This window comes from Gordonia sp. ALPHA1B1, assembly GCF_005502615.1.
Lineage (GTDB): Bacteria > Actinomycetota > Actinomycetes > Mycobacteriales > Mycobacteriaceae > Gordonia > Gordonia hongkongensis.
Genome location: NZ_SCOC01000016.1, coordinates 1 through 57,671 on the forward strand (window position 1 = coordinate 1; position 57,671 = coordinate 57,671).

Annotated in this window: 48 protein-coding genes and 1 riboswitch (1 of these 49 running past the window's edge); of the genes, 25 read left to right on the forward strand and 23 right to left on the reverse strand. The window is 69.1% G+C overall.

Features of this window, described 5'->3' with window-relative positions; translation table 11 throughout:
- Positions 1-422: 422 nt before the first annotated feature.
- On the reverse strand, positions 423-1,091 hold the full coding sequence (locus FFS52_RS12580) for a hypothetical protein (RefSeq protein ID WP_065630722.1): 669 nt from the start codon (positions 1,089-1,091) through the stop codon (positions 423-425).
- Positions 1,092-1,132: 41 nt separating this feature from the next.
- The gene (locus FFS52_RS12585; protein WP_058250650.1) at positions 1,133-1,936 is read right to left on the reverse strand and encodes a purine-nucleoside phosphorylase; all 804 of its coding nucleotides are present in this window, start codon (positions 1,934-1,936) and stop codon (positions 1,133-1,135) included.
- A gap of 101 nt (positions 1,937-2,037) precedes the next feature.
- Between FFS52_RS12585 and FFS52_RS12590 the strand changes: the two genes are divergently transcribed.
- Together FFS52_RS12590 and FFS52_RS12595 are read left to right on the forward strand one after the other, a co-directional pair.
- Positions 2,038-2,736, forward strand: coding sequence for an enoyl-CoA hydratase/isomerase family protein (locus tag FFS52_RS12590; RefSeq protein ID WP_065630724.1), 699 nt, complete (start codon positions 2,038-2,040; stop codon positions 2,734-2,736).
- Entirely contained in the window at positions 2,736-3,935 is a 1,200-nt protein-coding gene (locus FFS52_RS12595; protein WP_137809899.1) for an amidohydrolase, read from the forward strand. The genes FFS52_RS12590 and FFS52_RS12595 overlap by 1 nt, the downstream gene beginning before the upstream one ends.
- A gap of 10 nt (positions 3,936-3,945) precedes the next feature.
- Here the strand turns inward: FFS52_RS12595 and FFS52_RS12600 are convergent, their stop codons facing one another.
- Entirely contained in the window at positions 3,946-4,425 is a 480-nt protein-coding gene (locus FFS52_RS12600; protein ID WP_004021668.1) for a gamma-glutamylcyclotransferase, read from the reverse strand.
- 243 nt (positions 4,426-4,668) lie between these two features.
- Between FFS52_RS12600 and FFS52_RS12605 the strand changes: the two genes are divergently transcribed.
- From FFS52_RS12605 to FFS52_RS12615, 3 genes are all read left to right on the forward strand, one after another.
- The gene (locus tag FFS52_RS12605) at positions 4,669-6,072 is read left to right on the forward strand and encodes an NAD(P)H-quinone dehydrogenase (RefSeq protein ID WP_065630726.1); all 1,404 of its coding nucleotides are present in this window, start codon (positions 4,669-4,671) and stop codon (positions 6,070-6,072) included.
- Between the two features lie 109 nt (positions 6,073-6,181).
- Positions 6,182-7,585, forward strand: a complete 1,404-nt coding sequence (locus FFS52_RS12610; RefSeq protein WP_137809900.1) for a hypothetical protein — start codon at positions 6,182-6,184, stop codon at positions 7,583-7,585.
- Positions 7,582-8,031 (forward strand): hypothetical protein, encoded by a 450-nt coding sequence (locus tag FFS52_RS12615; RefSeq protein WP_223258846.1) that lies wholly within the window; start codon positions 7,582-7,584, stop codon positions 8,029-8,031. Before FFS52_RS12610 ends, FFS52_RS12615 begins: the two co-directional genes overlap by 4 nt.
- A 22-nt stretch (positions 8,032-8,053) precedes the next feature.
- Here the strand turns inward: FFS52_RS12615 and glpK are convergent, their stop codons facing one another.
- Positions 8,054-9,541, reverse strand: coding sequence for a glycerol kinase GlpK (gene glpK, locus FFS52_RS12620; protein ID WP_137809925.1), 1,488 nt, complete (start codon positions 9,539-9,541; stop codon positions 8,054-8,056).
- A 76-nt stretch (positions 9,542-9,617) separates the two neighbouring features.
- On the opposite strand from glpK, the gene glpD reads away from it, so the two are divergent.
- Both glpD and FFS52_RS12630 read left to right on the forward strand, forming a co-directional pair.
- Positions 9,618-11,360 carry a glycerol-3-phosphate dehydrogenase gene (gene glpD, locus FFS52_RS12625; RefSeq protein WP_137809901.1) on the forward strand — a complete coding sequence of 581 codons (1,743 nt, stop codon included), beginning with the start codon at positions 9,618-9,620 and terminating at the stop codon, positions 11,358-11,360.
- A 91-nt stretch (positions 11,361-11,451) separates the two neighbouring features.
- Positions 11,452-11,874, forward strand: coding sequence for a pyridoxamine 5'-phosphate oxidase family protein (locus tag FFS52_RS12630; RefSeq protein WP_065630753.1), 423 nt, complete (start codon positions 11,452-11,454; stop codon positions 11,872-11,874).
- A gap of 15 nt (positions 11,875-11,889) precedes the next feature.
- Here FFS52_RS12630 and FFS52_RS12635 read toward each other — a convergent pair whose 3' ends face one another.
- Positions 11,890-12,681, reverse strand: coding sequence for a DNA-formamidopyrimidine glycosylase family protein (locus FFS52_RS12635; protein WP_137809902.1), 792 nt, complete (start codon positions 12,679-12,681; stop codon positions 11,890-11,892).
- A gap of 8 nt (positions 12,682-12,689) precedes the next feature.
- Positions 12,690-17,300: an ATP-dependent helicase gene (locus FFS52_RS12640; RefSeq protein WP_137809903.1), complete on the reverse strand. Its 4,611-nt coding sequence runs from the start codon at positions 17,298-17,300 to the stop codon at positions 12,690-12,692.
- Positions 17,301-17,317: 17 nt separating this feature from the next.
- Positions 17,318-17,478: riboswitch (cobalamin riboswitch) on the forward strand.
- A 35-nt stretch (positions 17,479-17,513) separates the two neighbouring features.
- Here FFS52_RS12640 and FFS52_RS12645 point away from each other — a divergent pair.
- From FFS52_RS12645 to FFS52_RS12660, 4 genes are all read left to right on the forward strand, one after another.
- Complete coding sequence (locus tag FFS52_RS12645; protein ID WP_137809904.1) at positions 17,514-17,750, forward strand: CbtB-domain containing protein; 237 nt, start codon at positions 17,514-17,516, stop codon at positions 17,748-17,750.
- A gap of 6 nt (positions 17,751-17,756) precedes the next feature.
- The gene (locus FFS52_RS12650; RefSeq protein ID WP_137809905.1) at positions 17,757-18,587 is read left to right on the forward strand and encodes a CbtA family protein; all 831 of its coding nucleotides are present in this window, start codon (positions 17,757-17,759) and stop codon (positions 18,585-18,587) included.
- A 17-nt stretch (positions 18,588-18,604) separates the two neighbouring features.
- Complete coding sequence (locus FFS52_RS12655) at positions 18,605-19,102, forward strand: histidine phosphatase family protein (protein WP_068970322.1); 498 nt, start codon at positions 18,605-18,607, stop codon at positions 19,100-19,102.
- A gap of 113 nt (positions 19,103-19,215) precedes the next feature.
- Positions 19,216-20,442: an acyl-CoA dehydrogenase family protein gene (locus tag FFS52_RS12660; RefSeq protein ID WP_058250638.1), complete on the forward strand. Its 1,227-nt coding sequence runs from the start codon at positions 19,216-19,218 to the stop codon at positions 20,440-20,442.
- A 48-nt stretch (positions 20,443-20,490) separates the two neighbouring features.
- Here the strand turns inward: FFS52_RS12660 and FFS52_RS23760 are convergent, their stop codons facing one another.
- The gene (locus tag FFS52_RS23760; RefSeq protein ID WP_189340040.1) at positions 20,491-20,868 is read right to left on the reverse strand and encodes a hypothetical protein; all 378 of its coding nucleotides are present in this window, start codon (positions 20,866-20,868) and stop codon (positions 20,491-20,493) included.
- 100 nt (positions 20,869-20,968) lie between these two features.
- Here FFS52_RS23760 and ppk2 point away from each other — a divergent pair, with 100 nt between their 5' ends.
- Together ppk2 and FFS52_RS12675 are read left to right on the forward strand one after the other, a co-directional pair.
- Complete coding sequence (gene ppk2 / locus FFS52_RS12670) at positions 20,969-21,802, forward strand: polyphosphate kinase 2 (protein WP_058250637.1); 834 nt, start codon at positions 20,969-20,971, stop codon at positions 21,800-21,802.
- Positions 21,803-21,867: 65 nt separating this feature from the next.
- Complete coding sequence (locus FFS52_RS12675) at positions 21,868-24,648, forward strand: cation-transporting P-type ATPase (RefSeq protein WP_137809906.1); 2,781 nt, start codon at positions 21,868-21,870, stop codon at positions 24,646-24,648.
- Positions 24,649-24,660: 12 nt separating this feature from the next.
- Here the strand turns inward: FFS52_RS12675 and FFS52_RS12680 are convergent, their stop codons facing one another.
- From FFS52_RS12680 to FFS52_RS12710, 7 genes are all read right to left on the reverse strand, one after another.
- Positions 24,661-25,998, reverse strand: a complete 1,338-nt coding sequence (locus FFS52_RS12680) for a diacylglycerol kinase family protein (protein WP_137809907.1) — start codon at positions 25,996-25,998, stop codon at positions 24,661-24,663.
- Positions 25,995-27,446 carry a hypothetical protein gene (locus FFS52_RS12685; protein WP_068970326.1) on the reverse strand — a complete coding sequence of 484 codons (1,452 nt, stop codon included), beginning with the start codon at positions 27,444-27,446 and terminating at the stop codon, positions 25,995-25,997. Before FFS52_RS12685 ends, FFS52_RS12680 begins: the two co-directional genes overlap by 4 nt.
- Positions 27,447-27,548: 102 nt before the next feature.
- Positions 27,549-27,977, reverse strand: coding sequence for a hypothetical protein (locus tag FFS52_RS12690; protein ID WP_055475098.1), 429 nt, complete (start codon positions 27,975-27,977; stop codon positions 27,549-27,551).
- A 173-nt stretch (positions 27,978-28,150) separates the two neighbouring features.
- Positions 28,151-30,916 (reverse strand): molybdopterin cofactor-binding domain-containing protein, encoded by a 2,766-nt coding sequence (locus tag FFS52_RS12695; protein WP_137809908.1) that lies wholly within the window; start codon positions 30,914-30,916, stop codon positions 28,151-28,153.
- On the reverse strand, positions 30,913-31,761 hold the full coding sequence (locus FFS52_RS12700) for an FAD binding domain-containing protein (RefSeq protein WP_137809926.1): 849 nt from the start codon (positions 31,759-31,761) through the stop codon (positions 30,913-30,915). The genes FFS52_RS12695 and FFS52_RS12700 overlap by 4 nt, the downstream gene beginning before the upstream one ends.
- Positions 31,762-31,942: 181 nt before the next feature.
- A complete protein-coding gene (locus tag FFS52_RS12705; RefSeq protein ID WP_137809909.1) occupies positions 31,943-33,439 on the reverse strand; it encodes an MFS transporter in 1,497 nt (498 codons plus the stop codon).
- 113 nt (positions 33,440-33,552) lie between these two features.
- Positions 33,553-34,338, reverse strand: a complete 786-nt coding sequence (locus FFS52_RS12710; RefSeq protein WP_137809910.1) for an SGNH/GDSL hydrolase family protein — start codon at positions 34,336-34,338, stop codon at positions 33,553-33,555.
- Between the two features lie 524 nt (positions 34,339-34,862).
- Between FFS52_RS12710 and FFS52_RS12715 the strand changes: the two genes are divergently transcribed.
- Positions 34,863-38,252: a pyruvate carboxylase gene (locus tag FFS52_RS12715; RefSeq protein WP_137809911.1), complete on the forward strand. Its 3,390-nt coding sequence runs from the start codon at positions 34,863-34,865 to the stop codon at positions 38,250-38,252.
- 37 nt (positions 38,253-38,289) lie between these two features.
- Here the strand turns inward: FFS52_RS12715 and uraH are convergent, their stop codons facing one another.
- On the reverse strand, positions 38,290-38,616 hold the full coding sequence (uraH, locus tag FFS52_RS12720; RefSeq protein ID WP_068970315.1) for a hydroxyisourate hydrolase: 327 nt from the start codon (positions 38,614-38,616) through the stop codon (positions 38,290-38,292).
- Positions 38,613-39,116: a 2-oxo-4-hydroxy-4-carboxy-5-ureidoimidazoline decarboxylase gene (gene uraD / locus FFS52_RS12725; protein WP_137809912.1), complete on the reverse strand. Its 504-nt coding sequence runs from the start codon at positions 39,114-39,116 to the stop codon at positions 38,613-38,615. The genes uraH and uraD overlap by 4 nt, the downstream gene beginning before the upstream one ends.
- Positions 39,117-39,167: 51 nt before the next feature.
- Between uraD and FFS52_RS12730 the strand changes: the two genes are divergently transcribed.
- Positions 39,168-39,752, forward strand: a complete 585-nt coding sequence (locus FFS52_RS12730; protein WP_137809913.1) for an NTP transferase domain-containing protein — start codon at positions 39,168-39,170, stop codon at positions 39,750-39,752.
- A 173-nt stretch (positions 39,753-39,925) separates the two neighbouring features.
- Positions 39,926-40,654 (forward strand): hypothetical protein, encoded by a 729-nt coding sequence (locus FFS52_RS12735; RefSeq protein WP_058250868.1) that lies wholly within the window; start codon positions 39,926-39,928, stop codon positions 40,652-40,654.
- A 21-nt stretch (positions 40,655-40,675) separates the two neighbouring features.
- On the opposite strand, the gene FFS52_RS12740 is transcribed toward FFS52_RS12735, so the two are convergent.
- Genes FFS52_RS12740 through FFS52_RS12750 form a run of 3 tightly spaced genes read right to left on the reverse strand, consistent with a single transcriptional unit; the run spans position 40,676 to position 44,276 of the window.
- Positions 40,676-42,778: a xanthine dehydrogenase family protein molybdopterin-binding subunit gene (locus FFS52_RS12740; protein WP_068970312.1), complete on the reverse strand. Its 2,103-nt coding sequence runs from the start codon at positions 42,776-42,778 to the stop codon at positions 40,676-40,678.
- The gene (locus tag FFS52_RS12745) at positions 42,775-43,758 is read right to left on the reverse strand and encodes a xanthine dehydrogenase family protein subunit M (RefSeq protein WP_068970311.1); all 984 of its coding nucleotides are present in this window, start codon (positions 43,756-43,758) and stop codon (positions 42,775-42,777) included. The genes FFS52_RS12740 and FFS52_RS12745 overlap by 4 nt, the downstream gene beginning before the upstream one ends.
- Positions 43,755-44,276: a 2Fe-2S iron-sulfur cluster-binding protein gene (locus FFS52_RS12750; RefSeq protein WP_171011624.1), complete on the reverse strand. Its 522-nt coding sequence runs from the start codon at positions 44,274-44,276 to the stop codon at positions 43,755-43,757. The genes FFS52_RS12745 and FFS52_RS12750 overlap by 4 nt, the downstream gene beginning before the upstream one ends.
- A 75-nt stretch (positions 44,277-44,351) precedes the next feature.
- Here FFS52_RS12750 and FFS52_RS12755 point away from each other — a divergent pair, with 75 nt between their 5' ends.
- Positions 44,352-45,662, forward strand: a complete 1,311-nt coding sequence (locus FFS52_RS12755; protein ID WP_068970310.1) for an NAD(P)/FAD-dependent oxidoreductase — start codon at positions 44,352-44,354, stop codon at positions 45,660-45,662.
- 180 nt (positions 45,663-45,842) lie between these two features.
- Entirely contained in the window at positions 45,843-46,970 is a 1,128-nt protein-coding gene (locus tag FFS52_RS12765) for a nitronate monooxygenase family protein (RefSeq protein WP_055475085.1), read from the forward strand.
- Between the two features lie 49 nt (positions 46,971-47,019).
- Here FFS52_RS12765 and FFS52_RS12770 read toward each other — a convergent pair whose 3' ends face one another.
- Positions 47,020-48,546 (reverse strand): PAS domain S-box protein, encoded by a 1,527-nt coding sequence (locus tag FFS52_RS12770; RefSeq protein WP_137809927.1) that lies wholly within the window; start codon positions 48,544-48,546, stop codon positions 47,020-47,022.
- Between the two features lie 175 nt (positions 48,547-48,721).
- Between FFS52_RS12770 and FFS52_RS12775 the strand changes: the two genes are divergently transcribed.
- The 6 genes from FFS52_RS12775 to FFS52_RS12800 all read left to right on the forward strand — a co-directional run bounded on the left by FFS52_RS12775 (position 48,722) and on the right by FFS52_RS12800 (position 53,913).
- Positions 48,722-49,897, forward strand: coding sequence for an acyl-CoA dehydrogenase family protein (locus FFS52_RS12775; protein ID WP_055475084.1), 1,176 nt, complete (start codon positions 48,722-48,724; stop codon positions 49,895-49,897).
- A 50-nt stretch (positions 49,898-49,947) separates the two neighbouring features.
- A complete protein-coding gene (locus FFS52_RS12780) occupies positions 49,948-50,310 on the forward strand; it encodes a hypothetical protein (protein ID WP_055475083.1) in 363 nt (120 codons plus the stop codon).
- 76 nt (positions 50,311-50,386) lie between these two features.
- Positions 50,387-51,664, forward strand: a complete 1,278-nt coding sequence (locus tag FFS52_RS12785; protein ID WP_055475082.1) for an aromatic ring-hydroxylating dioxygenase subunit alpha — start codon at positions 50,387-50,389, stop codon at positions 51,662-51,664.
- Entirely contained in the window at positions 51,657-52,154 is a 498-nt protein-coding gene (locus FFS52_RS12790) for an aromatic-ring-hydroxylating dioxygenase subunit beta (RefSeq protein ID WP_055475081.1), read from the forward strand. Before FFS52_RS12785 ends, FFS52_RS12790 begins: the two co-directional genes overlap by 8 nt.
- A 14-nt stretch (positions 52,155-52,168) precedes the next feature.
- Entirely contained in the window at positions 52,169-52,921 is a 753-nt protein-coding gene (locus FFS52_RS12795; RefSeq protein WP_137809915.1) for an SDR family oxidoreductase, read from the forward strand.
- A 41-nt stretch (positions 52,922-52,962) separates the two neighbouring features.
- On the forward strand, positions 52,963-53,913 hold the full coding sequence (locus tag FFS52_RS12800; protein WP_137809916.1) for a PDR/VanB family oxidoreductase: 951 nt from the start codon (positions 52,963-52,965) through the stop codon (positions 53,911-53,913).
- A gap of 33 nt (positions 53,914-53,946) precedes the next feature.
- On the opposite strand, the gene FFS52_RS12805 is transcribed toward FFS52_RS12800, so the two are convergent.
- From FFS52_RS12805 to FFS52_RS12815, 3 genes are read right to left on the reverse strand one after another with little or no spacing between them, the layout of a single operon-like run.
- Positions 53,947-54,588, reverse strand: a complete 642-nt coding sequence (locus FFS52_RS12805) for a response regulator (protein WP_137809917.1) — start codon at positions 54,586-54,588, stop codon at positions 53,947-53,949.
- Positions 54,579-54,857 (reverse strand): hypothetical protein, encoded by a 279-nt coding sequence (locus FFS52_RS12810; protein ID WP_058250617.1) that lies wholly within the window; start codon positions 54,855-54,857, stop codon positions 54,579-54,581. Before FFS52_RS12810 ends, FFS52_RS12805 begins: the two co-directional genes overlap by 10 nt.
- A gap of 25 nt (positions 54,858-54,882) precedes the next feature.
- Positions 54,883-56,178: an amidase gene (locus FFS52_RS12815; RefSeq protein ID WP_055475077.1), complete on the reverse strand. Its 1,296-nt coding sequence runs from the start codon at positions 56,176-56,178 to the stop codon at positions 54,883-54,885.
- Between the two features lie 157 nt (positions 56,179-56,335).
- Here FFS52_RS12815 and FFS52_RS12820 point away from each other — a divergent pair, with 157 nt between their 5' ends.
- Positions 56,336-57,671, forward strand: partial view of an MFS transporter gene (locus tag FFS52_RS12820; protein WP_055475076.1) — the 5' portion only. The gene runs 119 nt beyond the window's last position; only the first 1,336 of its 1,455 coding nucleotides appear in the window; the start codon lies at positions 56,336-56,338; its stop codon lies off the right edge, out of view.

A 57,671-nucleotide genomic window follows, 5' to 3' on the forward strand; every position in this document is an offset into this window, starting at 1 on the left:
ACTCGAGTATCGGCCAGATTCCCCCGACCGAGTTCGAAACGCTCCACTACGCTGGCCTCGGACCCGAGGACCAGCCCACATTGGAGGCGGCACAAAACCTAGGGTGATTCACCCGGGACCGACCCTGTCCCTTGACAACTCAACAGTGTCACCCCAGCGGCAACCGCCCGTACGAGACCGGAACGTCTCGTCGTCGTGGGTGGAAGGCGACTGCCGAGCGCCGAATGAGGGCCCGGACCTGGGCCAGTGCTGCCGGGTGTTCCAAACTGCCGGGGACGGTGGTCGTCTGTGCCTCAGGCGAACTGGCGGCACGTCCAAGCGGGGGCGGCAACGTCGGCGTGGCAACGGTCATCCCGTCACGCACGCTTCGCATTACTGTGACCGGGCTACGCCGAACCGCGGTCAGCGAGGTTCGGCGGGTCTCAGCCGGGCAGCGACCAGTACGCGAGCATCGGCTCCTCGGTGAGCACGGCGCCGCCGTCGACGATGGTGAGACTTGTCGGCGAGACGAGGTAACGCACCGAGCCGTTGCGCGCCTCGAATGTGTTACCGGTGCGGGTCGGGAACTGGAGTTCGATCCCGCCCTCGGGTGCGGCGCCCTTGTAGTACAAGCGGCCCGTCTGGGTGCCCACCTGGCAGATCACCACGCGCGACCGGGCGGTCTGTCCGACGGCCACGGCGGGGTCGTCGGCGGCGTTGCAGCGGGGACCGTTGGTGAATCCCTGCCAGTCGGCGCCGGCGACGGTGGGGGTCGGCCGGACCGGGGGCGGCGGCGTCGTCGTGGTGGTGGTCGCGGTGGTGGGGGTCGTCGTCTCCGCGGGGCGGGTGACGGTACTCGTGAAGGTCGACGCCGACGGTTGTCCGCCGTCCGCGCTGTCGCGGTCCGCGGACTCGTCGTCCGCGGGGATCAGGAGCAGCGCCGCGAGGACGCCCACCACCACCAGCAGCACGCCCGCGCCGATCGCCACCAGCACCGCCGGCGACGACCACGGGGACCGCGGCGGGCCAGGTGGCACCGGGCCCTGCGGGTAACCGCCCGACGGATAGCCACCCTGGGGATAGCCGCCTGGACCGCTCGGTGGATAGGTCATCTCGCTCCTTCGGTTCGGCCGGCCGCCGGTTCCGTTCGGTCCTACAGTTCGCCGATGATCCGGGCCAACAGCTCGCCCATCCGGGTTGCCGACGCGCGGCCGACCTCCAGGACCTCTGCGTGGCTCAGGTGTTCGCCGGTCATGCCGGCCGCGAGGTTGGTGACCAGGGAGATGCCGAGCACATCGAGTCCGGCGGCGCGCGCCGCGATGGTCTCGTGCACGGTCGACATCCCGACCAGGTCCGCACCCATCGTCCGCAGCATCCGGATCTCGGCGGGGGTCTCGTAGTGCGGGCCGGGGAGCCCGGCGTAGACCCCCTCGGCGAGGCCCGGGTCGATGCCGCGCGCGATCTGTCGCAGCCGCGGTGAATAGGCATCGACCAGGTCGACGAACTGGGCGCCGACCAACGGGGAGCGGGCCGTGAGATTCAGATGATCCGAGATGAGCACGGGTTGCCCGACCGACATGTCCTCGCGCAGACCGCCCGCCGCGTTGGTGAGCACGACGGTGTGGACACCGGCCGCGGCTGCGGTGCGGACCGGGTGGACCACGCGAGCGAGGTCGTGGCCCTCGTAGGCGTGAATACGTCCCAGCATCAACAGGACTCGTCGATCACCGATCCGGACGGAGTGGACCACGCCGCCGTGGCCGGCGGCCTTGGGCGGGACGAATCCCGGGATCGACGCCATCGGCAACGAGCGGATGGGCCGCCCGAAGGCGTCGGCGGCAGGTGACCATCCCGACCCGAGGATGACGGCCACATCGTGTGTAGCGGCGTCGGTCTCGGCAGCGATCGTGGCCGCGGCGACGATGGCCGCGGCATCGGGGTCGGCGGTGGGCTCCATGCGCCAACCCTAAACCGTTCCCAGGCCCACACGGCCGCGCGTCGCAGCGCGCCGACCGATCGGGTCGGTGGCGACGAGACCGGGAGCGATAAGGTCGGGACATGCCATTTCTGAACGGTGACGGGGAGGTCGTCGAGCTCCATCTCGGAGCGCGCGGTGAGGAGATCAGCGAGTCCAATCCGGAGAACCGCTTCCGGGCCGACTGGTTGGACGAGGTCGATGCACTGCTGGACCAGGTGGTCGTCGACCGCACACGACCGCTGGTGATCACCGCCACCGGGAAGTTCTTCTCCAACGGCCTGGACACCGACCACATCTTCGCCGCTCCCGACCAGCTGCCCGGTTACCTCGACCGCGTGCACGCCCTGTACGCGAAGGTGCTCACCCTGCCCGTTCCGACGGTCAGCGCCGTCAACGGACACGCCTTCGGCGCCGGAGCGATGCTCGCGTTGTGTACCGACCACGTCCTGATGCGCACCGAACGCGGTTTCTGGTCGCTGCCCGAGGCCGCTCTCACCATGCCGTTCACCCGTGGGATGGCGACGTTGCTGCGCACCCGACTGACCGATCGCACCGCCACCGAGGCGATGTACACCAGCCGGCGGTACGGCGCCGACGACGCGGTGCGTGCGGGAATCGTCGACGAGGCCGTGGACGCCGAACTCCTCGTGAAGCGGGCCATCGAGATCGCGGCCGCCCGCTCCGCGACCGCCGGACCCAACCTGGCGCTGATCAAGCGCGGACTCCGTGGCCCCCTGCTCGACGACCTCGCACGTCAGACCCCGCCCGGAGTCTTCTGATGTCGGTCGCGGGAGCGGATTTCGCCGCGGCGGACGATCCCATCGACGCCTGGCTCGCCGAGCACGGCGGCGATCTCATCGCGTGGCGCCGGCAGATCCATGCGCATCCGGAACTGTCCCGGCAGGAGGTCCGCACCACCGAGCTGGTGATGAGCGAGCTCACCGCTGCCGGACTCACCCCGCGCCGGCTGCCGCTGGGCACCGGAGTGGTGTGCGACCTCGGTCCTGCCGGTGAGCCCCGTATCGCGCTGCGCGCGGACATGGATGCCCTGCCGGTGACCGAACACACCGGCCTGCCGTTCACCTCGGCGGTGGAGGGCGCGTCGCACTCGTGCGGTCACGACGCGCACACGGCCATCCTGATCGGCGTCGCGAAGCTCCTCGCCGCGGCCGAACCACTTCCGGTCGGCGTGCGTCTGATCTTCCAGGCCGCCGAGGAGGTCATGCCCGGCGGAGCCCTCGACGCCATCGAGGCGGGCGTCACCACCGGTCTCGGCCGCATCTTCGCCTTGCACTGCGACCCTCGCCTGCCGGTCGGCACGGTCGGCCTGCGGTCCGGCCCGTTGACGTCCGCGGCCGACCACATCGATCTGCAACTGCACTCGGCCGGCGGGCACACGTCGCGGCCGCACCTCACCGGGGATCTCATCTACGCGATGGGCACGGTGATCACCGGCCTGCCCGGGGTGCTGTCGCGACGGATCGACCCGCGTTCGGGCACGGTGATGGTGTGGGGCGCGGCGAACGCCGGCAGCGCCGCCAACGCCATCCCGCAGGAAGGTCGCATGCGCGGCACGGTCCGCACCGGCGATCACGCCACCTGGGCCCAGCTCGAGCCGCTGGTCCGCAGCGTCGTCGGCGAGCTGCTGGCACCGCTCGGCGTCCGGTACGACCTCTCGTACTTCCGCGGGGTGCCGCCGGTCGTCAACGACGAGGTCGCGGTCGGGATGTTCGAACGGTCCGTCGCCGCGATCGGGTCCAAGGCGATCGCGGACACCCCGCAGTCACCCGGCGGCGAGGACTTCTCCTGGTATCTCGAACACGTCCCGGGAGCGATGGCCCGCCTCGGCGTGTGGGACGGATTCGGACCGCAGGTCGATCTGCACGCGCCCAACTTCGATCTCGACGAACGTGCCCTCGCGATCGGTGTGCGCGCGCTCGCCGGGATCGTGCTGAACGCGACCAGCGCCGCCGGCTAGGACACTCGGTCTATTCCGCGGGCCCCGGCCCGGGTCCGACATTGCGCGACTCGCGCAACCGGAGGTCCTGCACATACTCCGCGGGTGCGCCGGCGATCTCCGCGGCCTCGGCCATGACGCCGAGATAGCGCGCCGAGGGCAACCCGCCCTCGAAGGCGTCGAGGACGTACAACCAGGCCAGCACCGGGCCGTCGGCGGTGTCGACGCGGGCGCGGATCTTGCGGTGGATGCCGAGCTCGGAACCCTCCCACCGGTCGAGCAGATCCTCGTCCTCGGTGGTGACGTCGTAGAGAACCACGAACACCCGGGCGTCGGGGTCGTCGCGGTCCTCGGTGACCGTGGCCAGGGACCCCTCCCACCCGATGTCGCCGCCGCCGAACGTCAGACGCCAGCCGCGGAGCCATCCGGTGCCCGACATCGGGGAGTGCGGCGCGCGCTCGGCCATCTGCTCGGGATGCATGTTGGATCCATAGGCAGCATAGATGGGCACGGATGGAGCCTAGATGGTCCCCGCCGAGTCCGGAAGGCGACACCGTGGCCCGGCTCCGGTTTGCGACCACGTTCACAACGACGGACCCGCCCGACTAGTTTGGTAGGCGGCGCGAACGGGGTCGACCGTCTCGCGCGACCCGAGGAGCGTGTCACCCCGCGTTCCCGTCGAGCCACGACATACAGCCGGGCGCAGCTTCCCCACGAAGGACGCGGCGAGCCGGCGTGGAGAACAGGAGTCACAGTGACCAGGATCGTCATCATCGGCGGCGGACCCGCGGGTTACGAGGCGGCGCTCGCGGCGGCCGCCTACGGGGCCGACATCACGGTGATCGATTCGGACGGGATCGGCGGTGCCTGCGTGTTGTGGGACTGCGTCCCGTCAAAGACGTTCATCGCGTCCACCGGCATCCGCACCGAGGTCCGTCGCGCCGTCGATCTGGGCATCAACATCAAGACCGACGACACCTCCGTCACATTGCCGCAGATCCACCAGCGGGTCCGCGACCTCGCGTTCGCCCAGTCCGCGGACATCCGCTCACGACTCATCAGCGAAGGCGTGACACTCGTCTCCGGTACCGCGGTTCTCGACGAGCGGCAGGTCGGCGTCTCGACGCACACCGTCGTCGCGACCCTCGCCGACGGAACCACCGAACGCTACGACGGCGATGTGGTCCTGCTGGCGACCGGCGCCTCGCCCCGCGTGCTGCCCGACGCCGAACCCGACGGCGAGCGCATCCTCACCTGGCGTCAGCTCTACGACCTCGAGGAGCTGCCCGAACACCTCGTCGTCATCGGTTCCGGCGTCACCGGCGCCGAGTTCGTCCACGCCTACACCGAACTGGGCGTCAAGGTGACGCTCGTGTCGAGCCGCGACCGGGTCCTCCCGCACGAGGACGAGGACGCCGCGCTGGTGCTCGAGGACGCACTCGCCGAACGCGGCGTCGAACTGGTCAAGCACGCCCGCGCCGACAAGGTCGAGCGGCACGGCGATTCGGTCACCGCGCATCTGGCCGACGGCTCGACCGTGACCGGCAGCCACGTGCTGATGACCGTCGGTTCGGTCCCCAACACCACCGATCTCGGACTCGATCGTGCCGGGGTCGCGGTCGGCAAGGGCGGTTACATCGAGGTCGACCGGGTGTCCCGCACGTCGGTCGCGGGGATCTATGCGGCCGGCGACTGCACCGGGCTGTTCCCGCTGGCATCGGTGGCCGCCATGCAGGGCCGCATCGCGATGTACCACGCACTCGGCGAGGGCGTGAGCCCGATCAAGCTGAAAACCGTTGCGTCCGCCATCTTCACGCGTCCGGAGATCGCCACGGTGGGGGTGTCGCAGAACGCCATCGACACCGGTGAGTACCCGGCGCGCACCGTGATGCTGCCGTTGGCCACCAACCCGCGCGCCAAGATGAGCGGTCTGCGCCGGGGCTTCGTGAAGATCTTCTGCCGGCCGGCCACCGGTGTGGTCATCGGCGGCGTCGTGGTCGCACCGAACGCCTCCGAACTGATCCTGCCCATCGCCCTCGCGGTGCAGAACAAGCTCACCGTCGGCGACCTGGCCCAGACGTTCTCGGTGTACCCGTCGCTGACCGGGTCCATCACCGAGGCGGCGCGGCAGCTGGTTCGGCACGACGACCTGGACTGAGCGCCGCCCGCCCACTGTGCACAGCCGGTGCCGGTGTGCGCCGCCGGCTGCGTCGTCACGGTAGGGTCGGACGAATTCGTTCGTCCCGGCCGGCGACCAAGGGGGTGTCGTGAGCTCGCCGCAGCAGTCCTACAACACCTACGGCAGTCGCAACGACCGCGCGTTCGCTCGCGGTCGCACGCAGTGGGCGGGCATGAGCATCGATGAGATCCTCGACGTCCTGAGCACGATGGAACCCGGTCGTGCCGGCGGTGACGTCAACACGATCCTGCAGGCGATCGAGTCCGTCCGCCGCGCGGCCGAACGGATGCACGCGATGTTCGGCGACGGCATGCTCGGTCAGGCTTCCGACGCGGCGCTGGAGGCGGGCCGGTCGCTGTCGGCCGATCTGGCGACGACCTCGGAGACCGCCGGTCAGATCGGGGATGCGCTGGCCGGCGCGACGGGCATCCTCGGGTCGGCTCGCGGGCAGGAGGGACGGTTGCGTGAGCTGCAGCAGCACATCCGTGACAATCCCGAGGACGCGCCGGCGGTCCGGCACGAGGTCGACCGGGCGATGACGGGCGCCTACTCCTCGCCGATGATCGGGCTGCAGCGCTCCCTGCCGAACGACCCGTCCGGGGCGAACGGGGTGACCGCAGGACTCGGCGGCGGGCCGACCGCAGGCGGTTCCGGGGCCGCGGGCTCCGGGCCGGACGCTCCCCGCGGTCAGGCCGCCAACACCGTCGACGCCGGCGACTTCGGGCGTGCCACTCCGACTGCCGGGCCGGTGCCGGTCGCTGCGGGCGGTCCACCACCCGGTGGCGGCGGACCCGGTGCGTCGTCGACGCCGCCAGGGCCTGCGGGTCCGGGCGGCGGACCATCCGGTCGTGGCAACACAGACGGCCCCGACGGGTTGGTGCGTGGTGGTCGGGCGACGCCCGAGTCGACGACCCGCGGCGCCGCGGCTCCGGGAACGCACCGGTCGGGAGGCGCCGACGGGATCGGTGAGAACAGCGGATCCGGTTCCGGTTCCGGTGCCGGTGCGCCGGCGAGTGGAGGCCCCGGGGTCCCGGTCGCGATGCCCGCTCCCGGCCTGCTCCCACCCGCAACGGCGCCGACGCCGACCCCGGGTGCCGGCGGCTCACCGACGCCGGCGAACCCCGCCGGGCCGGTTGCCCAGCGCCCGACGGGGACGCCGCTCGCCGGGGCACCGGGCGGCGGACGGCGGCCCGGCGCCGACGACGACAGCCACCGAGCCGCGCCGTACCTGCACACTCGGGAACACGGCGCGCAGCTCGTCGGCGACATGCCGCTCGTCGGTCCGCCCGTCATCGGCGACTGGATCCGGCAGGCCACCCCGGCGGTCGACGATGCCGCGCCGGCCGGGCCGGATCAGGCCTTGTCCCTGCGGCCCGCGGCACCCGGTGACGCCGTCTCCCGGACCCCCGTCGACGGTGCGGCGCAGGAGGTCTCGGACGACACCGATGCACCGTCGGGCGGTTCGGCCACGTCGAAACCGGAGACCGTGTGAACGCCGGGCTGAAGCGTGTCGACCGGTTACCGGGCGGCGTCGCCCGCCTCGTCGACTCGGTGCCCGACGAGGACCTCACGGCGTGTCTGCACCTGATCGTCGCGACCGTCCTGGACGTCACGGCGGTCTCGACGCCCGAGATCCGGGAGGCGATCAGCCAGTGGCGGCGGCAGGGCGGTGCGTCGACGGCCGGCATCGCACGTCTGCGGCTCGTCGCCGCACAGCACGACTTCGACGCCTTCGCGCATCAGCGTCGTGGCGACGTGGACGCTCAGCGCGACAGCTTCCGCCGCGCCCGCGCCGTCGACTGCCTGGTGGCCGCGATGTCGACGCCCGCCGCTGGTGAGTCGCTGCGCGATGCGCTCCGCGAATCAGCCTATGAGGCCGCCGCGGCGCTCGGCGGCACCGCCGGTGTGGTCGCCATCCTCGCCGACCACGTGATGTGAGGCGGCGGCGCCGTCGCGCCGGTCAGGTCAGGCCGAAGCTGTGCTCGACCGCCCGGTTCCACCCCGCGTAGAGGCGGTCGCGGTCGTCTGCGGCCATCCCGGGCTCCCACCGGCGGTCTTCGGCCCAGTTGGCGCGGATGTCGTCCTCGCTCTCCCAGAAACCCACTGCCAGCCCGGCCGCGTAGGCTGCGCCGAGGGCGGTCGTCTCGTTGACGACCGGGCGTACGACCGGGACGTCCAGGATGTCGGCCTGGAACTGCATGAGCAGTTCGTTCACCACCATCCCGCCGTCGACCTTCAGCGTCGACAGTTCCACCCCGGAGTCGGCCTGCATCGCCTCGATGACCTCACGCGTCTGGAAAGCGCTGGCCTCCAGCGCCGCCCGCGCGATGTGGCCCTTGTCGGCGAACCGGGTCAGACCCACGATGACGCCACGGGCGTCGGAGCGCCAGCGCGGTGCGAAGAGTCCGGAGAACGCCGGGACGAAGTAGACGCCGCCGTTGTCGTCGACCCCGCCGGCCAGTTTCTCGACGTCGGACGCCTGCGGGATCAGTCCGAGGTTGTCCCGCAACCACTGGATGAGCGAACCGGTCACCGCGATCGAGCCCTCGAGGGCATATCGCGCGGGCTGGTCGCCGATGCGGTAGCAGACGGTGGTGAGCAGGCCGTGCTCACTGAACACCGGTTCCGTGCCGGTGTTGAGGAGCAGGAAGTTCCCGGTGCCGTAGGTGTTCTTCGCCTCACCGGGCTCCAGACAGGCCTGGCCGAACGTCGCCGCCTGCTGGTCGCCGAGGATGCCCGCCAGGGGCACGCCGGGCAGCGGGCCGTTGCCGCGGAGCGCCCCGAAGTCGCCCGAGGAGCTTCGGATCTCGGGCAGCATGGCCATCGGTATGCCCATGTCGGCGCAGATCTCGGCATCCCACTGCAGGGTGCGCAGGTCCATCAGCATCGTCCGGGAGGCATTCGTGACGTCGGTGACGTGCTGACCCCCGTCCACGCCGCCGGTCATGTTCCACGCCATCCAGGAATCCATTGTGCCGAAACACAATTCTCCGTTCTCGGCGCGTTCGCGGAGGCCGTCCACGGAGTCGAGCAGCCAGCGGGCCTTGGGGCCGGCGAAGTAGGTCGACAACGGCAGGCCGGAGCGATCGCGGAACCGGTCCATGCCGACATCTCCGGCCAGCTCGGTGCACAGATCATCGGTTCGCGTGTCCTGCCACACGATGGCGTTGTGCACCGGCTTGCCGGTGTCGCGCTCCCAGATCACGGTGGTCTCGCGCTGATTGGTGAGGCCGCAGGCGACGATGTCCTTCGCGGTCAGTTCGGCCGACGCGAGGGCAGCGGCGCCGACGCGGCGGGTGTTACGCCAGATCTCGGCGGCGTCGTGTTCCACCCAGCCCGCGCGCGGGAAGATCTGTTCGTGTTCGAGCTGTTCGGCGCCGACGACGCGACCCTCGTGATCGAAGATCATCGCCCGGGTCGAGGTGGTGCCCTGGTCGATTGCCGCCACGTATTTGCCTGACCTACCCACGCCGGACAGTGTCGCACGCTGTCGAGGCCACAGAGATCAATTAGGCTCAGCAACCATGAACACCGAGTTCAACCCGGACCGGCCCGCCGACATGGGGCCCCTCTACCGCGCCGAGGCATGGCGGAGGTTCGGGGAGGAACAGTTCGACGTGGTGGTCATCGGTGGCGGCGTGGTGGGTGTCGGTGCCGCACTCGACGCCGCGACACGCGGTCTGCGCGTCGCGCTGGTCGAGGCACGCGACATCGCCTCGGGCACATCGAGCCGGTCGTCGAAGATGTTCCACGGCGGCCTCCGCTATCTCGAGCAGCTCGAATTCGGCCTCGTGCGTGAGGCTCTACGCGAACGCGAGTTGTCGCTCCGGTTCCTCGCGCCACATCTGGTCAAGCCGTTGCCGTTCCTGTATCCGCTCACGCAACGGGTGTGGGAGCGGCCGTATGTCGGAGCCGGCATCTTCCTCTACGACCGGATGGGCGGCGCCAAGTCCGTTCCCGGACAGCGTCATGTCACCCGATCGGGTGCCCTGCGCGTGGCCCCGGCACTCAAGCGCAGCTCGCTCATCGGCGGGATCCGGTACTACGACACCGTCGTCGACGACGCGCGGCACAGCCTCACGGTCGCCCGCACAGCGGCCAATTACGGTGCGGTCATCCGGACCTCGACCCAGGTCACCGGATTTCTGCGCGAATCCGACCGGGTGCTCGGAGTCCGGGTGCGCGACACCGAGAACGGCGATGTGACCGAGATCCGTGCCCACTGCGTGATCAACGCCGCGGGCGTGTGGACCGACGAGGTGCAGGCACTGTCCAAGCAGCGCGGGCACTTCAAGGTCCGGGCCTCCAAGGGCGTGCACATCGTGGTGCCGCGCGACCGGATCGTCAGCGAGACCGCGATCATCCTGCGCACCGCCAACTCGGTGCTGTTCGTCATCCCGTGGGAGACGCACTGGATCATCGGCACCACCGACACCGACTGGAACCTCGACCTCGCGCATCCGGCCGCCACCCGCGCCGACATCGACTACATCCTCGAACGCGTCAACGAGGTCCTGGTCACCAAGCTCAACCACGACGACATCGAAGGCGTCTACGCCGGCCTCCGGCCGCTGTTGGCCGGGGAGGACGACGAGACCTCGAAGCTGTCCCGGGAACACGCGGTCGCGACCGTCGCGCCCGGACTCGTGTCGATCGCCGGCGGCAAGTACACCACCTACCGTGTGATGGCCGCCGACGCCGTCGACGCGTGCGACGACTTCATCCCCACCCGGGTGGCGCCGTCGATCACCGAACGCGTCCCGCTGCTCGGGGCGGACGGTTACTTCGCGCTCATCAACCAGTGCGAGCACCTCGGACGCCGATTCGGGTTGCACCCGTACCGGATTCGCCGGTTGCTGAACCGCTACGGCTCGCTGATCGACGACGTGCTGTACTACGCCGACGGCGACAAGAGCCTGCTGCAACCGCTGGCCGCGGCGCCGCAGTATCTGCGCGTGGAGGTGGTGTACGCCGCGGTCGACGAGGCGGCGCTGCACCTCGAGGACGTCCTCGCCCGGCGGACCCGCATCGCCATCGAGTACTCCCATCGTGGCGTCGACTGCGCCGACGAGGTCGCCGACCTGCTGGCGCCCCTCCTCGGCTGGACCACCGAGCAACGCGACTTCGAGGTGGCGACCTACGTCGCGCGCGTGGAGGCCGAGGTGGCCTCGCAGCAGCAACCCGACGACGACTCCGCCGACGCCCTGCGCGCCGCGGCCCCCGAGGCCCGGGCCGAGATCCTGGAGCCGGTGCCCGTTCCGAAATGACGGTGGCTCCGGTCGAGTCGGGACGTTGGCCTCTGTCTCTGCCCCCTGATGCCGCGGCACGATCGGGGTGGGGGAAGAAGGAGACGAGATCATGGTCGACGAATCGGTTCGGGTGCTCACCCCCGACCAGGCCTGGGATCTGTTGGGAGTAGCCGAGCTCGGTCGGATCGCACTGAGCGTCGACGGCCAGCCCGACATCTTTCCGGTGAACTTCCATGCGACCGACGGCCGCATCATGCTGCGGTCCGGCGAGGGCACGAAACTGTCGGAGCTGGCGGTGAATTCGCGAGTGGCGTTCGAGGCCGACGGACACACCGACGCCGACGGGTGGAGTGTGGTCGCCAAGGGGACGGCACGCATACTGGTGTCGCTCCGGGAGATCGAGGCGGCCGACCAGCTGCCGCTGCGCCCGTGGATCGCGACGATGAAATACAACTACGTGGAGATCACGGTCGACTCGATCACCGCCCGCCGCTTCGAGTTCGGGCCCGAGCCCGAGCGCTACCCCGTGTGAGGGGCCTCGGCCGGATCACACCTGGCACCGGGGACACCAATAGACGGATCGTTCGCCGCCCGGGGATTCGAGTTCGCCCCGCTTCACCGGGGTGGCGCAGCGCCGGCACAGCCGCCCGTGGCGTCCGTACACCCACATCCGCGCATTGGGCGATGTGTTGCCCGTGGTGGTGCGGGCCGATCGCAAGCGGTTCGCCCACAGCAGGCGTCGGCTGAGGTCCACGACCGGCCCGAGGTCGACCTCGCCGACCGGGCGGGTCGGCAGGACCCGCCGCAGGAAGCAGATCTCGCTGCGGAAGACGTTGCCGATTCCCGCGATCAGCCGCTGGTCGAGCAAGGCCGCACCGATCGTCGCGTCCAGGTCGGAACCGAGACGTCGGATCGCCTCCTCGCGATCGAAGTCGTCGGCGAGCAGGTCGGGGCCGAGGTAGGCGAGCGCGGCGTCGGGGTCGGCGAGCAGTTCCAGTACGCCGAGGTCGAAACCGACCGCCTCATGGTCGGCGGTGCGCAGGACGGCGCGGGCCTGGTAGGCCGGGCGGCGCCACCGTTGCCCCCGCGGGTGCACGTGCCAGGCGCCCTCCATCTTCAGATGCGAGTGGATGCTGAGGGTGTCGCCGACACCCGGACCGCTCTCGGCGACGTCGATCAGCAGGTGCTTGCCCACCGATCGCACCGCGAGGACCTCGCGTCCGGAGAGGTCCGCGGTGGCCAGCGACGGGATGCGGAAGTCCGACGACTCGAGCACCCGTCCCGCGAGCCCCGCCCGCAGTCGTGCGGCGGCCGCGTAGACGGTGTCGCCCTCAGGCATGGTCCACCTCAGGCATGATCACCGAAACGCAGCCGGATGCCGCGCGGGGTCGTCGAGAATCCCGCTTCGACGAGCACCTTGCCGAAGTCGGTGGCGCGCACGGGTTCCGAGTCGATGTGGTCGATCGTCAGACGCGCGATCCGGCCCCGCCGGACCAGTGCGACCAGCGCGCCCGCGGCCGACTCCAGCCGCGGGATCGAGTCGCTGAACGTCAGCAGCGTCTTGCCGCCGCGTTCGACGAAACACACCACGTCACCGTCGACGATCACCACGAGCGCCCCCGGTTTGCGGCCCGGGCGGTGACCGGCCTCGGCGTCGCGAGACGCCGGCCACTCGAGCGCCGCCCCGTAGGGATTGGCCGGGTCCGTCGCGGCCAGCACGGTTGCCTCGCGGGGCGCTTTGCGATCGGGCAGCGCATGCCGGCGCAATTCGTCGACCGTGGCCGGCGAGGCGAACTGCGCCCCGCCGAGGCCGTCGACGTAGTAGCCGCGACGAACATGTCCGTTGTCCTCGAAGACGGTGAGCGCCTTGTAGACCCGCGCGAAGCCGCCGGTCACCTCCTCCGAGACCACGCTGCCGCGCGTGATCACGCCGTATCGGGTCAGCAACTGATCGCAGAGGCCCTGCGTGGCGATGGTCGGCTCGGTGGACGGGTGGTCGAGGGCGAACCAGCGGCCACTCGCCGTCGGCGACACCGGGGGAGCGACGGAGTGTTCGGTGAGGTACCGGGCCGACAGGCGGCCGGCCCGGAGCCGGGGTGCGCGCCCGCGTGCCCGATGCGCGGGCGCCGAGCGCGGTGCGGACGGGCTGCGCCGCGGTTGCAGCAGGGCGCGGACGGGCGCGAAGCTGTCGTTGCTGACCCGGCCCGCCCACACGAGGTCCCACAGGGCACTCTCGATGTCGGCGGCCGGCGTGGTGGTGCCGGTGCTGATGTCGGCGGCGATCTGTGGGAACCGCAGGGCACCACCGGGTTCGAGTGCGGCGGTGACCCCGTCGTGGACCGGGGTGGTGTCGATCTCGTCGGCGTCGGGCAGCGTCAGGACGGCGACGTCCGCGGGATGCAGCGCCACCCAGCCGTCGGAGTTCCCGATGCGGCCGTGTCCGGACCAGATGACCTCACCGGCGCTGAGCAGTTCGTCGAGCATCGGCGCTGCGTAATCGGACACCCGGGCCGGCAGTACGAGGGACTCCCACGCGGACGCCGGCAGCGGGAACCCGGCCAGCTGGTCGATGACCGTCGCCACCCCGTCGACACCCCGGAGCTGGGTGCCCGACGACGCGTGCTGCCAGTCGAGGAGGAACCGGGTGAGGACGTCGGTACCGACGGGAGCCACCTCGGCGCGGCTCGCCGCCAGGGAACCGCGTCGGATCTGACCCAGCACGTCGGCGTGACACCATTGCCCGTCCCGGGGGCCGGTACCGGCATCGGGCAGGAAGTCACCCTCGACGACGCGTCGCTCCGATGCGAGACGGTTGAGGGTGTCGCGCACGACCCCGGTCGCGATACCCAGAGCAGCGGAGGCCTCGGGCACGGTGAACGGGCCATGGGTGCGGGCGTACCGGCCGATGAGGTCTCCGACTGGGTCGGGCACCTCCTCGAGATAGGCCGCCGGGATGCCGAGAGGTGCGGGCACCCCGAGAGCGTCACGGAGGCGGGCGGTGTCGTCGATGGCCGCCCACAGCGCACGTGCGTTGTGGTTGACCGAGATGATCTGCCCGACCCGGTGCAGCTCGGTGAGCAGGTCGGCGGCCGGCTCGTCGCCGCGATACCGGGCCGCGACCTCCTCGGTGGTGAGCGGGCCCAGCCATCGCAGGAGGTCGACGATGTCCTCGGCGTCGCGCGCCTGACGCTCGGGGGACAGGCGTTGGAGCCGGGCGATCACGTCGGCGATGACCGCCGGATCGAGGAGCTCGCGCAGGTCGACGCGCCCGAGCAACTGGGCCAGCAGGCTGGTGTCGAGGGAGAGGGCGGCCGCGCGGCGCTCGGCGAGCGGCGCGTCGTCGGCGTACATGAAGGCTCCCACGTACCCGAACAGCAGCGACGCGGCGAAGGGAGAGGGGCTTTGGGTCTCGGTCTCCACCACCCGGATCCGGCGCGTGCGGATGCGGTTCAGCAGATCGAGCAGGGCGGGGAGGTCGTAGACGTCCTGCAGGCATTCGCGGACGGCTTCGAGCACGATCGGGAAGTCGGGGAACTTGGAGGCGACGGACAGCAGTTGGGCGCTGCGCTGGCGCTGCTGCCACAGTGGGGCACGCCGTCCGGGGTCGCGTCGCGGCAACAACAGTGCGCGAGCGGCGCATTCGCGGAACCGGGAGGCGAACATCGACGAGTCGGCCAGACCGTCGGTCACGAGCTGCTCGACCTCGTCCGGGTCGAGGAGGAACACGTCGGCACCGGGAGGGGCGTCGTCGGTGTCGGGCATCCGCAGGATGATGCCGTCGTCGGAGGCGGTGGTGGCGCCCTCGATGCCGAGGGTCTCCAGCAGGCGCTGCGAGATGGCACTGGCCCAGGGGGCGTGTACACGTAAGCCGTAGGGGGAGTGCAGGATCACCCGCCAGTCGCCGAGTTCGTCGCGGAACCTCTCGACGACCAGCGTGCGATCGGTGGGCAGGTGTCCGGTCGCCTCGCGCTGCTCGGCGATGAGTGTCGCGAGGTTGCTGCGGGCGTTGTCGGTGAGCCCGAGCCGGTCTGCCTGGTCGTCGAGCTTCCCGGGATCGGCGACCGACTGGGTGAAGGCACCGATCGCGGCGCCCAGTTCGGCGGGGCGTCCGATCGCGTCACCGATCCAGAACGGCAACCGGCCCGGTTGACCGAACGCGGGGGAGACGAGTACGCGGTCGTGGGTGATGTCCTCGATCCGCCAACTGGTGGCGCCCAGCGCGAACACATCGCCGACTCGGGACTCATAGACCATCTCCTCGTCGAGCTCGCCTACGCGAGTGGCCTTCTCGCCGACCATGAACACGCCGAAGAGTCCGCGGTCGGGTATGGAACCGCCCGAGGTGACGGCGAGCCGCTGGGCGCCGCGCCGGCCGGTGATGACTCCGGCGTCGCGGTCCCAGTTCACCCGGGGGCGCAGTTCGGCGAACTCGTCGGACGGGAAGCGGCCCGCGATCAGGTCGAGGGTCGCGTCGAAGACGCCCCGGCCCAGTTCGCGGTAGGGCGCCGCGCGCCGGACGACCTCGTACCAGTGATCGACCTCGAGGTCGTCGACCGCGGCCGCCGCGATGGTCTGCTGGGCGAGGATGTCGAGCGGATTCTGCGGGACCTTGATCTCTTCGATCGCGCCGTCGAGCATCCGGCCCACCGTCACCGTGCAGTGCAGCAGATCGGTGCGGTGCTTGGGGTAGAGGATGCCCTGGCTGATCTCGCCGACCTGGTGCCCGGCGCGGCCGATCCGCTGCAGTCCACTCGCCACCGACGGCGGGGACTCCACCTGGATGACGAGATCGACCGCACCCATGTCGATGCCGAGTTCGAGTGAGCTGGTGGCCACCACACACGAGAGCCGGCCTGCCTTCAGGTCGTCCTCGATCTGGGCGCGCTGCTCCTTGCTGACCGAGCCGTGATGGGCGCGGGCGAGAACCGGCTCGGCACCGGAGCTCGCGCCGCTGCCCATCACGAACGCCGGGGCGCCGCCCGCGACCGACGGATTGCCGGTCGGTTCGGCAGGCTCGCCGTGGCGCTCGGCGTGGATCTCGTTGAGCCGAGCGGTGAGCTTCTCGGCGAGGCGTCGGGAGTTGGCGAAGACGATCGTGGCGCGGTTCGCCTCGATCTGGTCGACGATCGAGGCCTCGACGTACGGCCACAACGAGCCGGCAGTCGGCGAGAACGCGTCGTCCAGCGCCGCGGGGTCGGCATCGGACACCGGCGGCGGGATGTTGGCCATGTCCTCGACGGGGACGTCGACGCGCAGGTCGAATGTCTTGTCGGCCTTGGGTTTGACCACCTGGCACGGCGCGGCGCCGGACAGGAACCCCGCGACCACCTCGGGCGGGCGGACCGTCGCCGAGAGGCCGATCCGCTGGGCGGGTTTGTCCAGCAGTTCGTCGAGGCGCTCGAGGGTCAGCGCGAGATGGGTACCTCGTTTGGTCGCGGCGACCGCGTGGACCTCGTCGACGATGATCGCCTCCACGCCGGTGAGACTCTCCCGCGCGGCCGAGGTGAGCATCAGGTACAGCGACTCGGGGGTGGTGATGAGGATGTCGGGTGGGGTTTTGACCAGCGCACGCCGATCGGCGGCGGAGGTGTCGCCCGACCGCACGCCCACGGTGATGTTGGGCTCCGGAAGGTTCAGCTCCTGGGCCGCCCGGGTGATGCCGGTCAGCGGTGCGCGCAGGTTGCGCTCGACGTCGACGGCCAGCGCCTTCAACGGCGAGATGTAGACGACCTTGGTGCCGGCGGGACGGTTGCCGGCGTCGGCGGCGAGCCGATCGAGGGCCCAGAGGAACGCGGCGAGGGTCTTCCCGGACCCGGTCGGTGCGATGACCAAGGTGTTCGCGCCGTCGGCGATGGAGGTCCAGGCGCCCTTCTGCGCAGCGGTGGGCGCGGTGAACGCACCCGAGAACCACCGCCGGGTGGGGGCGGTGAAGCGGTCGAGCACCGAGGGGCGGGGCATCTCTCCACTATGTCGCACGCGTACGACAGAACGCGGTATACAGTCTCCTCACGCCTGTACGGGGAATCCGGTGAGAGTCCGGAACGGTCGCGCCACTGTGAACGCAGCCCAGATCGACACGGTCGACGTGACGGGGCATGCGTGAGTCAGGATGCCGTGCCGGCGTGCACCACCCGTGAACTCTCCGACGCGAGATCGGCGAAAGGACCCACCATGACAGCTCCCCGTACCCAGGCGGCATCACCGGTCGCCCCGGCCCGTGCCCTGCCCGTTTCGAACATCTCCGTCGCGAGCGCGGCGCTCTGGCTCAGCCTGACCGTGCTGCTCGCCGGGCTGGCGTACTACTTCCTCGGTTACGACCAGGGAGTCGTGTCGGTCTTCGGTTCCGACACCCACGTGCACGAGTTCGTGCACGACGCCCGCCATTTCCTCGGCTTCCCCTGCCACTGAGTCGACATGGAGAAGAAGTTCATCGGCGCCGGCCTGCTAGCAGGTCTGATCGCCGGCATCGTCTCGTTCGTGTTCGCGCGGTTCTACCTCGAACCCGTCGTGGGCAAGGCCATCGACTACGAGAGCGCCCGCTCGGCGGCCGAGGAGGCCCTGGCCCATGCCGCCGAACCGGGTGGTCACACCCATGGTGAGGGCGGAGAGTTGTTCACCCGCGCGATGCAGGAGAACCTCGGCGCGGGGATCGGCAACGTCGTGTTCGCGGTCTGCATGGGTGCGTTCTTCGCGGTGGCGTTCACGGTCTTGTGGAGCCACGTCGGCAGCCGTCACCCGGCCACGGATCCCCGTGCGGTCGCGGGCGTGCTCGGCGGCATCGGTTTCGTCGCCGTCTTCGCCGTCCCGTTCTTCGCCTACCCGGCGAATCCACCTGCCGTCGGCGACGACGACACCATCGGCGAACGAACCGGTGCCTTCCTCGCCATCACCGTGTCGTCGGTGATCCTCGCCATCGCGGCGGTGGTCCTGGCGTCGTGGTTGCGCCCGCGCATCGGTGGGTTGGTCTCGGCGGTCGCCGCCACGGTCGCCTATCTGGCCGGCATCGCTCTCGTGCTCGCCTTCCTGCCGTCGTTCAGCGAGGTCCCCGGCCCGGTCCGCGACGGCGCCGGACAGGTCGTGTTCCCGGGCTTCCCCGGTGACGTGATCGGGGATTTCCGGGTGTATGCGATCGCCAACCAGGTCATTCTGTGGACGGTTCTCACCGTCTCGTTCGCTCTGATCGTGGGGGCGATGGCCCGGTCGCAGGCGACTGACCGCGCTCGCGCGGTCTCCGTGCCGAACTGAGGCGATCACTGCCCGGCATGCAGATCATCACCGCCGGTCGCACCGGCCCCAACCGGTCGGTGCGGTTCGGCGGTGACCCGGTTCTCGATCAGCGTGGTCGACGCGACGTGCTCGCTCTGAGCGCGTCGCTCACCCGCCCGATCGACATCTGCGGCCCGGAGGCGGCGACCCGCGCCACCGCCGAGATACTCGGCGCGACAGGCGGCCTCATCGTCGACGACGCGCTGCGGACGCTCGATGTCGGTGCGTGGTCGGGCCTGTCCCCGGAGGAGATCGACCCCGTCGACCTCGGCGGGTGGTTCACCGACCCGGAGGCCCGCCCGCACGGGGGTGAGAGTGTCGCGCAGTTCGTCGACCGAGTCCATGCCTGGCGTGCCGGGCAGGCCGAGCACGGCGATGGCTACGTGGTGGTCGCGATGCCGGTGGCGCAGGCCCTGCTGTGCGTCGATGCGGACGGGTTCTTCGCGCGGGAGGTGCGTCCGGCCACCCTCTACACCTGCACCGATGCTCGGTAGGAACAGATCTGCGACGACGTACCTAGACATCGGCAGTGACTCCTGACACAGTTGGGGACGACAAAACTGAAACGTGTTCGCCCCTGCGCGGACACCGGTCTGGGAGTGTGACGATGTTCGAGTGGTCCGAAGAAGATCTGATGGTTCGGGACGCCCTGCGGGCGTTCATCGACAAGGAGATCCGGCCACATCTCGACGAACTCGAATCCGGCACGCTGCCGCCCTACGACATCACTCGCAAACTGCTGTCGAGCTTCGGTGTCGACGCGATGGCCAAGGACGCTCTCGAGAAGGAACTCGAGGCCGAGGCCAACGGGGAGAAGAAGAAGCCCTCGGGCGACGGCGGCGGTATGGGCGGCTCGATGTTCATGATGGTCAACATCGAACTGGCGGGGGTCTGTCTCGGTCTCGTCGCATCCCTGGGCGTGAGCATGGGCCTGACCGCCTCGACCATCCGCGGCAAGGGCACGCTCGCCCAGAAGAAGCGGTGGCTGCCCGAACTGGTCACGATGGAGAAGGTCGGCGCCTGGGCGATCACCGAACCCGACTCCGGATCGGACGCGCTGGGCGGTATGAAGACAACGGTCCGTCGCGATGGTGACGACTACATCCTCAACGGGCAGAAGACCTTCATCACCAATGGCCCCTACGCCGACACCATCGTCGTGTTCGCCAAGCTCGACGACGGCAGCGGCACCCCGATGCGGGACCGTAAGGTCCTGTCGTTCGTCCTCGACAAGGGGATGCCGGGACTGACCCAGGGCAAGCCGTTCAAGAAGATGGGCATGATGAGTTCGCCGACGGGCGAGCTGTTCTTCGACAACGTGCGCGTCGGCAAGGACCGCCTGCTCGGCGAGACCGAGGACACCGGTTCGGACGCGCGCGGATCCGAAGGCGCCAAGGCCGGTTTCACCGCGGAGCGGGTCGGGATCGCGGCCCTGTCGCTGGGCATCATCAACGAGGCGCAACGGCTTTCGATCGACTACGCGAAGAACCGCAAGCTGTGGGGCCAGGAGATCGCACAGTTCCAGCTCATCCAGCTCAAGCTGGCCGAGATGGAGGTCGCGCGCATCAACGTCCAGAACATGCTCTTCAGTGCCCTCGAGCGGGGCAAGGCGGGCAAGCCGCTGAGCTTGTCCGAGGCGTCGGCGATGAAGCTCTACTCGTCGAAGGCGGCCACCGACGTCGCGATGGAGGCGGTGCAGTTGTTCGGCGGCAACGGTTACATGGCCGAGTATCGCGTGGAGCAGCTTGCGCGCGACGCCAAGTCGCTGATGATCTACGCCGGCAGCAACGAGATCCAGGTGACCCACGTCGCCAAGGGGCTGCTGCGGGGCTGACGAACAGGCCCGGTCGTGTGGGAGAACGCCGACACGATCGGGCCGGGTTCAGGCGACCTCGCCGGCCCGGACCTCGACCGTCTGCGGCGTGGTGCCGGGCGTCGGCGACACGAGCGTCAGGTGGTCCGGCTGTGCCAGGAAGTCCTCGATGTCGCGTCGAGCCGCCTTCTCGATCAGCAACGGCACGAAGATCCTGACCTTGCAGTCGGCGAATCGTCCGTAGACGGCGTGCACACGTGCGTCGATGTCGTCGACAGCCATAACCGGAAACCGTGCGATCAGGCGACGAATCACCTGTTCGACTTCGAGCATCTCCTCAACCCGAGCCATTGGGACATTCTGCGGGAAAACCTTTGCGGCTGCAGGCTCATCGGGGAAACGACTGGTCACGATCGAGCATGCGACGGTGTGCTCCGTACCTGCCACGACAATTGCGCGTCCTCTTCGTCGGTTACCGCGCGGATGCCTCGGACGTGGCACAGAATGACCAGTTAGTCATTCGGTCCAGCCACGGGAGCGTACGGCCATGCCAGATTACTCATCGTCCTCGGGTGAACTCCGAGGCCCGGATCACGGCGGCCCGGCGGGCCCGATGTCGGGCAAGAAGTACCGCAAGCATCTCGAACCGCTGCACGCCGAGTTGGTCGCCATGCAGGAATGGGTCCGTGCGACCGGGGCGAAGGTCTGCATCGTCTTCGAGGGCCGGGACACGGCGGGCAAAGGCGGAGTCATCAAGGCGATCACGGCCAGGGTGAGCCCGCGGGTCTTCCGCGTGGTCGCGCTGCCCGCTCCCACCGAACGGGAGAAGTCGCAGATGTACCTCCAGCGGTACATTCCGCATCTGCCCGCGGCCGGCGAGGTCGTCATCTTCGACCGCAGTTGGTACAACCGGGCCGGCATCGAACGAGTGCTCGGATTCTGCACGGAGAAGCAGGCACACCAGTTCCTGGAACAGGTGCCCACGGTGGAACGGTCGATGGTCGAGTCGGGGATCATCCTGCTCAAGTACTGGCTCGAGATCAGCGAGGAACAGCAGACCCTTCGCCTGCAGAGCCGGATCGACGATCCGCGGAAGATCTGGAAGCTCTCCGACATGGACCTCGCGTCCTACAGCCGCTGGTACGACTATTCGCGGGCCCGCGACGAGATGTTCCGGTTCACCGACACGGGCTGGGCGCCCTGGTATGTCGTCTCCACCGACGACAAGAAACGGGGTCGGTTGAATGTGATCGAGCACCTTCTCGGTCAGGTTCCCTACACGCCGCTCGAACGTCCCCGGATCGAACTGCCGAAGCGGCAGAAGGCCAAGGACTATCGGCCACCCGAGCAGGCCCTGCACTGGATCCCGACCCCGTATTGACGACCCGAAACCGAACCGCAGTCGAGTAGTCACGACACCGCCCGAGCCCGAGGCAGGAGAGTTGTATGGCCATCGCACGCCCGCCGTCGTCACCGGAACGTCGGGAGGACGACGCCCCCGCACCGGCCTGGCACGTCCAGGACGTCGAATCCGTCGTGTCGGCGCTCGAGTCCGACAGCACCGGTGGACTGTCGTCGGCCGAGATCGACGACCGACGGACGCGGTTCGGCGACAACGTGATCGCCGCGGAACCGGCCCCGTCGGTGGCTGCACTGGTGCTGCTGCAGCTCAAGGATCCGATGAACCTGATGCTGATCGCCGTGGTGATCGTCAGCCTGGTGATCGCGGAGGTCTCGACCGCGCTGGTGGTCGCCGCCCTGGTGGTGCTCAACCTGGTGCTGGGCACTCGGCAGGAGCTGAAGGCCCGGGCCAGCGTGGACGCCCTGGCGCGGATTCAGGTTCCGCAGGCCCGCGTGGTCCGGGGTGGAGTCCTGGTGGAAGTTCCCGCGGCGCAACTCGTTCCCGGGGACATCGTGCAGCTCGAAGCCGGCGACTTGGTGCCGGCCGACGGACGTCTGGTGCGGGCCGCCACGCTGGAGACGCAGGAGGCCGCGCTGACCGGCGAGAGCGCGCCGATCCCGAAGGACCCCGCCGCGCTCACCGATGTCGAGCTGGCCCTGGGTGACCGCAGCAACATGCTCTTCCAGAACACCTCGGTCACCCGCGGCACGGCGACGATGGTCGTCACCGAGACCGGGATGCGGACGCAGATGGGACAGATCGCGTCGATGCTGTCGGCGATCGCTCCACAGCGGTCACCCCTGCAGCGCGAGCTGGATTCACTCACCAAGATCCTGGGCGTGATCGCCTGGACCGCCGTGGCGATCATCGTGGTGATCGGGCTGGTGCGCGGACAAGACCTGGCGACGGTGATGCTGCTCGGTATCTCGATGGGCATCTCGGCGATACCCTCCGGTCTGCCCACTTTCGTCCAGGCGATGCTCGCCTTCGGGGCCCGGCAGCTCGCGGATGCCAAGGCGGTCGTCAAGAACCTCACCGACGTGGAGACGCTCGGCGCGACGAGTCTGATCAACTCGGACAAGACCGGGACACTCACCATGAACCAGATGATGGTGCGCTCGTTGTACTTCCACGGTCAGTGGTTCGCCGTCGACGGTGAGGGCTACGGCAAGACCGGGAGCATCACCCAGGCGGCGGGCGAGCCGGTTCCCGATTTCACCATGCTCGCGTACGGACTGTGCCTCGACAGCGACGCCACCGTGTCGGACGCCGGCGCCGTCATCGGCGATCCGACCGAGGCGGCGCTGATCGTGCTGGCAGCCAAGATGGGGGTCGACGCGCCGCTCACCCGCCAGACCTATCCCCGTCTCGCCGAGGTTCCATTCGACTCGGCCTACAAGTTCATGGCGACGTTCCACCGGCTGCCGGTGGACGGCACCGTCCGTCTCGTCGAGATGGTCAAGGGCGGTCCGGATGTCGTGCTGAACCGCTGCCGCTGGGCGTTCCGCCCCGGACGGGAGAGGGTGGAGCTGGCGGAGGTCCGGGCCGAGATCGAGGCGGCCAACGAGCAGATGTCGGCCGAGGGCCTACGTGTGCTGGCCTTCGCCGCGCGCGTGCTCGACGGCCGGGAGGACGAGGTGACCGCCGACCCGATGGCGTTCGTGGACGATCTCGTCTTCGTCGGGATGGTCGGGATCATCGACCCGTTGCGTGCCGAGGCCGTCGACGCCGTCCGCACGGCGCACGCCGCGGGGATCGATGTGCGGATGATCACGGGGGACCACACGGGAACCGCGTCGGCGATCGGTGCGCAGCTGGGACTCGGTCCCGGGGCCATCAGCGGTACCGAACTCGCCGCGATGTCCGACGAGGAACTCGCCGAGGCGCTTCCGCGGTTGCATGTGTTCGGGCGTGTCACGCCGTCGGACAAACTCCGGCTCGCCGACGTGATGCAGCGCCAGGGCGCGGTCGTCGCGATGACCGGCGACGCGGTCAACGACGCGGCCGCGCTGAAGAAGGCCGACATCGGGGTGGCGATGGGCTCGGGCAGCGAGGTCACCAAGCAGGCCGGCAAGCTGATCCTCACCGACGACAACTTCGGGACGTTGATCACCGCGATCCGGTTGGGGCGCAGCGTCTACGACAAGATCGTCGCCTACATCCGCTACCAGATGTCCAAGCTGTTCTCACTGGTGCTCCTGTTCCTGGTCGCGAGCATCTTCGACATCAACGAGGGCGTCGCGCTGGCGCCGCTGATGGTGGTCTTCCAGCACTTTTTCATCACCCTGTTCCCGGTGATCGTGATCATGCAGGACCCGCCGGCACCGGATCTGATGGCCAAACCACCACGGGACCCGAAACAGCCGATCACGAATCGCGCGTCGTTCGTGCAGTGGTTCGCCTACGGGGTCCTGCAGTTCGCGGTGACCTTCGTCGCGATGATGGTGGCGCCCGGTCCGATGAGCCCGACCGAACCGAACGTCCCGATGACCATGGGCTTCGTGGTGCTGTCCCTGGGTTCGGTGTTCGCCGGGTTGGTGATGCGGCGCGATCCGGAGTCGGGCCTCACACCGCCGATCGTCAACGCCGTGAAGATCCTGTCGATCCCGATCATCGTCACCGTGCTCGCGGTGGAGCTCGGATTTCTGCAAGACCTGCTGCAGACGACCTCGCTGACCGGCGGCCAGTGGCTCGCCTGCATCGGATGGTCGCTGATCATCCCCGTCGTGGTGGAGGCGGAGAAGTGGGTGCGACGTCGCCGGAGTCCGGCGGTGTCCGCGATCTCGGCCGTGGAAGCGGTGGCACCCCGGCGAGCTCTTCGCTGACCGAACGGGCGGCTACGAGGCCCGGTGTGGGTTCCACGCCAGGTACCACAACTGCAGCCAGTCCAGTTGTGGTGGCGCGACCCGGGTCTCGGGCCGGTGCCGGGGGACCCGTACGCGGAGCGCCCCGGGCGTGATGGTGCACCGCACCGGCGTCGTGAGCTGCAACGATTCACCGTCGACCCCGACCGGGATGACCTCGGCGTCGGCGTCGACGGTCACCTCGGTGGCGATGCGCTGGACGAGTCCGCGGTCGTGGGTGCGCCGCAGGAGGCCGACGGCCTGCCGGGTGTCGGACACCGAGACGGTGACGACCCCGAGCCGTCCCTCGTCGATGCGGGTGCGGCGACCGAGCCCGGCCACGTCGTTGGTGGCATAGGGGCCGTTGCTGACGAGGACGGCCTGGGGATCGGCGATGGTCTCGCTGCCGACGACGGCCCGCAGACCCGACCTCGTCCCTCTGCCCAGGAGGTCGGGAAGCATGCGTAACACCGTGCGTGTCTTGTCATCTCGATACTGCGAACTCTGGACCACCTCGGCGTAGATGCCGAACGACGCGTTGTTGACGAACGGCCGACCGTTGATGTGACAGAGGTCGACATGGAACTCGACGCCGTCGCGCAGCGCGTCGAGACACCGGGCGGGGTCCTGACGGTCGAGCCCGAGATCGAGAGCGAAATGGTTTCGGGTGCCGGCACTGATGACCAGGAAGGGTACGCCCGCCTCGGCCGCGACTCCGGCGACGAGGGCCTGGGTGCCGTCACCTCCCGCGACACCGAGCAGGTCGGCCCCGCGCGCCACCGCGTCCCGTGCCAATTGCTCCACGTCGATCTCCACCGGCCCGTCCAGCAATACGACTTCGGCGCCGAGGGATTCGGCCTTGCGCTGCAGATCGAATCGGACGACCTTCCCGCCACCCGAACGCGGGTTCATGATGATGAACGGGCGGTGGACGTCCGGCGCCGGGTGTTCGGGCATCAGGGAGTCGATGCGCGACGGCCGCAGCGCGCGCCGACCGCATCCGACCGCGGCGGCCGCCAGCAGCGCGGCGGCGATCACGACCCAGAGCTGTCGCTCGCGAAGGAGGAACACCACGAGAACCGCCACCGGCAGGACCGCGAGAGCGGCCGAGACGATGCGGAGGACACCACGGCTGATGAGGAACCAGTACACCGCGGCGACGATGACGACGGCACAGACACCACAGATCGCCAGGAGGCCCAGCAGGCGGAGGAGGCCGGCGGCGGCCACCGGCAGCAGGATCGCGGCGACGGCCAGCGCCATGGCCGCGCGCGCCCACCATCTGCGTGTCGTGGGCGGCGCGACCTCGGCGGCGACCGACGCCTGACTCATACCGTCTCGACGGCCGGCGTCGCCGCGCCGGGCGTCTCCTGATCCGGTGGATCGGACTCCTCGTTCCGATCCTTGGCGGCCCAGTCCTTCGCCGGCCTGATCACGAGTTCGAGGATCAGGAGTGCGAGGAGTCCGAAGACGGCGATGAGGAGGACCACCAGACCGGTCGGATAGCTCCAGAAGACGAGCAGCAGCGCCGCGATGCCGATGATCGCGCTGCGCAACGCGATTCGCGCGCGGAACAGGCTCTCCTCGAAGGCATTCGGCGGCCGCGAGCGTCGTATCCGCTGCACCGAGTCGAGTCCGTGGCCGAATCCGCGCCGGACGGCCGTGGCCGAGGCGGACCCGCCCAGCAGGTAGGCCCCGACGGCGACCACGAGCCCGAGGACCGCCACGGCACGCAGCGCCAACCGCAGCGGATCGAGCACCGTGTCGATGGTGGCGGCCGCGGCATCCGGGGCGAGGATGTCGGGCGGCATCGCGTCGAGATAGAGCGCTCGGCCGATCAGCAACGCGATGGCGAGGACGAGCATGGCGAGGACGAGTGACAGTCCGGCGAGCGAGAGGGCCCGCAGACGCCGACCGCGGGGTGCAACGGCCACGGCGGCGAAGGCGAGCGCGATCGTCAGCCAGGGCAGGACGTCGGCGGCGGTGTCGAGTGCCGAGACGGCACGCTGGGCGCGGACCAGTTCGGGTGAGCGGAACAGGACGAACTGCTTGTCGACGGCGGGGATCTTCTCGGCGAAGGTGAAGCCGCGGTCGAGGAGGCGTGCCTTGACGTTGTCGATCACGGTACCGAGCGAGATGCTGACGGTGCCGGAGTCGTCCACGGTCACCGACGACGGTCCGACGTCACCGGTCACGACCGCGACAAGGGCGGTGTGTGCGGCCCGATTCGCCTGCAGCCACAGGGATTCGAACTGATCGCTGGCGACGAACGACGACACGGTCTGTTGCACGAAGCCGCGGGCCTGGCCGGCCAGGACGGGAGCGAGGCCCTCGACCGCCCGGTCGACGCGTGGTGCGTTCTCGGTGGCCGGAACCGCGTCGGTCAGGGTCGTCAGCGCCGCCGCGGTGAGTCCCTCGACGTCGATGCGACTGAAGATCTCATCGGTGATCGTGTTCGAGATCTCGGCTTGCACTGCGGGATCCGAGGCGAGCGGAGCGACGGTGCTGACGTAGCGGTCGGTGTCGAGGATCTCGCCGCGGACGAACCGCGATGTCACCGAGGTGATGGCGAGTACGGCGACGAGGATGCACAGGACCGCGACGGCGAACCAGCGCCACCGGTTCCGCCGGGTCGGGTCGGGGGTCTTGGTGGCCGGCCCGGTGCCGGCCGCGTCGCGCAGGCGCGCGACCTCGGCTCGTAGTCGTTCGAGTTCGGCGCGCTCGGAGTCGGTGATGCCGACGCTCGGCTCCGCGCTCTGTCCGTTGGTGTCCGTGGTCATCTCGACGCCGCCCTTCCGGCCGCTGATCGTCTGGGGTTCCGGTGCTGACAGAACGCGCTCCACCGCCGAGGGGTGCCTCGACGGTGGAGCGTGGGTCGGGATCTAGCGGTATTCGGCCTTCGGCTGCCAGGTCGAGACGGCCCAGATGACCACGATGTCGAGAGCGATGATGAGGATCGACCACCAGGGGTAGTAGGGCAACCACAGGAAGTTGGCGATGATCGACAGACCGGCGATCACGATCGCGGTGAACCGTGCCCAGGTCGCGCCGGTGACGAGTGCGATGCCGACGCCGGCCATCACGACCCCGAGGGCGATGTGAATCCAGCCCCATGTGGTGAAGTCGAGCTTGTAGACATACTCGACGCCGCGGACGAAGACCTCGTCCTCGGCGACCGCGGCGATGCCCTGGAAGAGTTGGATGACACCGAGGACGATGAGGATGATCGCGGCGCCGATGGAGGTCCCCGCGGCGATGTTCTGTGAGGTGGACGGACGGTTGTTCTCGTGGGTGGGTGCGGTGTGAGTCATGACGACGCCCTTCTCTGGACAACCTTGACTGTGGACTACACGTACAGGGGGAGTGTCCTCCGAGTCATGCCGCCCCGCAACCGTTTCGGCGAGAGCGGGCCCAGAATTGTGACCATGGGCCGGAACTCGATGCCGTTGCCGCGCAACCGATGCGCATTGCTAACGAAAAAGGGTCAGGTCTCTTGCCGAGCGAGTCGCCAGATGCGGTCGCGTGACATCGGCGTCTCAACGGGCCGGCTCCCGAGTGCGCGACGGATGGCGTTCGCGAGCGCCGGCGCGACCGGGTTGTACGGTGACTCGCTCATCGATTTGGCGCCGAACGGGCCGAGTTCGTCGCTGGTCTCGGCGAAGTAGACCTCCGTGACGGGGATGTCGGCCATCTGCGGGACGCGGTACACCCGGAAGACGTTCGTGATCGGCCGTCCGGCCTCGTCGATCATGATCTCCTCGTAGAGCGCGGTGCCGATGCCTTGCGCGACACCGCCTTCCACCTGGCCGCGACATTGCTCGGGGTTCATCACGGTGCCCGCGTCGGCCGCGTGCACCGATTGCAGGATGCGGACGGTCCCGGTCAAGGTGTCGACCGCGACGCGGAAGGCCTGCACGTTGAACGCGATGGAGCGCATCTCCCCGCGTTCGGCGCCCGCGGCGACGGCGCGCGGTCCGGCCGGGTGGTCGACCCGGTTCGACGGGTCGACCGCGCCGATGAGATCGACGAACCCGACGATCCGGCCGTCGACCAGCGCGCCCTCCGCCCCGAGGCCGACCTGTACCGGGTCCGTTCCGGTGAGCCGCGCCGCGGCGTCGACCAGGGCGTCACGCAACGCGAGACATGCTGAGTGCAGCGCTTTCCCGGCCACGGTCGTGCCCGCCGAGGCGAACGCCCCGGTGTCGTGCACGACGGCATCGGTGTCGCCGTGCCACAGCGAGACCCGGTCCAGTCCGGTCGACAGCGCGGTGGCGACGATCTGGGCGTGGACCGTGGTCGTGCCGTTGCCGAACTCGGCGGTGCCCACGCCCACGTGGTAGGTGCCGGCGGCGTCGACCGCAACGGTGACGTCGGCGAAGTGCCCGCGCGGGGCCATGGTGGCGATCGCGGCGATGGCCATGCCCTCGCCGACGCGCCAGCGGTCTCCCGACGGTGCTTCGACCCCGTTGCCGGCGTGCAATGCATGCTCGGCCAGATCGAGACACTGGTCGAGTCCGTAGCTGCCGTAGACCAGGTCGACCTCGGGTTCGGCGCGTGCGATGAGGAGGGGATCGCCGTCGGCGACGGCGTTGCGGCGTCGGAACTCGAACGGGTCGATGCCGAGTTCGATCGCGAGTTCGTCCATGGCGCTCTCCACGGCGAAGACCACCTGGCCGAGGCCGTAACCCCGGAACGCGCCGGACGGCGGGTTGTTGGTGTAGACGACCTCCGCGTCGAGGCGCTTCACCGGGCAGTTGTACACCGACACCGATTCCGCGCACGCGTGGAACATCACGCCGATCGCGTGGTTGCCGTAGGCGCCGGTGTCCGACAACAAACTCACGCGCAGGCCGGTGAGCTTGCCGTCCGCATCGGCTCCGACGTCGACGGTGACCCGCATCGGGTGCCGGTATGTGGTCCGGGTCAGTTCGTCGGTGCGGGTCATCTCGTAGGCGCAGGGTTTGCCGGTGCGGAGCACGGCCAGGGCGACGAGGTCCTCGGTCAGCATCTCCTGCTTGCCGCCGAATCCACCGCCCACCCGGGCACTGAAGACCCGGATACGCTCCGGCGGCAGATCGAAGAGGAGCGCGAGCTCGTTGCGGACCAGGAACGGGACCTGGGTGCTGGTCCGGATGACGAGGCGCCCGTGTTCGTCGAACCACCCGATCGACCCGTGGGTCTCCAACTGGGCGTGCGAGACCCGCCCACTGGACCAGGTGCCGTGCACCGTCGCCGACGATGCGGCGAGTGCGGCGTCGACGTCACCGCCGAACCCCTCGTGAAAGGTGGCGATGACGTTCCGATGGGCCTCGGCGACCCGGTCGGCGGGAGTGCGATCGGGATGCAGCAGTGGGGCTCCGGGGCTTCTGGCCTCTTCCGGGTCGAAGACCGCGGGGAGCACTTCGTAGGTGACGTCGATGAGCGCCAGGGCCTGGTCGGCGACCGCTGGGGACGACGCGACCACCGCGGCGACCCGCTGACCGACGAATCGCACCACCGGGTCGAAGACGAGTGTGTCGTCGGGATCCTCGAGGCGGCTCTCGTGGCGTCCCGTGGAAAACTGCGGAGTGGAGACGTTTTCGTGGGTGAGGATCAGCTCGACGCCGGGTAGCGCGGCGGCGTCGGTGGTGTCGATGGCGGTGATCCGTGCGTGCGCGTGCGGCGAACCGAGTACGCGGATGTGCAACGTCCCGGGCGTGGGGACGTCGAAGGTGTACGGCTCGGTTCCGGTCACCACGCGCCGGGCGGCGAGCGGAGCGACCGATTCGCCCACGAGTGGCCGTTGCGCGGGCTCCGCGGGCGCAACGGGGGACGCGGTGCCGGTGGCGGCTGCGGTGATCGCGTCCCGGATGGAGCGGTAACCGGTGCAGCGGCACAGGTTTCCCTTCATCCGCCGCGGCAGGTCGGGGAGATGCTCGGCGGTGACGGTGGAGGCGGTCACGATCATTCCGGCGGTGCAGAAACCGCACTGGAATCCGAAGTTGTCGACGAATGACTGCTGGACGGGGTGCAGGTCGTCGGGGGTACCGAGCCCGGCCACCGTCGTCACCGACTTCCCGGCGGCGCGGTGAGCGGGATAGATGCAGGAGTGCACGGGTTGTCCGTCGACGAGCACCGAGCACGCCCCGCAGTCGCCGGCGTCGCAGCCCTTCTTGACCTCGTAGTGCGCGTGTTCGCGAAGAAGCATCCGAAGGCACTGTCCCGCAGCGGGTTCGGCGTCGAGCGACTCTCCGTTGACCTCGAATCTCATGCGCCGGCTCCGAATCCCATGTCGTTGGTCCCGTTCGTCGCCGACGACAACTCCGTGCGGATCTCCTCGCCCAGCACCGCCGAGACGCCGCGGCGCCAGTCGGCCGAGCCCAGCGCGTCGGTGTAATAGCCACTTGCCGCGACGATGTCGTCGTGCAGCGCGTCGCGGGTCGGTAACCCGTTGTAGCGCAGCACGGTCGGCCATTCGGTGGCCGCGGTGATCCCGAAGGTGGCGGCGCCGTCGTCGTCGACCCGGCCGGTCACCACGGCCCCCGAGCGACCGAGCTCGGCGAGGGCGATCTTGCGCACGGAGGTGCGGGCGCGTAACGCGTGGGCGGGGAAGTCGATGGCGCGCAGGACTTCTCCCGGTGCGAGGAGGTTGATGCCGTTGCCGATGACCAGCTCGGCGACGGGTAGATCGCGGTCGGTGCCGTCGGGACTCCACACGTGGGCGGTCGCGTCGAGCCCGACCGCCAGCGAGACCATCGACGCCGCGGCGTACGACCGGCAGATGTTGCCGCCGACGGTCGCCATGTGCCAGATCTTGAACGACGCCAGCAGTGCGTTCGCGCACTGGGCGAACATCGGGTGGGCCACGAAGCCGGGGCGTGGGGGGAGTGCGACGAGTTCGGCGATAGTGCAGGTGGCCGCGATCCGGAGACCACCTCCCGGCAGGTCTTCGACAGGTGCCCAACCCATCTCACTGAGGTCGACGAGTCCCGTGGTCGCCGGCTGCGGCTCGGAGAACACCCAGGTGCCACCGGCGACGATCTGTTCGCCGGGGGCAGGGAACGCCTCATCCCGCGTGCGGGCGAACCGGTAGTGGGAGACGGCGGTGAGGTCCATCAGCGTGCCCTGTCGAGGAGGCGGGATGCGGCGGTGGGTGGCTCCCACCGTACGAGGCCGATGCCCCCGTCGGAGCGGATCGCGGAGATCGACATCGAGAGAAGCACGGCGTCACGCTACGTGCATCCGGTACGGTCCGCATCTCGTGGGCCGGCGACCCGGCCCGCAGGTGACCGGGTCGTCAGACCGGGGTCTCGGTGCTGCGGCCGTGAGCGGGAATCGCGAAGGCGACCACGGCGGCGATCGCACTCATGACGAGGGCGATGGCCGACGCCCACAGGTAGCCCTCGGCGGTCGGCACCTCGATCGCGGTGCCGTCGGCGACGGAAACCGAGATCATCGACCACGTCAGCAGCATGCCGACCGCGGCGGCGGCCGTCGAGGTGCCGATGATCCGCATGAGGGCGTTGACGCCGTTGGACTCGCCGGTCTGCTCGACGCTCACCGATTGCATGATGAGCGCCGGCATCGCGGAGTAGGCGATGCCGAGGCCGGCGCCGATGCAGCAGGCGATGACCATCATGTGGACCCAGGTGAGGTCCCACGGGCCGGCGATCCCGACGATGAAGATCACGTAGCCGATGCCGATGATGACCGCGCCCAGGGCGAGGGAGATGCGGGCGCCGAAGACGGCGTTGATGCGACCGCTGATGTGCGAGAACACGAACATGACCAGGCCGCTGGGCGCGAGGATGAGACTCGCGTGCACCATGTCGTACCCGAAGCCGTCCGGGCTGTTCGTCGGGGCCATCAGCAACTGGATCGGGATGAGTTGCATCGCGTAGAAGGCGAAACCGGTCGCGATCGAGGCCAGATTCGTCAACAGCAGCGGGCGCTTGCCCAGGATGCGGAGATCGATCAACGGACTGTCGCGACGGAGTTCGACGAGGACCCACACGCCCAGCGACATGAGGAAGCCGGCGAACAGGCCGAGCGTCAACGGAGCGGACCATCCCCACTCGGCGCCCTTGGACAACGGCAGCAGCAGACAGACGAGGAGCACCGTCAGTCCGAGGGCGCCGAGCGCGTCGAACCGGCCGCCGGAGGGCTTGGCGGTGGAGCGGACCGTGAGGGCCACGCCGACACCGGCCAGCGTCGCGGCACCCGCACACGACCAGAACAGGGCGTGCCAGCTCACGTGTTGGGCGATGAGGGCGGCGACCGGGAGCCCGAGCGCACCGCCGATGCCGAGTGAGGCGCTCATCGTTCCCACCGACGAGCCGAGGTGGCGGGGCGGGACGATGTCGCGCATGACGCTGATGCCGAGCGCGACGATGCCGAAACCCAGCCCCTGGAGACCGCGGCCGATGATGAACAGCGGGAGCGACGTCGCGACCGCGCAGGCCACGGAACCCGCTGCGACGAAGCCGAGACTGACCAGGATGGCGAGGCGTTTGCCGTACATGTCGCCGATCCGCCCGCCGATGGGGGTGGCGACCGCGCCGAGCAGCAGCGTGATCGTGATCGCCCACGTGGTGTCGGAGGCATCGGCGTGCAGCAGCGCGGGGAGCTGAGGGATGAGCGGCACGATGATCGTCTGCATCAACGCGACGACGATGCCGGCGAGGCAGAGCACGGCCACCGCGAGCCGCGGGTGGGGCTTCTCGGCGGTGGGATCGGGGGGCGGGAGGTCCGGAGCGCTGTCCGTCGTTCCGTCGGCGTCGGTGCGGCTGGTCACGCCGTCATCCCGCTGGTTCCGCTCATCGATTGTGCACACCTCCGAACGACCAAGATATCCGGCGGGTCGCGGGTGCAGACGTTCGCACCCGGCGGGAAGCCCCGGCGTCCGGGCTACGCGAGGTCGGCGAGGCCGACGGGACGGGGCCAGCGCGGGGTGAGTCCGTCGCCCGACGAGACGCCGCGGATGCGGCGCACCACCCAGGGGCCGAGAAAGGTGCGGGCCCACTCCGCGTTCTGTCGCCGCTGCTCCCGGCGGGTGGCGACCGCGGCGGCGGCCAGCGTCTCGGGCGTGATGTGGTGGTCGACGCCGAGCAGGTCGAGGACCCGGCCGGCCATCTCTGCGTGACCGAGCGGCGACATGTGCAGGCGATCGGCGTCCCACATGCGGTAGTCGTCGTAACCGGCCATCCGCCAGAAGTCGCAGATCAGTGCACCGTGCTTCTCGGCGACCGCCCGGACGAGCTCGTTGTAGATGGCGACCCGTCCACGCAGCATCCGGAACACCGGAGCCCATCCGGTGTCGTAGGCGGTGAAGACGACGACGGTGGCGCCCGTCGCGGTCAGGTCGCGCAGGGCCGCGTCGTACCGCGCGATCATCGCGTCGAGGTCGAGGGACGGGCGCATGAGATCGTTGCCGCCGGCGTAGATGGTGACCAGGTCGGGCTCCAGGGCGATCGCCGGGCCGATCTGCTGGGCGAGCACCTCGTCGAGCAACCGGCCGCGGATGGCCAGGTTCGCATAGCCGAAGCCCGCCCCGCCCTCGGCGGACGCCGCGGCGGCGAGTTGTTCGGCGACACGGTCGGCCCACCCGCGTACCCCGTTGGGTCGGGCCGGGTCCGGATCGCCGACTCCCTCGGTGAACGAGTCGCCCAAGGCGACGTAACGGGTGAAGCCCACGGCAACGCCTTCCGGTCGGATCGGAGTGGTTCCGACGACGCTAATCCCGTGCGCCGTCGGCCGACAAAGCGAGCCCGTGACAGAGCGATCGGTCGGCATTCCGATGGAGCGATCGATCGGCATTCGCGAATTCCCGACGCTGCGGATCTCTCATTGTCGAATCCTGCTGGAGAGTATTTCTCAACACTGCGGCAATGAGTGCCACGTACATTGCGCGGCAATTGTTTTCGATCACCTTTCCGGAGGCGTCACAGTGCCGTGCCGCCGCCTTTCCGACGCGGTGGACGGCGTCGGGGAGCACGGTTTCCGAGGGGGTCGAAGGCGGTGTGAGGGGGTGGCCGAACGGCCGGTCTCGGTGAGTAGGATCACGACGTGAACTGCCCGTGGAAACGGGTCGGCGTCGTCGGGACATTCGCGTCGATCCGTGCCCGCCGGGAGTTTGTTCGCGCGATCTCCACCGCGATTGTGCGAGTCGCTGAGCACGCGCCGGACCGGCGCAGGCGTGAGAGAAAGAGAACACCACGATGTTCGACAAGGTTCTGGTCGCCAACCGCGGCGAGATCGCCATCCGCGCATTCCGCGCCGCCTACGAACTGGGTGCGCGCACGGTCGCGATCTTCCCGTACGAGGATCGCAACTCGGTGCACCGGCTGAAGGCCGACGAGTCCTACCAGATCGGGGTGCCGGGGCATCCGGTTCGGGCCTACCTGTCGGTCGACGAGGTCGTCGGCGCGGCGGTCCGGTGTGGCGCCGATGCTATCTACCCCGGTTACGGATTCCTGTCGGAGAACCAGGGTCTCGCCGCCGCGTGTGCGGAGGCGGGCATCACCTTCGTGGGCCCGAGCGCCGACATCCTGGAGATGACCGGCAACAAGGCGACCGCGGTGGCCGCGGCGAAGGCGGCGGGGATCCCCGTGCTCGCGAGCTCGGAGCCGTCGTCGGATCTCGACGAGTTGCTCGCCGCGGCGGAGGACATGCAGTTCCCGGTCTTCGTCAAGGCGGTCGCGGGTGGCGGCGGGCGGGGGATGCGCCGCGTCGACGAGCGTGCCGACCTCGCCGAGGCCATCGCGGCCGCGTCGCGCGAGGCCGAGGCCGCGTTCGGCGACGCGACGGTGTTCCTGGAGCAGGCCGTGGTCAACCCGCGGCACATCGAGGTGCAGATCCTCGCCGACACCTACGGCAACGTCATCCACCTCTACGAGCGCGACTGCAGCCTGCAGCGCCGCCATCAGAAGGTGATCGAGCTCGCGCCCGCACCGAACCTCTCCGACGAGTTGCGCGAGCAGATCTGCTCGGACGCAGTGGCTTTCGCGCGATCGATCGGCTACTCGTGCGCGGGCACGGTGGAGTTCCTGCTCGACGAACAGGGTCGCCACGTGTTCATCGAGATGAACCCGCGTATCCAGGTCGAGCACACGGTGACCGAGGAGATCACCGACGTCGACCTCGTCAGCGCGCAGCTGCGCATCGCATCGGGGGAGTCGCTGGCGGATCTCGGACTGACCCAGGACACGATCCGCATCCGCGGTGCCGCGCTGCAGTGCCGGATCACCACCGAGGACCCCGCCAACGGCTTCCGGCCCGATGTCGGGCGCATCACCGCCTACCGTAGCCCCGGCGGTGCCGGCGTCCGGCTCGACGGCGGTGCGAACCTCGGCGCCGAGGTGAGTGGCCACTTCGACTCGATGCTCGTCAAACTGACTTGTCGCGGACGGGATTTCCCGACCGCGGTGCGGCGTGCGCGTCGTGCGGTGGCCGAGTTCCGAATCCGTGGCGTGGCGACCAACATCCCGTTCCTGCAGGCGGTGCTCGACGATCCGGATTTCCGCGCCGGGCGCGTCACGACCTCGTTCATCGACGAGCGTCCCGGTCTGCTGACCTCGCGTTCGTCGGCCGACCGCGGTACCAAGATCCTGTCGTACCTGGCCGACGTCACCGTGAACAAGCCGCACGGTGAGCGGCCCACCACGGTGTACCCGCGCGACAAGCTGCCCACCGTCGAGCGTTCGGTGCTCGCCTCGCCGCCGAACGGCTCGCGGCAGCGTCTGTTGGAGCTCGGACCCGAGGGGTTCGCGCGCGACCTGCGCGAGAACCCGCGGCTGGGCATCACCGACACGACGTTCCGCGATGCGCACCAATCGCTGCTCGCGACTCGCGTGCGCACCAACGGGCTGCTCAACGTGGCGCCGTACGTGGCCGCGCTGACCCCCGAACTGCTGTCCGTCGAGTGCTGGGGCGGGGCGACCTACGATGTGGCGCTTCGCTTCCTGAAGGAAGACCCGTGGGATCGGCTGGCGCAGTTGCGGGAGGCGATCCCCAACATCTGTCTGCAGATGCTGTTGCGCGGCGCCAACACGGTCGGCTACACCCCGTATCCGACGAAGGTGACGACCGCGTTCGTGTCCGAGGCGACCGACGTCGGCATCGACATCTTCCGGATTTTCGACGCCCTCAACAACATCGACGCGATGCGACCGGCGATCGACGCGGTCCGCGAGACCGGCACGGCGGTGGCCGAGGTGGCGATGAGCTACACCGGCGATCTGTCCGACCCGGGCGAGGACCTCTACACGCTCGACTACTACCTGCGCCTGGCCGAACAGATCGTGGAGGCGGGCGCGCACGTCCTGGCGATCAAGGACATGGCGGGTCTGCTGCGCGCTCCCGCGGCGACCACCCTGGTGTCGGCGCTGCGGCGTGAGTTCGATCTGCCGATCCACGTGCACACCCACGACACCCCGGGCGGACAGCTGGCGACCTACATGGCCGCGTGGCAGGCGGGGGCCGACGCGGTCGACGGCGCCAGTGCCGCGCTGGCGGGCACCACGAGCCAGCCGCCGCTGTCGGCGATCGTCGCCGCGACCGCCCACACCGAGCGGGACAGCGGCATCGACCTCGCGCGGGTGTGCGACCTCGAGCCGTACTGGGAGGCGCTGCGAAAGGTCTACTCGCCGTTCGAGTCCGGTCTCCCGGCGCCGACCGGGCGGGTCTACTCCCACGAGATCCCGGGCGGGCAGCTGTCGAACCTGCGGCAGCAGGCAATCTCCCTCGGGCTGGGCAACAGGTTCGAGGCAGTCGAGCAGGCGTACGCCGCCGCTGATTCGATGCTCGGCCGACTGGTCAAGGTGACCCCGTCGTCGAAGGTCGTCGGCGACCTCGCGCTCGCGCTGGTCGGCCGCGGCATCACCGCCTCGGACTTCGCGGCCGACCCGGCCTCCTACGACATCCCGGACTCGGTGATCGGCTTCCTGCGCGGCGAGCTGGGCGACCCGCCCGGTGGCTGGCCCGAACCGCTGCGCACCCTCGCGCTGCAGGGCCGCGCGCCGGCCCCCGAGGTCACCCCACTGTCCGCCGACGACGAGGCCATCCTCGACAAGCCGGGTCGTGACCGTCAGGTCCGGCTCAACCACCTGCTCTTCCCCGGTCCGGCAAAGGAATTCGAGGAGCACTACGAGGCCTACGGTGACACGTCGAGGCTCTCGGCCAACCAGTTCTTCTACGGACTGCGCTACGGCGAGGAACACCGCGTCGAACTCGAACCCGGTGTCGATCTGCTCATCGGGCTGGAGGCGGTCAGCGAACCGGACGAGCAGGGCATGCGGACCGTCATGTGCGTCCTGAACGGTCAGCTGCGTCCGATCGCGGTGCGCGACCACTCCGTCGACTCGGCTGTCGCGTCGGCGGAGAAGGCGGACCGCTCCAACCCGCACCACATCGGTGCCCCGTTCGCGGGCGTCGTGTCGCTGTCGGTCGACGTCGGCGACGAGGTCGCCGCAGGCGCGACGATCGGCACCATCGAGGCGATGAAGATGGAGGCGGCGATCACCGCCCCGGTCGCGGGCACCGTGACCCGACTCGCCATCGGACAGGTGACGCAGGTCGCCCCGGGGGATCTGCTGATCGAGATCCGCTGAGCAGATCGGCGGCGGGGCGCCTCGCCCCGCCGCCGGTTCAGCTACCCCGGTACGTCGAGTAGGCGAAGGGGCTCAACAGGATCGGTACATGGTGATGCCGCCCGGGATCGTCGATCTCGAAACAGACGTCGATCTCGGGATAGAAACCCTTGATGTCGTTGTCGGCGAACCAGTTCCCGGTGTCGAAGACGAGGTGGTAGATCCCGGGGACGAGCGCCTCGGTGTTCACTGAGGTGATGCGACCGTCGGAATCGGTGCTGCCGCTGAACAATTCGGTCCCCGACGCATCCTGGAGGGACACCTCGAGGCCGACGGCGGGTGAACCCGACACCGCGTCGAGGACGTGCGTGGACAGACCGGTCATCTCAAAATCCCTTCGTCGGCGGCGTGCTCGGTCGACAGCATACGGAGCAGGCGGGCGCGGTTGATCTTCGCCAGTTCCGCACGCAGTACCCGGCGTTCGGTGGAGGCGTCGTTGGTCATCCGCGTCCGGAGGATGGCGAGCAGCTCGTCGGCGGGCCGCCCGTTCGCGAAGACCAGGTAGACGTGCCCGAACCGCGCCTCGTAGGCGACATTGGCGTCTCTCAGCTCGGCGAGCACCGAGGCCGACGAGCCCGCCACCCCGGACTGTTCGCGCGCCGACGAGGCGTTGTCGGGCCGGTCGCCGATCCGCGGATGCCCGGCGAGCGCCTCGTCGAGGTCGTCCTCGCTGATCTCGGTCAGTGTTCGATCGGCGGCATCGAGCACAGCGGGTACATCGCCGAAGGGCCGCGCGAGCATCATGCGCTCGATCCAGGCCGTCGATGCGCAACAGCTGCGCAGCGCCGCACGGGCTTCGTCGTCGTCCATCTCGTTGAGCCGCATGATGACCAGCCTAGGAGGCGTGGGCGCAGACGGCGCGTGGAAGATGGAGCGATGGACGACGTCACCGGGACAGCGTCCCCGGACGACTCCGCGGGACGGGTGCTCGGTGTGGTACTCGCCGCCGGAGCCGGGACCAGGTACGGGATGCCGAAGATCCTCGCGCACGACGGCCGGTGGCTCGAGCGGGCGGTCGCGGCGTTGCGCGACGGCGGTTGCTCCGAGGTGACGGTCGCCATGGGCGCCGCGGTCGTCGAACCACCGGCCGGCGCCGAGACGCTGATCGTCGAGAACTGGGCCGACGGCGTCGGCGCCACGGTGGCCGCGGCCCTGCGGTGGGCGATGGCACGACCGGACGCGGCGGGGCTGACGGTGCACGTGGTCGACACCCCGGGCACGCGCGCCGACGTCGTCGCTCGCGTCCTGGGCGCGGCATCGGGTGACCGCGCGCTCCTCGCGCGAGCGGTCTTCGACGGCAGTCCGGGGCACCCGGTGTACATCGGTGCCGACCATCTCGGGCCGGCTCTGCGTGTGGTCGATGGTGACGTGGGTGCTCAGGTGTATCTCCGGTCCCGGGCGGTGACCCGCGTCGAGTGCGGGGATCTGGCGCCCGGTGTGGACATCGACGAGCGGCCCTGACCTGGGATCAGCGTGCCCATTTCGAGACCTTCTCGACGCCGTTCCGGTGCACGGTGATCCCACGTGGGACAAGCGTCCATGTCTAGGGTGCAGACATAGCCGGGTAACGGACCGCACTCTCGTCGAAGCGGGTGATCACCGTGGCGCACGATCGTCGTCGACGCCTCACCGCGATGCTCGTCGCGCTCGTCGTGGGAGCCGGCCTCGCGGCATGCGCCACCGGGCCCGACGTACCGGAGCGGACACCGCCGGCCCGCGCCGCGCAGGACGCGCATCTGCCGCCCGGATTCGACACCACCTTCCGCTGGACCGCGACCGGTGTCCTCGATCCGCAGTCCGCCGAGGGCACCTTCGTCCGAGCCTTCACCGAGTCCTTCGAACTCGCCAACGCCGGACGGTCGGCGCGGTGGGGCTACCCCGGTTTCGCCGACGCCGCGCCGTCGAACATCGACCAGATGGTGACGGCGTACCCCCCGATCCAGTCGACCTCGGGCCGCGAGGTCGGCACCGCCTTCTATCAGGGTTTGCGCCGCGTCGACGACAACGGTTGGGCGCGAATCGTGATGTGCCGTCACGGGTATCGGTCGGTGCAGCAGAACGGCGAGTGGACCGTCGGATACGACACCCCGCGGCCGGTGGAGATCGACATCCGCCGCGTGGGAACCGATCCCGCGGCCGCACCACGCGGGGGCGAGCGGACCCCCGGCGCCGACGTGTTCGGCGGCTGGTACACCTCCCGCTACGACTTCGCGGCCCTGTATCCGACGCCGACCCCGGATCAGAAGGCATGCGCCGCAATGACTCCGGACGGTATGCCGCATTGGCTGCCGATGGCCGACACCGAGCCGTGGCCGGCCCAGCAGCCGGTACCGGGGTGGTCGAGCTACCCGGGCGCGGCCTGACTCCGCACCGCAGGGCGGCGACTACTGGTCAGGCAGTCCGCCGAGCAGATCGTCGAGGTGCGCCGGCAGGTCCCGGACCCGTACCCCGGTGGCGTTGTAGATCGCGTTGACCACCGCGGCGGCACTGCCGACGATCCCGATCTCGCCCGCTCCGCGCGAACCCATCGGGGTGGCGTGTTCGTCGCGGTCGTCGAGGCAGATCGCGTCGACGTCGGCGATGTCGGCGTGCACGGGGATGTGGTACTCGGCGAGATCCTGCGTGACCACGTGGCCGAACCGGTGATCGCGGACGCTCTCCTCGTGCAACGCCATCGAGATACCGAAGGTCATGCCGCCGATGAGTTGCGAACGGACGGTGCGCGGGTTGATGGCGCGGCCGATGGAGAACACCCCGAGCATGCGCGGGATGCGGATCTCCCCGGTGTCGATGTCGACGCCGACCTCGACGAAGTGCGCGCCGAACGAGGCCACGGTGAACTTCTCGAGATCGGGGTTGTCCGCCGCCTCCGCGCTGAGTTCGGCGTCCGGAGGCGAATCGTCGCCGAAACGTGCACGGAACTGATGCGCGGCGGTGACGATGGCCGATCCCCAGGACGAGGTACCCGACGAACCGCCGGCGACGGTCGCGCTGGGCAGCGCGCTGTCGCCGATCTCGATGTCGACGACGTCGGTGGGTACGTCGAGCGCGTCGGCGGCGATGATCTTCAGGGTCGTCCACGCACCGGTGCCGATGTCGGTGGCGGCGATCCGGACCGTGTACCGGCCGTCGCGATGGGTGATCGACGCCGAGTTGCCCGGCTGCACCATGTGGGGATAGGTCGACGACGCGACCCCCAGGCCGACCAGCTGCCGACCGTTCCGGCGGGCCGCCGGCTCCGCCACACGCCGCTCCCAGCCGAATCGTCCGGCCCCCTCGCGGAGACAGTCGAGCAGCCGCCGCGACGACCACGGGTTGCCCGTCTCGGGGTCCTCGGGCGGTTCGTTGCGCACACGCAACTCGATCGGATCGAGGTCGAGGGCATGTGCAAGTTCGTCCATGGCGACCTCGCCGGCGAACATCCCCGGAGCCTCGCCGGGCGCACGCATCCAGAACGGGACCGGGACATCGAGGGGGACGACGTGGTGGTCGGTCCGCCGATGGTCGGCCGAGTACATCGATCGTGAGGTGACCGCGGCCTGCTCGGCGAACTCCCCGGCATGTGCGCTGTGGGTGAATGCCTCGTGCACCATCGCGGTGATGTGGCCGTCCCGATCGGCGGCCAGCCGCAGACGGGATCGGGTGGGCGCGCGGTGTCCGACGAAGACGAACATGTGCTGCCGGGTCACCGCGAACTTCACCGGACGACCGGGCAGGCGCATGGCCGCCATGGCCGCGAGCACGTCGTGCGAGTGCGGCGAGCCCTTCGACCCGAATCCACCGCCGACGTGCGGCGCCATCACCCTCATCCGCTCGGGTTCGAGACCCAGCACCGGCGCCAGCGAGGACACCACGCCCTGGGTCGACTGGGTCGAGTCGTAGAGCGTGAGGACAGCGGCATCCGCATCCCAGGTGGCCACCACGGTGTGCGGCTCCATCGGGTTGTTGTGCTCCTCCGGGGTGGAGTACCACTGGTCGACCGTGACCGTGTCCCCGCCGGTGGTACTGGCCGCTTCGTCCAGGATTCGATCGGGGTCGCCGTCCTGTGAGGTGGGCTCGAACCCGCCGTTGACCTGTTCGGGCCGGTAGCTTTCGGGGTGATCGACGCGGAACTCGGTGTCGTGGGCGTCCTCGTCGTAGGTGACGGTCACCGCCGAGGCGGCTTCGCGTGCCGTCTCGGGACTCTCCGCGACGACGGCGCCGATCAGCTGCCCGCGGTAGGCGATTTCGGGCGACTGCAGGATCGTGAGGTCGCCGCTGGAGGTGTCGGCCAGTTCCGGTGCATTCTCGGGTGTGAGTACGTACAGCACACCGGGCGTCGATTCGGCTGCGGCCGTGTCGAATCCGGTGATGCGTCCGCGCGCGATGGTCGCGGTGATCGGCCACAGGTACGCGGCCTCGGTGAGGTGCTCGTAGGCATACGGCGCAGTGCCGCGCACCTTGTCGGCGCCGTCGATGCGGGCGTGGGAGGTACCGATCGCGGTCATCGAGTGCTCAGCTCCCGCAGGGTGGCGATCAGGGTGCGGCGGGCGAGGGGCACCTTGAACTCGTTGCCCTCGAGTGCACGGGCCTCGCCGAGTTCGGCATCGGCTGCCGCGGCGAACAATTCGGTCGACGGTCGCTGACCACGCAGCACCTCTTCGGCCCGCGCGGCCCGCCAGGGCTTGTGCGCGACACCGCCGAACGCGATCCGCGTTTCGCCGATGGCGTCACCGTCCATGCTCACCTCGGCCCCGACGGACACGAGCGCGAAGGCGTACGACGCACGGTCGCGCACCTTGCGGTAGGTCGACGACGAGTCCGGCAGGGGCGGTGGCACGTCGATGGCCACGATGACATCGTGCGGCTCGAGCACCGTGTCGCGCTCGGGATGCTCACCCGGGAGCCGGTAGAAGTCACCGATGTCCACCACGCGCTCGCCGTCGGGGCCTTGCACGACGATGCGCGCGTCGAGGGCGGTGAGGGCCACCGCCATGTCGGAGGGGTGGGTCGCGACGCAGGTCTCGGATGCACCCAGGATGGCGTGATACCGCGTGTATCCGCCGACGGCCGAGCAGCCCGAGCCCGGCGTCCGCTTGTTGCACGGGGTCGTGACGTCCTGGAAGTAGACGCATCTGGTGCGCTGCAACAGGTTTCCCGCATTGGTCGCGAGGTTGCGCAACTGCGGCGAGGCGCCCGAGAGCAGGGCGCGGGCCAGGACGGGGTAGCGGCGCCGGACGAGGGGATGGGCGGCGGTGTCGGCGTTGCGGGCGGTGGCGCCGAGCCGGAGCGAGCCGTCGGGGCGTTCGGTGATGTCGTCGAGCGGCAGGCGGGAGATGTCGAGCAGCGCCGGCGGGTCGGCGACGCCCAGCTTCATGTGGTCGACCAGGTTGGTGCCGCCGGCGATCAGCTTCGCGCCGTCGTGATCCCGCAGGAAGTCCACGGCGGCGGGGACGTCGGTCGCACGCTCGTAGGTGAACGGGATCATCGATCGGCCGCCTGTCGGATCGCCGCGAGGATGTTCGGGTACGCCGCGCATCGGCAGAGGTTGCCGCTCATCCGTTCCCGGATCTCGTCGTCGGCCAGCGGACTCGCGTCGCCGCTCGACGACGGGTCGAGGTCCTCGGTGACGTGGCTGGGATACCCCTGTTTCGCCTCGTCGAGCATCCCGATGGCCGAGCACAGCTGGCCGGGGGTGCAGTAGCCGCACTGGAGGGCGTCCTCGTCGATGAACGCCTGCTGCATGTCGTGTAGCTCGTCACCGTCGCCCAGGCCCTCGGCGGTGACGATGTCGCTGCCTTCGTAGGAGACGGCAAAGGACAGGCAACTGACGATGCGCCTGCCGTCGACCAGCACGGTGCACGAACCGCACTGGCCGTGATCGCATCCCTTCTTGGGCGAGAAGATGCCCAGCCGGTCACGCAGACCGTCGAGCAGTGTTGTTCGCGTGTCCACGACGACGTCGTGTTCGGCACCGTTCACGGTCAAGGAGACTTTGGCTTCCACGTCGCGAGGCATACCCGTCCGTAGAGGCGGTAAACACCCGCCGAGAACCGCGAAATGTCTGGAACAATCGGTCGAATGGCCCCCTCGAGACCCAGAGTTGTTGTGATCGGTGCCGGATTCGCGGGTATGCACTGCGCCCGCAGGCTCAAGAACGAGCCGGTCGACGTCACCATCGTCGACCGCGGGACCAGCCACCTGTTCCAGCCGCTGCTGTACCAGTGCGCCACCGGTCTGTTGTCCGAGGGCGCGATCTCCAGCCCGGTTCGGCATCTGACCCGTCGGCACAAGAACCTCGACGTCGTCCTCGGCGAGGCGTCGGGCATCGACGTCGAGGGTCACCAGGTGACGGTCGACCGCATCGACGGGTCGTCGTTCCGTCTCGGCTACGACTACCTCGTGGTCGGCGCCGGCATGCGCACCGCCTACCGCGGCAACGAGGCGTTCGCGGAGTTCGCGCCCGGGATGAAGACGCTCGATGACGCGCTGTCGATCCGCCGCAAGATCATGGCCGCGTTCGAGATGGCCGAGACGATCACCGACCCGGAGGAGCAGCGGTCCTGGCTCACCTTCGCGGTGGCGGGCGGCGGCCCGACCGGCGTCGAGCTCGCCGGACAGATCCGGGAGGTCGCGACCCTGGCGCTCGAGCGCGAGTTCGACGCGATCGATCCGGCGCAGGCGCGGGTGCTGCTGCTCCACGGCGGCGACCGCGTGCTGCCGTCGTTCTCGACGCGGCTCTCGGCCAGCGCCCAGCGCACGCTCGACAACCTCGGCGTCGAGACCCACCTCGGCGTGCACGTCACCGGGGTCGGAGAGGACCACGTCGAGACGACCCGCAAGGCCGACGGGACCAAGAACGTCTACCCGGCGCGCACGACGCTGTGGACGACGGGCGTCGAGGCCGTCCCCTTCGCCACCACACTTGCCCGGTCGCTGGGTGTCGAACAGGACCGCGGCGGGCGGATACCGGTCGAGGACGATCTCTCGGTCCCGGGCCATCCCGACATCTTCGTCTGCGGCGACATGAGTTCCTACCGAGACCTGCCCGGGGTCGCCGAGGTGGCGATGCAGGGCGGCCGGCACGCCGGGGTGGTGATCGCGGAAACCGTTGCAGGGCAACAGGAAAGAACTCCGTTCAGATACCGCGATCTGGGTACCGCGGCCTACATCGCCCGCCGCCACGCGATCGTCCAGTCCGGCCCGCTCCAGCTGTCGGGGTTCCTCGGCTGGGTGGCCTGGGGCGTCATCCACATCGCCTTCCTGGCGGGTGTCCGCAACCGGATGGGGACCGTCATGACGTGGGGCGCAACGCTGCTCACCGACACCCGGCGGGAGCGCGCCATCACCTACGGCAGCCCCGAGACGGCGAGGCAGCCCTACGGGCAGTGACCGGGTAGATTCGGCCCGCTCGCTTCGCTCCCGGCGCCGGGTCGATTCGGCCCGCTCGCTTCGCTCCCGGCGCCGGGACCCGAGTTCTCCCCGATCGCTTGTCCGTGACCGCCTCGCCTGGTACTCAGAGTAGAACACGTTCTAATTCTGGTTGTTCTTCTGACGGGCGAGGAGTCCTCCATGCACACCCCGATCTGCGACGAGCTCGGTATCGAGTTCCCGATCTTCGCGTTCACCCACTGCCGGGACGTGGTGGTCGCGGTGAGCAAGGCGGGCGGTTTCGGAGTGCTCGGCGCGGTTGGCTTCACCCCCGAGGAGCTCGAGATCGAGCTCAACTGGATCGACGAGCACATCGGCGACCGTCCCTACGGCGTCGACATCGTCATCCCGAACAAGTACGAGGGCATGGACTCGAACATGTCGGGCGAGGAACTCACCAAGATGTTGCAGTCGATGGTGCCGGCGGAGACCCTCGACTTCGGACGCAAGCTCCTGCGTGACCACGGCGTGCCGCTCAACGAGGACAGTGACAACTCCCTGCAGCTTCTCGGTTGGACCGAGGCCACTGCCACGCCGCAGGTCGAGATCGCGCTCCAGCACCCCAAGGTCACCCTGATCGCGAACGCCCTCGGGACGCCACCCGCCGACATGATCGAGAAGATCCAGTCCGCCGGCCGCAAGGTCGCCGCGCTGTGCGGATCGCCGAAGCAGGCCCGCAAGCACGCCGATGCGGGTGTCGACATCATCATCGCCCAGGGCGGCGAGGGCGGCGGTCACTGCGGCGAGGTCGGCTCCATCGTGCTCTGGCCGCAGGTCGTCAAAGAGGTTGCGCCGGTTCCGGTTCTGGCCGCCGGTGGCATCGGCAGCGGTGAGCAGATCGCGGCGGCGCTGGCCCTCGGGGCGCAGGGCGCGTGGACCGGATCGCAGTGGCTGATGGTCGAGGAGGCTGAGAACACCCCGGTCCAGCAGCAGACCTACATCGACGCCTCCAGCCGGGACACCGTACGGAGCCGATCGTTCACCGGCAAGCCGTGCCGCATGCTGCGCAACGACTGGACCGAGGCCTGGGAGGATCCGAAGAATCCCGATCCGCTGGGGATGCCGTTGCAGTACATGGTCTCCGGGATGGCGGTGGCCGCGACGCACAAGTACCCCGACGAGAGCATCGACGTCGCCTTCAACCCGGTCGGGCAGGTGGTCGGGCAGTTCCGCAAGGTCGAGAAGACCTCTGCGGTGATCGAGCGGTGGGTGACCGAGTACATCGACGCCACGAGCAGCCTGGACTCGTTCGCCAACGCGAACGCCTAGCCGGGGCTAATTCGCGCGGCCTCGTTTCCGTCCCGCTGATTGGATTCAATCAGCGGGACGGAAACGGCGACGCGGGAGCCGGGGAGTGGCCGGCGCCGTCCTCGGCGATCGTCGCGAGGGGGAGAGTCACCTGGACGGTGGTGCCCGACGGTTCGTTCGGCAGGTACCGGATCGTCCCGCCGTGGCGCTCGACGATGTGCTCGGAGATGATGAGCCCGATTCCGGAACCGTCCTGCTTGGACGAGAACGCGCCGGAGGCGAGGCGATCGGTGGGCACGCCCGTCATGCCGCGTCCCTGGTCACGGATCCACACCGAGGCCAGTCCGTCGGACTCGCCGGTCTGGATCGTCAGTTCCTTCACCTCGGTTGTCGGACGGACGATCTCGTCGAGTGCGTTGACGCACAGGTTGATGATGACCTGTCCGATGAGCACGTTCTCGCCCTGGATCGGCAGGTCGCGGTCGGGGATCTCGGCGTACACGCGTACGCCCTGCTCGGCCGCGCGTAGTCGCACGAAGTACAGGCTCTCCTCGACGGTCTCGTTGAGATCCATGAGCGTCGAGGTGCTCTCGATGCGTCGTACGTAGCGGCGGACGGAGGCCACGATGTCGGCGGCGCGGTGGAGTTGCTTCTCGATCTGGTCGATGCCGTAGGCGAGGCTGCGGGCGTCGACGGTCTCGGCGGAGACACGGGCCTTGAGTCCGCTCAGGTAGTTCGTCGACGCCGCGAGCGGCTGCCCGAGCTCGTGGGCCAGGATCATCGCCATGTCACCCATCGCGTGGTAACGGCTCAGATACTGGAGATTGGCCTCCTGGTAGGCGTTGCGGCGTTCCCATTCGACGCGGTCGGTCACGTCGCGCACGGTCAGGACCCGCGAGGAGATGCCGTCATGGGCGACGATCTCGAGTTCGCCGGCCAGCCACACGGTGCTGCCGTCGTCCTTGATGATCTCCTGCTGGATCTCGACCGAACCCGCACCGTCCGTCAGCCGCTCGACGACGGGGTCACTGGTCAGCCGGGGCTCACACCGGCCGAGGTCTTCCAGATGGACGCCCGACAGCTCCGCGGGGGTGCGGCCGAACAGCTTGGCGGCCAGTGGGGAGATGTCGTCGATGCAGTTGTCGTCGTCGAGCACGACGATCCCGGCCGACGTGTGGGTCATGATGCGCTGCAACGACTCCGACACCCAGGTCAGTTCTTCCTGCAACTCGACCTCGTCGGAGATGTTGCGGAACTCGACCATCACGACCGGCCCGTCCTCGCAGCGCACCAGGGTCGCGCGGGCATCGGTGAGGAACTCGGTGCCGTCCTTGGCGCGGTACTTCCACTGTTTGCGGCTCGACCCGTGCACCACCGCGGACTGGAGCCATGCCACGCCGACCTCGCGGCGGTACTGACGCTCCTGGGCGCTCATGTGGTGTGCCTTGAGGGGCTTGAGTTCCTCCAGGGTGAACCCGAAGATCCGGCACGCGGCCGGGTTGGCCCACAGGATGTTCTTCGAACTCGCCTCGTGGATGAGGATGCCGGTGCCGGTGTGCAGGATCATCTGCTCGAAGTCCCGACGCGCGGGGAACATCGCCATCACCTCACCTTCGCCGAGTTCTCATCTTCGCCCCCGCCACGATGCCATGCAGGTGAGGACACGCAAGTAAGGAATTGCTTACCCGCGGCGCGGGAAATCCCGATACCGCGTCGGGTCCCGCGTCCATAGTGTCGGACTCGAGATCGAGAGTCGATTCCGAACGGAGACAATGATGACCGCGGAGAGCCTGACCGAACGGGTGTGTGCGGAACCGGCGGGGGCGGCGCGCGACGCCGCGTTCGACCACGCGCTCGACGTGCTCCGGGATCGTCGGGACGAGTTCAACTCGCAGCGCTACGTGCCCGCCGACTTCATCGCGTTGCTGAAGCGTGCCGGCATGTACCGGGCCTCGACGCCGGCGGCGTTCGGAGGCGAGCCGATGGCACCGTCGGATTTCATGTCGCTGGTCGAACGCATCTCCGCCGTCGACCCCGCCACCGGGTGGGTGTCCAGTTTCGGATCGTCGCTGGTCTACTTCGCCGCGCTGCCGGCCGAGACCCAGCAGAAGATCTACGCCCACGGTCCCGATGTCGCCTACGCGGGCGGGCTGTTCCCCATGCAGGAGGCACAGCGGGTCGACGGCGGCTACCTGTGCTCGGGGGTCTGGCAGTTCGCCAGCGGATGTCGCGGCGCCGACCTCCTCGGGATCGGTCTGGCCGGCGGACCCGAGACCGGCGGCAAACCGCTGACGGCGCTGGTCGATCCGGCCGAGGTGGAGATCGTCGACAACTGGGATGTCGCCGGGATGAAGGCGACCGGTTCCCATGCCATCCGCGCCGACCGCGTGTTCGTGCCCGAGGAGATGACCTTCGTGCGGGGCGGCGCACCGCAGATCGACGAACCGCTGACCCGGTACCCGGCGCTGGCCTACGCCGCGCAGGTGCTGGCGGTGGTGACCCTCGGCGCGGCCCGGGGCGCGCTCGACTACGCGATCGAGGTCGGTGCGGCGCGGACCTCGATCACCGGGGGTGCCAGCAAGGGCAACCGGCCGGCGTACAAGAGCGGCCTGGCGGTCGCCGAGGCCGAATTGCGTTCGGCGCGTGCGTTCTTCTACGACAGCACCGACCGGGTGTGGGCCAAGGCCGTCGCGGGACAGCACATCTCGACCGACGATCAGGCCCTGTTGCGGTTGAGTGCCACCCACGCCGCACACGTCGGGCGCAGCGTCGTGCTGCAGGTGTTCGACCTCGCCGGCACCGGGGCCATCTACGAGACCCATCCGCTGCAGCGGTTCCTGCAGGACGCGTTGGTGCCCGCGCAGCACGCGATGTTGCAGACCAACACCTACGAGGCCGCCGGTGCTCTGCTTCTCGGCCTCGAGGCCGGAATCCCCAGCTTTCCCTGACCCACCCGTCATCCAGCCCAGACGTCACGACCGCGAGGAGACCATCACCCATGTCCGACGAACCGTTGCGCACGCTGTTCTGTGTCGGGAACAACCAGAACTTCTTCGACCTGCCCAAGGCCGACATCGGTCCGGTGTGGGAGGCCACGATGGAGTTCCTCACGAGTCTGAAGAACCTCGACGGTGTCGAGATCATCGGGACCTTCGACGACGACGCCCACATGGTCGGCCCGTCCGACGGCTGGCCGTGGACGTTCTACGTCCTCGCCGACGTTCGCGACCAGCCGACCGTCCGGGCGGCCTGCAATCTGTTGCGCACCATCATGGTCGGCGAACATGCGCTCTGGAAGTACTTCAAGGTCGAGGCGCGGATGGGCCGAGCCCTCACGATCCGCGACGACGTCCCCTCATGAGCACCGCCTCCTGAACTCTCGCGCACCGACAGCCCCTCTCCGCGCCCCGGCGCGGTCGACACACGAAGGAACATCGATGACCACCATCGAGCGGCCGACCCGCGGCTTCGCGGACCTCGCCGAGAAGGACCGCGTCGCCGGTCAGCTGTACACCGATCCCGAGATCTTCGCCGAGGAGATGCGCAAGATCTTCTACCGCACCTGGGTGTGGGTCGCGCACGAGAGCGAGGTCCCCGAGGCGGGCTCGTTCAAGACCACCCAGGTCGGGGATCAACCGGTCATCGTGACCCGGGATCGGAAGGGCAACTTCAACACCCTGCTCAACCGGTGCCGGCATCGCGGCGCGACGGTGTGCGATCAGCGCAGCGGCAAGGCCAACGGGTTCACCTGCCCGTACCACAACTGGTCCTACACCCTGGACGGTCGACTGCGCGGCATCCCGTACCCGGACGGATACGAGGGCGTCGTCGAGAAGAACGACTTCCCCCTGCAGAAGCTGCGCACCGAGAGCTATCTCGGCATGATCTTCGCGACGTTCAACACCGAGATCGAACCGCTCGAAGACCACCTGGGTGATGCGAAGATCTGGATGGAGCGATTCCTCAAGCAGTCCAACGGATTCCCCACCAAGGTCCTCGGCAGCCACAAGTTCCGGTTCAAGGGCAACTGGAAGATCCAGCTCGAGAACACCACCGATGGTTACCACTTCCCGATGGTGCACAAGTCGTGGATGGCCTCCGTCGACGCCGAGACCGCCAACATGATGTCGTTCATGGACGATCCGGCCGCCGAGACACATGCGCTCGGCAACGGTCACAGCGTCGCGATCATGGCGGCCGCGCACGCGGACCTCGACATCGACGACGGCTCCGAGGAGGTCCAGCCGCGGTTCCAGCATCTCGTCGACGAACTCGCCGAGGCGGGGGAGAGTCCCGAACGCATCCGTCGCTACATGCGCTCGATGCACGGCTGCGGGTTCAACCTCAACATGTTCCCGAACATCGCCATGTCGTCGTCGTTCTTCCGGGTTCTCATCCCGATCAGCGTGGACGTGACCGAGGTGTGGCACATGGCGATCGGCATGGACGGTGGGCCGGAGAGCATCAACCGCGAGCGCCTGCGGATCCACGAGCACTTCCAGGGCCCCTTCGGCTTCGGCAGCCCAGACGACGCCGAGGGATGGGATCGCGTCCAGATCGGCGCCGGTGGCAACCCGAACATGCCGATCCTGGTCAACCGCGGAGAGAACCGCGAGTACACGACCGAAGAGGGTTGGCCCACATCGCATGTCACCGACGAGACGGGGATGCGCGAGTCCTACGCCATGTGGAAGAAGATGATGAGCGATGACTGAACTGCACAGTTTCAACGACCCGCGCGTCCTGCGCGCGATCGCGCTCGTGTGGAAGGAAGCCGAACTCCTCGACGCCAAGGACTACCCGGCGTGGGAGGCCCTCTACACCGATGACGCGCACTACGTCATCCCGATCGATCCCGACACCGACGATTTCGACTCGTCGCTGAACATGGTGTACGACGACCAGCGGATGCGGCGCCTGCGCGTCGAACGGATGATGCAGGGTTACGCACCGTCGGCGGTCGCCGCTGCCCGCACGGTCCGGGTCATCTCGCGGTTCACCGTGTCCGACGTCAGCGACGACACCGTCATCCTGCGGTCCGCGCAGATACTCAACGCGTTCAAGCGCGACGCCTTCTCGACGATCGGCGCCGAGCTCACCCACACCATCAGCCTCGGTTCCGACGGGAACGACCGGATCAGCCTGAAGGTGGCCCGTCTCATCGACAGCGAGGACGCGGTCAGCGCCTCCGGTTACCTGGTGTGAGGACGGACCTGGACATGACTTCGACGAACAAGGGGATCGCGGTCGTCACCGGTGCCGCCGGCGGCATGGGTTCGCACATCGCCCGCCGGCTGCACCGGGACGGTCATCGCGTCCTGCTCACCGACATCGCCCTCGATCCGGCCCAGCGCATCGCCGACGAACTCTCGCCCGACGGGTCGACCGCACGGGCGGCCGTCCTCGACGTCGCGCACCGGCAGGGTTTCGTCGACGCGCTGGCGCATGTGCAATCCGTCTGGGGCACACCGACGATCGTCGTGAACAACGCGGCACTGACCCAGGCGGCCGATCTCATGACGCTCGACGAGCCGGACTTCACCCGCGTGCTGAACACGAACGTCAACAGCATCTTCTTCGGCTGTCAGGTCTTCGGGGCCGCGATGGCCGACGAGGGGTACGGACGCATCGTCAACATGGCGTCGCTGGCCGGTCAGAACGGCGGCACCGCCACCGGCGCGCACTATGCCACGTCCAAGGGTGCGATCCTGACGGTCACCAAGATCTTCGCCAAAGAGCTTGCGGCCAAGGGTGTCACGGTCAACGCGATCGCGCCCGGGCCCCACGACCTGCCCGTCGTGAAGGCGACCGTGCCGCCGGCGAAACTCGACGCCGTGATCGCCGGCATCCCCGTCGGCAAGCTGGGCAGCCCCGAGTTCATCGGGGACATGGTCGGCCTGTTGACCGCCGAGAACGCCTTCTTCGTCACGGGTGCGTGCTGGGACGTCAACGGCGGGCTCTTCGCCCGCTGATCGCACCTCGAGAACCATTCGCCACCACCAGGAGCACCGCCATGGCCCTCACCGACGTCATCGTCTCCGCGATCGTCCAGGAGACCCCGAGCATCAAGACCTTCTACCTGTCGAGGCCCGACGGCTCGACGATGGGGGAGTACACGCCCGGAGCGCACATCGATGTCGTCGGGCCGACCGCCATCACCCGCCAGTACTCGCTGTGCAGCCGGCCCGACGGGCGGGAGTCCTTCGCCGTGGCCGTCAAGCGCGAGGATCAGTCCCGAGGTGGTTCGGCCGCACTGCACGAACTGCGCGTCGGCGACCGGCTGCAGATCAGCGAGCCACGGAACCTGCTCGGGATCGATTCCACGGCAACGCATCACGTCCTGGTGGCGGCCGGCATCGGGATCACCCCGATGCTCAGCATGGCGCGCTACATGGACGTGCACGGGATCAGCTTCGAACTGCACTACTTCGCCCGGACGGTCGATGACGCGGCGTTCCTGCCGCTGCTGCGGGAGCGTTGCCCGGACAAGCTGCACGCGCATGTCGGCGTCGGTCGTGAGGCCCACGGACCGATCCTGACCGCCGCGCTGGAATCGGCGCCGCAGGGCTCGCATGTCTATGTCTGCGGCCCGGACGGGTTCATGACCAAGGTCCGCGAACTGGCGGAACAGTTCATCCCGGCCGACGCGGTCCACTTCGAGAACTTCCACGCCACCGATCAGCCGGATGCGTCGGAGAACACGTCCTTCGACGTCGAACTCGACGGCGAGACCTATCACGTCCCGGCCGACCGGAGCATCGTCGAGGTCCTCGAGGAGAACGGCTGCGACGTCGACACCTCGTGTCAGGAGGGCATCTGCGGTACGTGCATCATGCAGGTCCTCTCCGGTGAGCCCGAGCACCGCGACAACGTGCTGACCAAGGCCGAGCGAGAGTCCGGAGAGGTGATGGCGGTCTGCGTCTCGCGGACCACCGGCGAGAAGATCGTGCTCGATTATTACTGACCCGAGCGCGCCGGCCACCCCTATGCCGTTGCCCTAGGGGTTGGTCGGCACCTCGACGTCGAACCGCAGGATGTCCCGGACCAGCGTGCTGATGCTGTCGGCGTCGGTCTTGCTCTTGATCCGGGCACGGTGCACGTCCACCGTCTTGACGCTCATGTCGAGGCGGCGGGCGATGTTCTGGCTGGGTAGACCTTCGACGACCAGCGCGAGGATCTCGCGTTCCCGCGGGGTCAGCAGCGCGACCTTCGATTCCACCCACCGCTTCTCTGCGTGGGTGCGGAAGCGTTCGACCGCCTTCTCCATCCCCGCCTGGACGGCGTCGAGCAGCCGCTGCGGGTCGTAGGGCTTCTCCAGGAAGTCCATCGCGCCGGCCTGCAGGGTGGACACCGACATCCGGATGTCGCCGTGCGCGGAGACGAAGATGATGGCGACGTGCGGTGCGAACTCGTTGAGCTTCTCCTGGAGCCGCGGGCCGCTCATCGTCGGCATGCGGACGTCGAGCACGATGCACGCGGGGGTGTCCCCGGAGTACTGCGCGAGGAAGTCGTCGGCACTGTGGCAGATCCGCGGCGAGATCCCGATGCTGCCGAGCAGCCAGTCGACCGATTCGCAGAGTTCCGGGTCGTCGTCGACGACGTACACCGTCGCGGTCGCATCCGATGCGGTCACGTCCACGCCGCGTCGGCCGTCCAGTAGTTCATCCCGACGGCACTCACCTGGTGGCGCCACTCCGAGGTCCGGTTGAGCCAGGGTTCCTCGCGCCGGACCGACTCGTCGGCCGCCTCCGGGCCGTCGGCCTCGACGGTCCAGTGCACCCAGTTGACCTCCCGGCCGTACTCGTCGTGCACGAACAGGTCGACATGGTGCCAGCCGTAGTTGAAGGTGTCCTCGTAACACGTGAGGAACATCCGGTGGTGCGTCTCGGGACGGGGTTTGACTGTCATGCAGATCTTCTCTCTCGCAACCGGATCAGACCGGGACGACCGGATGGGACCGGAGCTCGTTCTCGAGCACCGCGGCGACCTCGAACAGGGCCGACTCCCGCCCCGGCAAGCCGATCACCTGTAGTCCGAGGGGCATCCCGGAGTCCGTGGTCGCCCCCGGGACGACGACGACCGGGCAGCCGAGCAGCTGCCACGGTCGGCTCAGGACCGGCGACCCGGTCGCGTCGAGGCCGCTCGGTGCGGGGCCGGGTGCGGCGGGACCGACGATCACCGTGTGATCGCCGAGCGTCTCGGCCAGCAGATCCCGCGAGCGGTCGCGGCGGATGAGGGCGGCCGCGTGGTCCGCGGGCCGGACCGCGCGGCCGGCGTCGACGAGGTCGAGCAGCGCGGGGCTGAGCGCGGCCGCATGGTCCCGGACGACCTCGTCCAGGGTCTCGGCCGCCTCATGGGACATGACGGTCACGTGGTCGTCGGCCAGGGTGCGGACATGATCGTCGAATTCGAGTGCGCGGGTCTCGACGTCGGCTCGCTCGAGCAGGTCCGGCAGCCGGTCGACCAGGTCTGCCATTGCCGGGTCGATCGGGTGCAGGTCGCTGCCGCCCCACACCACCACGGTCCGGACGGTGGAGCGACCGGGAACGATCGGCGAGCGGCCGGTGAAGGCGGTGTACACGTACTGCAGGTCGGCGATGTCGCGGGTGAGGATGCCCAGCGAGTCCAGCGACTCCGAGAGTCCGGTGACGCCGGACAGATCCGTCGAGCCGTGCGCGAGGACCATGCCCGCGGCGCCGCAGTAGGCGGCCGGCCGGGTCAACGAGCCGGCGGTCTGCGTACCCAGCGCCACCGGGATGACGCCAGCCCCGACGGCGGCGGCCGAACCGCTCGACGACCCGCCCGGCGTGTGCCCGGGGTGGTGCGGATTGCGCGTCGGCCCGGGCGAGAAGTAGCCGAACTCGGTCGTGACCGTCTTGCCCTGGATCACCGCGCCCAGATCGCGAAAACGACTGACACAGGGCGCATCCGACGCCGCCGGCGACGACGACGTGACGGGTGAACCGGCACGGGTCGGCAGACCCTCGACGTCGATGAGGTCCTTGACCCCGAGCGAGACGCCTCGCAGGGGCCGGCGACCCGGTATCCCATCCTGCCGTCGTGCCTCGTCGACGACGCCCGGGGACAGCTCGACCCACGCGCGCAGATCGGTGTCGGTGCCGACGATCTCCTCACGGACCTGTTCCGCGAGAATCTCCGCCGACACCACCTTCTCGTGGACCGCGGTCGCCTGCTCACTGATGGGCTGTTTCCAGTAGGCCGAGCTCACCGTTCCTCCTTCATGTGATGGGACCAGTCTGCCCTGTCGCGCATCGCGGCGACAGTAAAGATTTCCCTCGTATCCCCGTAGGGACGGGTGGCCATAACGTCGTTGCCAGCCCCCGACAGCCCGGCGTCTTCGCACCCTGCCAGTCCAAGGAAACCCAATGAGCCTCAGAGAACCCGCGGTGACGACGCCGTCGTCGCCGACCGCCCCCGATCGACGAATCGACTTCGGCCGCATGTCGAGACGGGCCTGGATCGTCACCGGCATGCTCGTGCTGTTCCAGATCATCGCCTTCGCCGACAAGGCGGTGCTCGGCCTGGTCTCGGCCGACGCGATGCCCGAACTCGGCTTGACCGCAACCGAATTCGGATTCATCGGCAGTGCCTTCTTCTTCCTGTACGCGATCGTCTCGGTCGTCACCGGGTTCCTGGCGTCGAAGATCTCGGTGAAGTGGATCCTGTTCGCGATGGGCGTCACCTGGGCGGTGCTGCAATTCCCGATGCTGCTCGGCGGCGGCGCCGCCATCCTGCTGGTGACGCGGATCATCCTCGGCGGCGCCGAGGGTCCCGCGACGGCCATGTCGCTCACCTCCGCGCACACCTGGTTCTCGCCCACACGTCGTGCGCTGCCGTCGAACCTGATCGCCGCCGGCTCCACGCTGGGTCCTGTCTTCGCGGCGCCGCTGCTGGCCTGGGTCATCGCCGTATGGGGTTGGCGCTGGGCGTTCGGTGTTCTGGGCATCATCGGCCTGGTGTGGGTGATCGCCTGGTGGGCGATCGGCGCGGACGGTCCCTACCGTCCCAAGAAGGCCTCGTCGCCGGACGAGCCGGCACTCGACACCGACGAGACGGTTGCCGATGCGAAGGAGGTCGCGACCTCCGCGGTCGACGAGCAGAAGCCGGTCAAGATCTGGCGTGCGCTGCTGAGCCTGGCGTTCATCTCCGCCGTGATCGGCGGGGCGTCGAACTTCTGGGTGCAGGGCTTCCTGACGACCTGGCTGCCCCAGTACCTGGGCACCGTGGTCGGGCTGTCGCTCGGTGAGGTCGGTGCGGTGACCACCGTGCCGTGGGTGGTCGGCGCGCTCGTCCTGCTCGGACTGGGTGCGCTCGGGCACCGGATGCTGCACCGGGGGAGTTCGGCACATCGGGCGATCGCCGTCCCGTTCGGCTGCGCCGCGGTCCTGGCCGGGTTGTGCTTCATCGCCATCCAGGCGTCGTCCGGGATCACTGCGGTTGCACTGCTGTGCCTCGCCGGTGGATGCAGCCTGGCGTTCCCGATGACCGCCACCGCGATCGGTTACGCGGTCGGCGCTCGGCAGCGACCGATCCTCATGGCCACCCTCGGAGGCGTGGCGTCGTTCGGCGCGGTCATCTCGCCGATCCTGGTCGGCTGGCTCATGACCGACGCGGGGTATGTGTCGCCGCCGAAGGGTGAGAAGCCCAGCGCGGAGATGGCCGACAACATGGCGGCCGGCGTGCACCAGGCGTTCACGATCA

What these genes read in the sequence shown, in the direction of transcription:
- FFS52_RS12580 (WP_065630722.1), bottom strand. Translation starts at nt 1,091, where the DNA reads ATGACCTATCCACCGAGCGGTCCAGGCGGCTATCCCCAGGGTGGCTAT.
- FFS52_RS12585 (WP_058250650.1), bottom strand. Translation starts at nt 1,936, where the DNA reads ATGGAGCCCACCGCCGACCCCGATGCCGCGGCCATCGTCGCCGCGGCC.
- FFS52_RS12590 (WP_065630724.1), top strand. Translation starts at nt 2,038, where the DNA reads ATGCCATTTCTGAACGGTGACGGGGAGGTCGTCGAGCTCCATCTCGGA.
- FFS52_RS12595 (WP_137809899.1), top strand. Translation starts at nt 2,736, where the DNA reads ATGTCGGTCGCGGGAGCGGATTTCGCCGCGGCGGACGATCCCATCGAC.
- glpD (WP_137809901.1), top strand. Translation starts at nt 9,618, where the DNA reads ATGAACACCGAGTTCAACCCGGACCGGCCCGCCGACATGGGGCCCCTC.
- FFS52_RS12630 (WP_065630753.1), top strand. Translation starts at nt 11,452, where the DNA reads ATGGTCGACGAATCGGTTCGGGTGCTCACCCCCGACCAGGCCTGGGAT.
- FFS52_RS12635 (WP_137809902.1), bottom strand. Translation starts at nt 12,681, where the DNA reads ATGCCTGAGGGCGACACCGTCTACGCGGCCGCCGCACGACTGCGGGCG.
- FFS52_RS12640 (WP_137809903.1), bottom strand. Translation starts at nt 17,300, where the DNA reads ATGCCCCGCCCCTCGGTGCTCGACCGCTTCACCGCCCCCACCCGGCGG.
- FFS52_RS12645 (WP_137809904.1), top strand. Translation starts at nt 17,514, where the DNA reads ATGACAGCTCCCCGTACCCAGGCGGCATCACCGGTCGCCCCGGCCCGT.
- FFS52_RS12650 (WP_137809905.1), top strand. Translation starts at nt 17,757, where the DNA reads ATGGAGAAGAAGTTCATCGGCGCCGGCCTGCTAGCAGGTCTGATCGCC.
- FFS52_RS12655 (WP_068970322.1), top strand. Translation starts at nt 18,605, where the DNA reads ATGCAGATCATCACCGCCGGTCGCACCGGCCCCAACCGGTCGGTGCGG.
- FFS52_RS12660 (WP_058250638.1), top strand. Translation starts at nt 19,216, where the DNA reads ATGTTCGAGTGGTCCGAAGAAGATCTGATGGTTCGGGACGCCCTGCGG.
- ppk2 (WP_058250637.1), top strand. Translation starts at nt 20,969, where the DNA reads ATGCCAGATTACTCATCGTCCTCGGGTGAACTCCGAGGCCCGGATCAC.
- FFS52_RS12675 (WP_137809906.1), top strand. Translation starts at nt 21,868, where the DNA reads ATGGCCATCGCACGCCCGCCGTCGTCACCGGAACGTCGGGAGGACGAC.
- FFS52_RS12680 (WP_137809907.1), bottom strand. Translation starts at nt 25,998, where the DNA reads ATGAGTCAGGCGTCGGTCGCCGCCGAGGTCGCGCCGCCCACGACACGC.
- FFS52_RS12685 (WP_068970326.1), bottom strand. Translation starts at nt 27,446, where the DNA reads ATGACCACGGACACCAACGGACAGAGCGCGGAGCCGAGCGTCGGCATC.
- FFS52_RS12690 (WP_055475098.1), bottom strand. Translation starts at nt 27,977, where the DNA reads ATGACTCACACCGCACCCACCCACGAGAACAACCGTCCGTCCACCTCA.
- FFS52_RS12695 (WP_137809908.1), bottom strand. Translation starts at nt 30,916, where the DNA reads ATGAGATTCGAGGTCAACGGAGAGTCGCTCGACGCCGAACCCGCTGCG.
- FFS52_RS12700 (WP_137809926.1), bottom strand. Translation starts at nt 31,761, where the DNA reads ATGGACCTCACCGCCGTCTCCCACTACCGGTTCGCCCGCACGCGGGAT.
- FFS52_RS12715 (WP_137809911.1), top strand. Translation starts at nt 34,863, where the DNA reads ATGTTCGACAAGGTTCTGGTCGCCAACCGCGGCGAGATCGCCATCCGC.
- uraH (WP_068970315.1), bottom strand. Translation starts at nt 38,616, where the DNA reads ATGACCGGTCTGTCCACGCACGTCCTCGACGCGGTGTCGGGTTCACCC.
- uraD (WP_137809912.1), bottom strand. Translation starts at nt 39,116, where the DNA reads ATGCGGCTCAACGAGATGGACGACGACGAAGCCCGTGCGGCGCTGCGC.
- FFS52_RS12730 (WP_137809913.1), top strand. Translation starts at nt 39,168, where the DNA reads ATGGACGACGTCACCGGGACAGCGTCCCCGGACGACTCCGCGGGACGG.
- FFS52_RS12735 (WP_058250868.1), top strand. Translation starts at nt 39,926, where the DNA reads ATGCTCGTCGCGCTCGTCGTGGGAGCCGGCCTCGCGGCATGCGCCACC.
- FFS52_RS12740 (WP_068970312.1), bottom strand. Translation starts at nt 42,778, where the DNA reads ATGACCGCGATCGGTACCTCCCACGCCCGCATCGACGGCGCCGACAAG.
- FFS52_RS12745 (WP_068970311.1), bottom strand. Translation starts at nt 43,758, where the DNA reads ATGATCCCGTTCACCTACGAGCGTGCGACCGACGTCCCCGCCGCCGTG.
- FFS52_RS12755 (WP_068970310.1), top strand. Translation starts at nt 44,352, where the DNA reads ATGGCCCCCTCGAGACCCAGAGTTGTTGTGATCGGTGCCGGATTCGCG.
- FFS52_RS12765 (WP_055475085.1), top strand. Translation starts at nt 45,843, where the DNA reads ATGCACACCCCGATCTGCGACGAGCTCGGTATCGAGTTCCCGATCTTC.
- FFS52_RS12770 (WP_137809927.1), bottom strand. Translation starts at nt 48,546, where the DNA reads ATGTTCCCCGCGCGTCGGGACTTCGAGCAGATGATCCTGCACACCGGC.
- FFS52_RS12775 (WP_055475084.1), top strand. Translation starts at nt 48,722, where the DNA reads ATGATGACCGCGGAGAGCCTGACCGAACGGGTGTGTGCGGAACCGGCG.
- FFS52_RS12780 (WP_055475083.1), top strand. Translation starts at nt 49,948, where the DNA reads ATGTCCGACGAACCGTTGCGCACGCTGTTCTGTGTCGGGAACAACCAG.
- FFS52_RS12785 (WP_055475082.1), top strand. Translation starts at nt 50,387, where the DNA reads ATGACCACCATCGAGCGGCCGACCCGCGGCTTCGCGGACCTCGCCGAG.
- FFS52_RS12790 (WP_055475081.1), top strand. Translation starts at nt 51,657, where the DNA reads ATGACTGAACTGCACAGTTTCAACGACCCGCGCGTCCTGCGCGCGATC.
- FFS52_RS12795 (WP_137809915.1), top strand. Translation starts at nt 52,169, where the DNA reads ATGACTTCGACGAACAAGGGGATCGCGGTCGTCACCGGTGCCGCCGGC.
- FFS52_RS12800 (WP_137809916.1), top strand. Translation starts at nt 52,963, where the DNA reads ATGGCCCTCACCGACGTCATCGTCTCCGCGATCGTCCAGGAGACCCCG.
- FFS52_RS12810 (WP_058250617.1), bottom strand. Translation starts at nt 54,857, where the DNA reads ATGACAGTCAAACCCCGTCCCGAGACGCACCACCGGATGTTCCTCACG.